The following is a 56,635-nucleotide window of genomic DNA, read 5'->3' as shown; positions in this document are numbered from 1 at the left end:
CTTCGAGGTACCGGATCCGACGCCGTGCTGCGCGGACCACTGAAGGGGACCCGGGGTTTCAGCCGGCCTCCGAGAACACGAAGCCGAACCGCGCCGGCCGGGCCCGCAGGACGTACCGGGGGAGCGGGCCCGGCCCGCAGGACTGGGAGCCGATGCCGTGCAGGGCGTGGTCCAGGTTGACCCACACCCCCTTCCCCGGCGTCAGGTCGGTGAGGTGACGGGCCGCGTCCAGGTGTTCGCTCGTCCAGCGGCGGGCGGTGAACCAGAACTCGGGGTCGCCCTCGACGCGCAGACCGCCCAGTTCCACCCAGCGGACGTCGGCGCGGGCGCCGTTCTCCTGCGGGCGGACGTACGGCGTCTGCAGGGCGTCCACAGTGGACCGCCAACGGCCGAGCCGCGACGCCGACCTGGAGTCGGGGTACGCCTCGCCCGGCCCGCCCCCGAACCAGCTCACCGGGTCCGCCTCGGCCAGAGCGAAGCGGACCCCGAGCCGGGGCAGCGGCACCGTCCAGTCGCCCTCCGGGGTCACCGACACCGTCAGCCGCAGCCGGTCCCCGTCCGCGCTCCAGCGGTAGACCGTGCGCAGGCCGATCTCCCGGGCGGCCGGGGCCACCCGGGTGCGTACCGTCAGCGCCTCCGCATCCCACTCCACCGCGTCCCGCCGGTGCTGCATCCGGTGCAGGCCGAGCGTGCGCCACAGCGGTCCGTGGCGCAGGCCCGTCTGCCACTCCGCGCCGTCGTCGTTGTCCGTGGTCGCCCGCCACACGTCGAGGCGGGGCGCGCTCACCTCCACGGCGCCGACCCTCAGCAGCGCGCCGGTGCGGGCGTCGAAGACCGCCGGACCGAGGCGGAGCAGCCCCTCGGCGAGGACGGGACGGCTGCTCGCGGTCACCGTCGGCCGCACCCGTCCGGTGACCGGGAGTTGGGTCCACGCCACCTCGTGCCCCTTCGGGGCCCACGCGGTGTCCTCGGCCAGCACCGCCCGCAGCGTCCACTGCGCCTCGCCGTCCCGGGTCCCGGCGGGCGGCTCGGGCAGCTTCACGTCCGCCGACGCACCCGGCGCCGGCTGCGGCATCGCCAGCGCACCGGCCTCCACCGTCTCGCCGTCCACCTGGTACGACCACTCCAGCGCGAGCGCCGACAGGCCGGCGAAGTCGTACCGGTTTTCGACGCGTACGGTGCCGTCGGCGCCGTCGCCCTCGAACCGGACCGGCTCGATGACCTTCTTGTACTCCACGAGCCCCGGCGACGGCGTCCGGTCCGGGAAGAGCAGCCCGTCGCAGACGAAGTTGCCGTCGTGCAGCTCCTCCCCGAAGTCGCCGCCGTAGGCGTAACCGAACCCGGGATGCCTGATGCCGTGGTCGATCCACTCCCAGACGAAACCGCCCTGGAGCCGTTCGTACCGCTCGGACAGCGCCTGGTACTCGGCGAGTCCGCCCGGCCCGTTGCCCATGGCGTGGCCGTACTCGCAGTGGATGAAGGGCAGTCCGCGCCGTTTGCGGGTGCCGCCGTCGAGCCCTTGCCCGATCCGCTCGACCTCGTCGTGGAAGGCGTACATCCGCGAGTACACATCGGTGTCCCGGCAGTCCCGGTCGCCCTCGTAGTGCACCAGGCGCCCGGGGTCGCGGGCGCGGATCCACTCGGCCATCGCGGTCAGGCCCCGTCCGGTGCCGGCCTCGTTGCCCAGCGACCAGATCAGGACCGACGGGTGGTTCTTGTCCCGCTCGACCATCCGGGCCGCGCGGTCCAGCAGGGCCGGGGTCCAGCGGTCGTCGTCGACAGGGTTGTCCCGCCAGTCCTGTTCGGTGAAGCCGTGGGTCTCCAGATCGCACTCGTCGATGACCCACAGGCCCAGCTCGTCGCAGAGGTCGAGGAAGGCGGGGTGCGGCGGGTAGTGGGAGGTGCGGACCGCGTTGATGTTGTGCCGCTTCATCAGCAGCACGTCCTCGCGCATGGTCCCCGGGTCCAGGGCGCGGCCCTTCTCCGGATGCCACTCGTGCCGGTTGACGCCCTTGAACAGGACCGCCCGGCCGTTGACCTTGATCAGGCCGTCCTGGAGGGCGACCGTGCGGAAGCCGATCCGCAGCGGGACGCGCTCGCCCCCGGTCGCCAGGACCCCGTCGTACAGCCGTGGTGTCTCCGCGGTCCAGGGCTCCACCGCGGCCGTCACCGCCTCGCCGGTCGCCACGTCGACGCCCAGCTCGGGAACCGTCACCCGCCCGGCGACCTCGGAGTCCACCCGGAGCGTGCCCTCGCCGGTGAGGTGGTCGTAGGAGGCGTGCACGGCGAAGTCGCCCACGGCGCCCGGCGGGCGGTGCAGCAGGGTGACATCACGGAAGATGCCCGGCAGCCACCACTGGTCCTGGTCCTCCAGGTACGAGCCCGCCGACCACTGGTGGACCCGGACGGCCAGCACATTGCCGCCCGGCCGCAGCAGCCGCCCGACCGCGAACTCGTGCGGCAGCCGGGAGCCCTTGAACTCGCCCAGCTCGGTGCCGTTCAGCCAGACCCGGGCGCAGGACTCGACGCCGTCGAAGCGGAGGGTGGCGTCACCGGTCGTGGGCCAGTCGCCGGGCAGGTCGAAGACGCGCAGGTGATCGCCGGTGGGGTTCTCGGTCGGGACGTGCGGCGGGTCCACCGGGAAGGGGTAGAGGTGGTTGGTGTAACGCGGCGCGCCGTGCCCCTGGAGGACCCAGTGGCCGGGGACCGACACCTCGGCCCAGTCCCCGGCGTCGTAGCCCCGCGCGGCGAACGAGTCGTCCTCGGCGTCCGCGGTGGCCGACAGCCTGAAGCGCCAACTGCCGTTCAGCGACAGTGATCGCGCGTCCGAAGCGGCGTACCAGGCACGCGGCGGCAGGGCACCGCGGCCGGGGGAGACGTCCTCGACATAGCTGACGTCGGTGGTGCGGAAGGTCATCGGTCTCCTCGGTCAGCCCTTGATGCCGGTCTGCGCGATCCCCTGCACCAGCCAGCGCTGGAGGAAGAGGAACACGAACACCAGGGGCAGGATGGACATGGCGGTGGCCATGAAGATCAGATGGAAGTTGACGGTCTGGTTGGTCATGTACGAGGAGAGCGCCACCTGCACCGTCCAGGCGCTGGGGTCCTGGCCGATGACCAGCGGCCACAGGAAGGAGTTCCAGCCGCTGATGAAGGTGATGGTGGCCATGGCGGCGAAGAAGTTCAGCGAGTTCGGCACCACGACACGCCAGTACGCGCCCCAGTAGCCGAGCCCGTCCACGCGCGCCGCCTCCTCCAGTTCCCTCGGGAATCCCAGGAAGTACTGCCGGAACAGGAAGCAGGTGAAACCACTGAACAGACCGGGGACGATCAGGCCCCGGTAGGTGTCCACCCAGCCCAGCGAGGAGACCAGCACGAAGCTGGGCACGAAGGTCACCGCGGTCGGCACCATCAGGGTCACCAGCACGGCGTAGAAGACCTTGTCGGCGTGCCGGTAGGGGATGCGGGCCAGGCCGTAGCCGGCGAGCGAGCACACCAGCAGGGTGCCGACCGTGTGCAGGACGCCGACGATCGCCGAGTTCCCGAGGGCGCGGGCGAAGTCGACGGTCGGGTCGTCGAAGGGCTCGGTGATGTTGCCCCACTGGATGTCGGTGGGGAAGAACTTCCAGTCCTCGCCGGTGATCTCCGGGTCGGTCATCAGGGCGTTGCGGACGATCAGATAGAAGGGGACGAGGAAGAGGAAGGCGGCGACGCCGGTGGCGGCGTAGAGGCCCGCCGAGCCGAGGACCCCGCCGCGCCTTGCCTTGCTCACGTGGACCCCTCCCTTCTGCCGAAGCCCAGGAACCTGCCCTGGAGCAGGGTGACGACGCAGATCAGCAGGGTCAGGATCATCGCGCCCGCGCTGCCGGCGCCGTAGTCCTGGTTCTCGCCCAGGGCGATGTAGTACAGCTCGACCAGGGGCGGGCGGCCCCAGGTGGAGTTGGTGAGCAGGTTGAAGAACTCGTCGAACGCCTGGTACGCCTGCACCAGGAGCAGCAGGATCACCGCCGTCGAGGTGGCCCTGAGCTGGGGCAGCGTGATGTACCGGAAGGTCTGCGGGCCCCGCTTGGCGCCGTCGATGGCGGCGGCCTCGTACAGCTCCTGCGGGATGTTCTGCAGGGCCGCCAGGAACAGGATCATGAAGAACCCGGCCTGCAGCCACAGTCGTACGGTGAGGATGACCAGCCAGTACCAGGGCGGGTCGGGGCTGGCCAGCCAGGCGATGTCGTCGATGCCGAACCAGCCGAGCACGGTGTTCATGAGGCCGAACCGGACCCCGCTGAAGATCGACATCTTCCAGATCAGCGAGGCGGCGACATAGCTGACCGCCGTCGGCAGGAAGAACACCGACCGGAAGAACGCCCGCATGAACCGCAGCCGGTTCACCATCAGCGCCAGACCGAGCGAGAACGCCCAGGTGGTGGGCACGATGAACGCGGCGAACACGGTGAAGGTGACGAGCGAGCCGGTGAAGTCGTCGTTCGACAGCATGTAGCGGTAGTTGTCGAAGCCTATGAACTCGCTCGGGGTGACGGTGAAGCGGGCGTCGAAGAAGGAGAGCCACAGGCTCCAGCCGATCGGGACGTAGACGAAGAGCCCGAGGCCGATCAGGAACGGGCCGGTGAAGAGCCAGAAGGCGGCGGTGGGGTTGCCCCGCAGCCGTCGCCGGGGCCGGGCCCCGGGGACCTTCGCCGGGGCGGGGCGCGCGGGGTCGCTCTGGGTGATGGTCGCCATGTCGCGGATACCTGACCGGCGGCTATCCGAAGAGCTTCTTCAGCTCGCGGTCGACCTTGCCGTCCGCCTTGTCCAGCGCGCCCTCGGGGTCCCCGTCCTGCCGTACGCAGTCGGCGAGGACGTCCTCGACGGCGTCGAGCATGGCCTGGGTGAAGCCGATGTTGTCGAAGTGGCCGTACTCGTTGAAGAGCTCGACGCCCTCGGCGGGCAGGCCCGACTTGAGCTTGTCGGCGGACTCGGCGAGCGAGGTGCGCGGCGGGATGTGGAAGCCGTAGGAGAGCGACCAGTCCTCCTGGTACTCCTTCTGGTCGATCCACAGCCACTTCACGTACTCCTTGGCCGCCTCGACGTTCCTGCCCTTGGCGTTGACGAACATCGACCAGCCGCCGTTGTAGACCGCCGGCTTGCCCGCGTCGCCGACCTTCGGGAAGGGGAAGATGCCGAGGTCGTCGCCGAGTGCCTGCTGCATCTGCGGCATGGCCCACATCCCGCACCACTGGATGGCGGTCAGGCCCTGGTTGAGCGGGGAGGGGTCCCAGAAGTCGGTCGGGGCGCCGAGCAGGAGATCGCCGCTCTTGAACAGCCCCCGCAGCTGGACCAGGCCGTCCTTGACCGCGTCGGTGTGATAGGCGATCTCGTTGTTCTCGTCGAGGGTGTCGGCGCCGGCCGCCCAGATCAACGGCCGCATGATCGCGTCGAGTTCATTGCCGAGGAAGAGACCCTTGACCTTGTCCGTGGTCAGCTTCGCGGCGGCCTCGATCAGCTCCTCCAGCGTCCGCGGCACCCCGACGCCCGCCTTCTCCAGCAGCGACTTGCGGTAGTAGAAGAACTGCGGGTCGTCGATCATCCGGACGCCGTATATCTTCCCGTCGACCGTGTGCGAGGCGATGTCGGCCTGGTTGAAGTCGTCCTTGACTGGGCCGACGATGTCGGTCAGGTCGGCCACCTGGCCGCTCCTGACGAGCTGGATCTGCGGGTGGAACTCGAACAGGTCCGGGGCCTTGTCGGTGAGCAGCGCGGAGAACAGCTTGCTCTCGAAGTTGTCGCCGGTGATCCACTGCGTGGTGACGTCGGCTTCCCGGTACGCCTTGGCGTAGCGCTTGATGGCCTGTTCGGTGCCGGCCTCGCCGTACGCGTGGAAGTACTGCACCAGGTGCGCGCCCGAACCGGAGCCGCCGCCACGGCCGTTGTTGCCGCCGCACGCCGCGAGGCCGCCGCCGGCGGCCAGGCCCATGGCGGCGCGCAGAACGGTGCGGCGGTCCCAGTTGCTGTTCCTCGTTGCCGACATCTGACGTCCTTGTCTCTAGACGGCTGCGCTTGCGGAGCGGGACGTTAACCTTCGGACAATCCTTCGGCAAGGGGTTGGACGAAGTCGGTGCGAAGAGTTGTGCGGCGTTCGGAATGCCGTACGGATCCCGCCCGTCGTCAGGAGTGTGGTGCCGTGCGGGACCTCTTGGGCTGCCGGCGTCCGGCGGACTGGAGCGCCCCTTCCAGCGCGAACGTGGCCGCGCCCAGGCACACCGGGTCGGTGGGGATGGGGGACAGGACGATCTCGGTGGCGGCCATCGGCCGCGGCAGCGCGTGCCGGGCGACGGCCTCGCGCACCTCGGTGACCAGCGGCTCGCCGAGGGCGGTCGCCACCCAGCTGCTGAGCACGACCACTTCGGGGTTGAACAGGTTGACCAGGTCGGCGATGCCGGTGCCCAGGTAGCGCACGGTGTCGCGGAGCACCTTGAGCGCCACCGGGTCCTGGGCCCGCACGCCTTGGGCCAGCGCGGCGACGGTGGCCGTCTGGTCCTCCGGGTGCAGCAGGGTGCTCCCGGGGCTCAGCTCCCGCAGGGTCAGCATGATTCCGGAGGCGCCGACGTACGCCTCCACGCAGCCGTGCTTGCCGCAGCGGCACAGCCGTCCGTCCAGGACGATGGTGGTGTGGCCCCACTCGCCGGCGCTGTTGCTGACCCCCCGGTGCAGCGCACCGCCGAGGACGAGCCCGGCGCCCACGCCGGTCCCGAGGTTGACCACCACGGCGTCCCCGCGCCCGCGCGCGGCCCCGAACCACAGCTCGGCCACCGCGGAGGCGCGCAGCGGATTGTCCAGGTGCAGCGGGTAGGCGATGTGCTCGGTGAGCAGGTCCAGCAGCGGCACCTCGTGCCAGTCCCAGTTCGGCGCGTACTCCGAGACGCCGGTGGCCCGGTCCACCTGGCCCGGCACGCTGACCCCCACGCCGAGCACCCGCGCCCCCTCGACCCCGGCCTGCGCGACCACCGAGCCGACGGCGGCGGCGACATGCCCGACCACCTGCTCGGGCAGGCTCTCGCCGGGGCGGACGTCCTCCTCGGCGCGGGCCAGGACGTTCAGCGCGAGGTCGAACAGCTCGACATGGACGTACGTCTCCGCGATGTCGACGCCGATCAGCGCGCCGCCCGACGCGTTGACCGCGACCAGTCCCCGGGGCCGGCCGCCCGCCGAGTCCTCGAAGCCGACCTCGGTGATCATCCGCAGGTCGAGCAGTTCCCCGACGAGCGTGGCGACCGTGGCGAGGCTCAGCCCGGTGGCGGCCGCCAGCTCCTGCCGGGAGGTGGGCGACGCGGCGATGATCTGACGCAGCACCTCGTAGCGGTTCGCGGTGCGGATGTCTCGTGAGGTGCGCTTCACCGGGCCGGCCCCTGTCCCTTCGCTCTGGCCGGTCGGCACCGGCGCGGCGCCAGGCTATGGGCCCCGGGGGAGGTTCGACAAGGGGTTAGGAAAGGGGCTGGAGGAAGTCGCTCAGGAAGGCGTTGGTGAAGGTGCCGCCCGGGTCCAGCGACCGGGCCAGCTCCCGGAAGTCACCGAGCCGCGGGTACCGCTCGCGCAGGGTCCCGGCCGGCGTGGTGAACACCTTCCCCCAATGAGGCCGCGCGTCGAGCCCGTCCAGCGCCTCCTCCAGCCGCCGCACCACCGGCAGCACCGCCGCCGGGTCCGCGATCCAGGTGAAGTGCAGGGCCACCGTCTCCCGGCCGTACGACGGACTCAGCCACTGCTCGTCGGCGGCCACCGTCCGCACCTCGCAGATCTGCAGCACCGGCGCCACGGTCGTACGGATCGCGTCCAGCGCCCGCAGCGCGTCCATGGCGTACGGCCGGGGCAGCAGGTACTCGGACTGGAGCTCGGCGCCGCTGCTCGGGGTGAACTCCGCCCGGAAGTGCGGCAGTCGCTCGTGCCAGGGCCCCGGGACCCCGAACTGCTCGGTGCAGTTGACCGCGGGCATGCCCGGCACCGGGTGCATCTTCTCCGTCGCGGGCGTCGCCCAGGGGAAGGCGGGCAGCGGCTGGCCGGTGCGCCGCTTCAGCCACACCTGGCGGAAGCCCGGCGCCCGCCAGTCGGTGAACAGGCTGACGCTGTACGCCGCCCGGGCCACCGTCTCGAACTCCAGCCGCTCCAGCGGGAGTTCGGTGAAGACATGCTGCTCCACCTCGAAGGCCGGCTCCAGGTCCAGGGTGAGCGCGGTGACCACGCCGAGCGCGCCGAGCGAGGTGACCGCCCCGCCGAACCGGGCGTCCTCCCGCCCGATCCGGACCGTCGACCCGTCCGCCGTCACCAGCTCCACCTCGCGCACGGGCGCGGCCAGCGAGCCGTTGGCCACCCCCGAGCCGTGGGTGCCGGTGGCGACGGACCCGGCCACCGAGATGTGCGGCAGCGACGCCATGTTCGGCAGCGCCAGTCCGTGTCCGTGCACCACCCGGGCCAGCTCCGCGTACCGCACCCCGCCGCCGACCCGCACGGTCCGGGCGGCGGTGTCCACGTCGATCGGGGCGGGCAGCCCGGCGAGCGACAGCAGCACGCCCTCGGCCCCCGGCTCGGCGATCTCGTTGAAGGAGTGCCCGCTGCCCAGCACCCGCACCCGGGCGCTCCCGGCCACCAGGGCCCTGAGCGCGTCGAGCGAGTGCGGGCGGTGCAGTTCCTTGGCGGCGTAGGTGATATTGCCGGCCCAGTTGGTGACCGTCTCCGTCATCCGTCATCCCTCCGGAGAGTGCGTGTGCGCCGAGCCTCTCATCCGCCCGTCCGGGCCCTGGGGCACAGTGGTGCATACCGGACGGATCCGCGGCACGAGGGGACCCGGCACGGATCACGCGCAGGCAGGGGCATACCGTGAGGAGTCGAACGCCTGAGCCGGGAGGAGACACGGGATGGGCAGCCGTACCGCGCTGGTCGAGGATCTGATGGAGCGCTTTCCGCACGTACCGCGGGAGGCCGTCTTCAAGGAGGACCTGCTCCGCGGCGGTGTCGCCTTCGACCCGTCCGCGCTGAGCGACAACGAGTCCGGCGAGGTCAAGCCGAAGTCGTACTTCATCTTCTCCTTCGACCACGGCACCCTGCCGGAGCTCGGCGAGGCCGCGCTGCGACGGCCGCCGGAGGAGATCATCCTCACCGGCGGTCCCTACGACCTGCGCCGGACCGTGGTCTCCGTGCGGGTGAACCCGGCCTCGCCCTACCGGGTGGCCGCCGACGAGGACGGCGTGCTCGGCCTCTACCTGGACGGCAGGCGGATCTCGGACGTCGGGGTCCCGCCGATGCCCGAGTACTACCGGCACACCCTCGCGAACGGGAAGTCGGTCATGGAGGTCGCCCCGACCATCCAGTGGGGCTACCTGATCTACCTCACCGTCTTCCGCGTCTGCCAGTACTTCGGCGCCAAGGAGGAGTGCCAGTACTGCGACATCAACCACAACTGGCGCCAGCACAAGGCGGCGGGGCGGCCGTACACCGGGGTCAAGGACGTCGAGGAGGTCCTCGAAGCCCTGGAGATCATCGACCGGTACGACACCGCCAAGGTGTCCACCGCCTACACCCTCACCGGTGGCGCGATCACCAGGACCGTCGCCGGGCGCGACGAGGCCGACTTCTACGGCCACTACGCCAAGGCCATCGAGGAGCGCTTCCCGGGCCGGTGGATCGGCAAGGTCGTCGCCCAGGCGCTGCCCCGTGACGACGTGCAGCGCTTCAAGGACTACGGCGTGCAGATCTACCACCCCAACTACGAGGTGTGGGACCGCCGCCTGTTCGAGCTGTACTGCCCCGGCAAGGAGCGCTACGTCGGCCGCGACGAGTGGCACAAGCGGATCCTCGACTCCGCGGAGGTCTTCGGCGCCCGCAATGTGATCCCCAACTTCGTGGCGGGCGTGGAGATGGCGGAGCCCTTCGGCTTCACCACCGTCGACGAGGCGATCGAGTCCACCACCGAGGGCCTGCGCTTCTTCATGTCGCACGGCATCACGCCCCGCTTCACCACCTGGTGCCCGGAGCCCACCACCCCGCTCGGCAAGGCCAACCCGCAGGGCGCGCCCTTGGAGTACCACATCCGGCTGCTCCAGGCCTATCGTCGGACGATGGAGGACTTCGGGCTCTCCTCGCCCCCCGGTTACGGCCCGCCCGGACCCGGCCGCGCGGTGTTCTCGGTCAGCTCCTTCATGGACAGCCTGCCCGAGGAGCAGCCGACCACGGTGTGACGGCAGTGGCCCGTGAGAGGTGAAGAGCACGCTTGTCAGGTGTGTCGACGACGTGAAAGGCTCGTCCTCTGCCGCGAGGTTTCCCCCAACTCCATTGCCAATACGGTGAGTTGACCTCGCTTGTGGATGCAGGAGACCCATGCCCGACCTGCCGAGCCCCCAGGACGCCACCGAGGCCGCGCTGTTCTCCGAGTGCTGGGACGCCGTGCTCTCGTACGCCGACCTGTGCACGGCCGGTTCCACCGCGGCCACCGACCTGGCCACGGAGGCGTTCTCGGCCGGCATGCGCGAGGTCCGCGCCGCCGCGTCGCACGGCACCCGGTACGCCGGCCGCCGCTCCCCGCGGCTGCCCCGGATACCCCTGCTGCTGACCGCCGTACGCACCGCCGCCGCCGACTGGGAGGTCAGCGGCCGGGGCAGCCGCCTCGACCCCGATCTGCGGCTGTGGCTCAACTCCGGCAAGGCCGCCCGGTACGCCGGACCGCCGCAGGGGCGCCCGCTCGCGCTGCGCGGACTGCGGGACATGCAGCAGCCCGACGCCGAACTGCTGTGGCTGGCCGAGGTGGAGGCGCTGCCGCTGTCCGTCGTGGCCCGCCGGCTCGGCCTCGACCCGGCCACCGTCTCCGAGGAACTCGTCCAGGTGCGGGGCCTGTTCCGGGACCGCTGCCACCGCAACCTGCTCGACGCGCCGCAGGCCCCCGAGTGCCGCGGCTATGTCCGGCTGCTCGACGCGGTGACCCGCTCACCCGTCACCGAGGTGCCGGCCGACCTCTCGCAGCACCTCGCCCGCTGCGTGGACTGCGCCGAGGCCGCCGCCTGTCTGCGGCTGCACGGCGTGGGTCTGCCCGCCGCCCTCGCCGGCGGGGTCATCGGCTGGGGCGGCCTCGCCTACCTGGAGCGCCGCCGGCGCGCCGCCGAGGTCCGGCTCGGCGCCGGACGCCCCGGCCCGGCGGTCCCCGACGGCGTGGACGCCGACCCCGCGGCGCGGAAGGCGAAGACGGTACGCGGCGGTCTGCTCGCCGCGGCCGTCCTGGTGTCGCTGCTGGCGCTCGCCGTGTCACTGATGCCGTTCGGCGGCTCCGGCTCCGGCCCGGGCTCCGGCGGCGACACGGCGGCCGGCGACTCCGGCCGTCAGCCGGTGGCCGGCCAGTCCGGCCCGTCGTTCGAGCCCTCGGCCGAGGACACCGCCGCGAGCCCGTCCGCGCGGCCTTCCGCCGGTCCCGGCGAGCGCACCCCCGAGCGCTCCCCGGAGCGCGAGGACCCCGACCCCGGACCCCAGGGCACCGCCACCACGACCTCCGCAGCCGCCCCCAGCGCCCCGGAGACCTGCCGGGTCCGCTACCACCTGGTCAACCAGTGGCCCGACGGCTTCCAGGCCACCGTCACCGTCACCACCGAGCAGCCCCTGGACACCTGGCGGGTGTCCTGGTCCTTCCGCGAGGGCCAGCGCGTCGGCCACATGTGGGACGCGGACTTCACGCAGCACGCCTCCCGGGTCACCGCCACCGCCACCGCCTACAACCAGGCGGTCCCCGCCGACGGCACGCTCACCTTCGGCTTCACCGCCTCCTGGCAGGGCAAGAACTCCCCGGCGCACGACTTCGCGCTGAACGGCCGGAAGTGCGGCACGACCTGAGCGGAGAAAATACGTTGACGCCCCGCCGCGGGGCCGGGCTACAGTGACGGCGCATCACACCGATCGCGTGTGAACCGACGAGAGTGGACGAGGAGGTGTCGACCGATGGCTGTCTTTGCGATGGGCGCTGCCCGCATCCAGGAATCCATCACGTCCACCTCCGTGGCCACCGGCTGAACCCACTCTCCCTCGCGTCCAGCGACGCGCGCCGGGGCCGCCCTTGTGAAGGGTCACCCTTGACTTCCAGCTCTGCTTTCACCTCGCTCCTCCCCTACGGCTGGGACGACGCCTGGGCGGACGAGTTCGCCCCCTACGACGCCGAGGGCCTGCTCGCCGGGCGCGTCGTCCGCGTCGACCGCGGGCAGTGCGACGTCGTCACCGCCGACGGGACGCTCCGCGCCGACACCGCCTTCGTCACCCCCAACGACCCGATGCGCGTGGTGTGCACCGGTGACTGGGTCGCCGTCGAACCCGGCGGCAACCCGCGCTACGTACGGACGTATCTGCCGCGCCGTACCGCCTTCGTGCGCTCCACCTCCTCCCAGCGGTCCGAGGGGCAGATCCTCGCGGCCAACGTCGACCACGCCGTCATCGCCGTGTCGCTGGCCGTCGAACTCGACCTCGGCCGGATCGAGCGGTTCCTGGCGCTCGCCTGGGAATCGGGCGCCCAGCCCGTGGTCGTGCTCACCAAGGCGGACCTCGTGCCGAACCCGGTGACGCTCGCGCATCTCGTGCAGGACGTCGAGACGACGGCGCCGGGTGTGCCGGTGCTGACCGTCAGCGCCCATCTCGACGAAGGGCTCGAGGTCCTCGCCGCCGTCGTCGGGGGCGGCACGTCCGTGCTGCTCGGGCAGTCCGGCGCGGGCAAGTCCACCCTCGCCAACGCGCTGCTCGGGGCGGAGGTCATGGACGTCCGGGCCACCCGGGACATCGACGGCAAGGGGCGGCACACCACGACCACCCGGAACCTGCTGGCGCTGCCCGGCGGGGGCGTCCTGATCGACACCCCCGGTCTGCGGGGGGTCGGGCTGTTCGACGCGGGGACCGGCGTCGGGCAGGTCTTCGCGGAGATCGAGGAGCTCGCCGCGCGCTGCCGCTTCCACGACTGCGCGCACGAGGCGGAGCCGGGCTGCGCCGTCCTCGCCGCCATCGACTCCGGGGAGCTGGCCGTGCGGCGGCTCGACAGCTACCGGAAGCTGATGCGGGAGAACCAGCGGATCGTGGCCAAGACCGACGCCCGGCTGCGGGCCGAGATCCGGCGCGACTGGAAGCGAAGGGGGGCGGAGGGGCGCGCGGCGATGCAGGCCAAGCGCAACGGCTGGCGTTAGGCCGCACCGACCGTCACGTCCGAATCCCGCTAGCCCCGCCCCCGCGACTGCCGGAGACTGGGACGCGTGATGGACGAAGACACCAGGTACGAGGCCGTGCGCAGCCGGGACGCCCGGTTCGACGGGGAGTTCTTCTTCGCCGTCGAGACCACCGGCATCTACTGCCGGCCCAGCTGCCCCGCCGTCACCCCCAAGCGCCGCAACGTCCGCTTCTTCGCGACCGCCGCCGCCGCGCAGGGCTCGGGTTTCCGGGCCTGCCGGCGGTGCCGGCCGGACGCCGCGCCCGGCTCGGCCGAGTGGAACGTCCGCGCGGACGTCGTCGGCCGGGCCATGCGGCTGATCGGCGACGGCGTCGTCGACCGGGAGGGCGTCGCCGGGCTCGCCGGCCGGCTCGGCTACAGCCCCCGGCAGGTGCAGCGCCAGCTGACCGGCGAACTCGGCGCGGGCCCGGTCGCGCTGGCCCGCGCCCAGCGGGCGCACACCGCGCCCGTCCTGTGCCAGACCACCGACCTGCCGATCACCGAGATCGCCTTCGCCGCCGGATTCGCCAGCGTGCGGCAGTTCAACGACACCATGCGGGCGGTCTACGCCCGGACCCCGAGCGCCCTGCGCGCCGCGGCCGCCCGGTCCGCCCGGCGCGGCGGCACCCCGACCGCCGGAATCCCGCTCCGGCTCGCCCACCGCGGCCCCTACCGGTCCGGCGCCGTCTTCGACCTGCTCCAGGCCGAGGCCGTGCCCGGCGTGGAGGAGGTGAGCGGCGCCCCCGGCCGGCGCACCTACCGCCGCACCCTGCGGCTGCCGCACGGCACGGGCATCGTCGCCGTCGACGAGCGGCCCGGCGGCGGCGCGGCCGGCACCGGGACCCACCCCGGCGGCTGGCTCGACGCCCGGCTCCACCTCACCGACCCCCGCGACCTGACCACCGCCGTCCAGCGACTGCGCCGCCTGTTCGACCTCGACGCCGACCCCTACGCCGTCGACGCCCGGCTCGGCGCCGACGCCCGGCTCGCCCCGCTGGTCGCCGCCCGCCCGGGCCTGCGCTCGCCCGGCGCCGCCGACCCCGAGGAACTCGCCGTACGGGCGCTGGTGGGGCCCGCCGCCGCCGAGCGGCTGGTGCGCGCGTACGGCAAGGCGCTGGACGCGCCCTGCGGGAGCCTCACCCACCTCTTCCCGGAACCGGCCGTCCTCGCCGGCGCCGAGCCGCACGGCCCCCTGGGCGCGCTCACGGCCGCCCTCGCCGACGGCGCCGTACGCCTGGACGCGGGCGCCGACCGGGACGACGCCGAGCGGGCGCTGCTCGCCCTGCCCGGCCTCGATGCCCGTACCGTCGCCGTGGTGCGCACCCGCGCCCTCGGTGACCCGGACGTCGCGCCGCCCGGCGCCGACGTCCCCGACAGCTGGCGCCCCTGGCGCTCGTACGCCTGGCAACACCTGCGCGCAGCAGGGGAGTTGGAGCAAGCCTGATGACCACCTTGTGGACGAACCTGGACAGCCCCGTGGGCCCCCTCCTGGTCACCGCGGACTCCGTGAGCGGTGCTCTCACCTCACTGTCCGTGCCCGGCCAGAAGGGCGGCCGGAGCGTCCAGGAGGGCTGGCGGCACGAGCCGGACGCCTTCGGGGACGCCCAGGAACAGCTCGCCGCCTACTTCGCGGGGGAGCTGAAGGAGTTCCGGCTGCCGCTGCGCGCCGAGGGCACCGCGTTCCGCGCCAGGGTGTGGGAGGCCCTGGACACCGTGCCCTACGGCGGGACCACCACGTACGGCGAGATCGCCGCGCGGATCGGTGCTCCCCGGGCGGCCGTCCGGGCCGTCGGCGGCGCGATCGGCGCCAACCCCCTGCTGATCCTCCGTCCCTGCCACCGGGTGATCGGCGCCAACGGCACCCTGACCGGCTACGCGGGCGGCCTGGACCGCAAGACGGCACTGCTGACCCTGGAGGGGGCGCTCGCGGTGGCAAGCACCACCGCACCGGAGCCTCGGCGCGCTGAGTTCACCCCCGGATCACCACGCCCAGCCACGCCCCCGCGATCAGCAGACAGGTGAACAGCTCCGCCAGCACGCTGGAGCCGCCCGACCGCATCGCCGTGCGCAGAGCCGCCCGGGCCTCCGCGTGCCGGCCGAGGCGTCGGCGTTCCTCCAGGTAGATCCCGGCCATGAAGCCGGGGATCGCGCCGACCACGGGGATCAGGAAGAACCCGAGCAACGCGCCCGCCCCGGCCCACACGCCCATCCGGCGGGTGGCGCCGCTCGCCCGCAGCCGCCGGGGCGGCAGGGCCCAGCGCACCACCTGGGACAGGAACAGGGCGACGGTCGTCCCGACCAGCAGCCACCACGCCATCGGCCGCGGGTCCTGCAGCGCCCACCACATGATCGCGGCCCAGACCAGCCACGACCCCGGTACGCCGGGCGCCAGCACTCCGCACAGGCCGAGCAGGATGACCATGCCGACCAGCAGGGTGTCCGCCACTCCCATCTGACCAGAGTGCAGGAGCCCGGGCGGACCCGCAGGTCAGCGCTTGCGGAGCGGTCGCCGCCCGGGCGGGCGGAGGTCGCACCCGCGTTCTGTGCTTCACCCGATTTTCGGGATGCCCCGTTTTCATCCGGCCCCGGCGGTGGACAATTAGGGGCATGAGCCAGCAGGGGGGAAGGCCCACCGGTCGGGACGACGACTGGTGGATGGAGCTGTACGACGACAGGACCGAGGACACGGGTCCCGCGGCCGCCCCGGATTCCCTGGACGACCGGTTCGCCTCGGCGTCGACCACGGTGAACAAGCAACGGACCCCCTACGAACCGCCGCAGCCACCGCCACCGCCACCGCCGGCGACCGCGACGGTGACGGCGACGGTGACGGCCGACCCGGCCCCTCCGGCCGTCGCGTACGTGGGCTCCGGCCCGCCCACCTACGAGCCCGAACCCACCGCCCTCCCGCCCGCGGACCCCGACGACCTGGACGACCTGGTCGCCGACACCGTCCTCGACGGCGCCCAGTACGGCGCCTGCACCCTGCGCGCCGCCTCCGTCCGCGGCGACTCCGCCCGCTACCGGGGCGAGCCCCGCCGCGACTCCCTCCTCACCGCCCGCTTCGGCACCGGCGACACCGCGCTCGTCCTGGTCGCCATGGCCACCGGCGCCCGGGCCACCCCCGGCGCCCACCGCGCCGCCGCCGAGGCCTGCCACTGGATCGGCAGGGCCGTCGGCCGCAGCCACGCCCGCCTCGCCGAGGACATCCGCGCCGCCCGCCGCGGCGACCTGAAGTCCGGGCTGCACCGGCTGACCGCCCGCAGCCTCGGCAAGCTCCGCGCCGGCGCCGCCGAACTGGGCGTGGACCCGGAGGAGTACGCCGCCACCCTGCGCTGCCTGCTGCTCCCCGCCGACCCCGAGTGCCGTACCCGCGTCTTCTTCGGCGTCGGCGCGGGAGGGCTGTTCCGGCTGCGGGACGGCGAGTGGCAGGACATCGAGCCGCGGGTCACGGACGTCGTGGGCGAGCCCGTGGTGGGCTTCGGCTCGCCGCCGTCCGAGACCCCCGAGGGCGACCGGCTCACCATGGACCTGGGCATCCCCAAGCCCCCGAGCCCGTACGAGCCCGCCCCGGAACCACCCCGCGAGCCGTTCCGCTTCCGGGCCTCGGTCGCCCGTCCGGGCGACACGCTCCTGATGTGCACCGGCGGCCTCGCCGAGCCCCTGCGCGGCGAGGCGGACCTCGCCCGCCATCTGACCGACCGGTGGTCCGCCCCCACCCCGCCGGGGCTCGCCGCGTTCCTCGCCGACACCCAGGTCCGCGTCAAGGGCTACGCCGACGACCGTACGGCCGCCGCCGTCTGGGAGAACTGACCGAGCGAACCGCGCGCCCCTGTGCCTCCAATGGAACCCGGAGCAGGCGATTCGAAGGGGTACGCGCAGCCATGGCCAAGCAGAACGTCGCGGAGCAGTTCGTCGACATCCTCGTCCGCGCCGGGGTCGAGCGCCTGTACGGCGTGGTCGGCGACAGCCTCAACCCCGTCGTGGACGCCGTACGCCGCAACTCCGGCATCGACTGGGTGCATGTACGGCACGAGGAGACCGCCGCCTTCGCCGCCGGCGCGGAGGCCCAGATCACCGGGAAGCTGACCGCCTGCGCGGGCTCCTGCGGCCCCGGCAACCTGCACCTGATCAACGGCCTCTACGACGCCCACCGCTCCATGGCCCCCGTCCTCGCCCTCGCCTCGCACATCCCCTCCAGCGAGATCGGCCTCGGCTACTTCCAGGAGACCCACCCGGACCGGCTGTTCCGCGAATGCAGCCACTACAGCGAGATGATCTCCAGCCCGCAGCAGATGCCCCGGCTGCTCCAGACCGCCATCCAGCACGCGGTCGGCCGCTCCGGCGTCAGCGTGGTCTCCCTGCCCGGCGACATCGCCGACCGGCCCGCCCCCGACAAGCCCGTCGAGACGGCCCTGGTCACCACCCGGCCCACGGTCCGCCCCGGCGACGAGGAGATCGACAAGCTGGTCCGGCTGATCGACGCGGCCGACAAGGTCACCCTGTTCTGCGGCAGCGGCACGGCGGGCGCGCACGCGGAGGTCATGGAGTTCGCCGAGAAGATCAAGTCCCCAGTGGGGCACGCGCTGCGGGGCAAGGAGTGGATCCAGTACGACAATCCCTTCGACGTCGGCATGAGCGGACTCCTCGGCTACGGCGCCGCCTACGAGGCCACCCACGAGTGCGATCTGCTGATCCTGCTCGGCACCGACTTCCCGTACAACGCCTTCCTGCCCGACGACGTCAAGATCGCCCAGGTCGACGTCCGGCCCGAACACCTCGGCCGCCGCAGCAAGTTGGACCTCGCGGTGTGGGGCGACGTGCGCGAGACCCTGCGCTGCCTGATCCCGCGGGTGCGGACCAAGAAGAACCGGCGCTTCCTCGACAAGATGCTCAAGAAGCACGCCGACGCGCTGGAGGGGGTCGTCAAGGCGTACACCCGGAAGGTGGACAAGCACGTCCCGATCCACCCGGAGTACGTGGCCGCGGTGCTGGACGAGATCGCCGCCGACGACGCGGTGTTCACGGTCGACACCGGCATGTGCAACGTCTGGGCCGCCCGCTACCTCACCCCGAACGGCCGCCGGCGGGTCATCGGCTCCTTCTCCCACGGCTCGATGGCGAACGCGCTGCCCATGGCGATCGGCGCCCAGTTCACCGACCGCCGCCGCCAGGTGGTGTCGGTGTCCGGCGACGGCGGATTCTCCATGCTGATGGGCGACTTCCTCACGCTGGTCCAGTACGACCTGCCGGTGAAGGTGGTCCTGTTCAACAACTCCTCGCTCGGCATGGTCGAGTTGGAGATGCTGGTCGCCGGGCTCCCGTCGTACGGGACCACGAACACGAACCCCGACTTCGCGGCCGTCGCCCAGGCGTGCGGCGCCTACGGCGTACGCGTGGAGAAGCCCAAGCAGCTCGCGGGCGCCCTCAAGGACGCCTTCCGGCACAAGGGCCCGGCCCTCGTCGACGTCGTCACCGACCCCAACGCCCTGTCCATCCCGCCGAAGATCAAAGCCGACATGGTCACCGGCTTCGCCCTGTCCGCCTCCAAGATCGTCCTGGACGGCGGAGTGGGCCGCATGCTCCAGATGGCCCGCTCCAACCTCCGCAACGTGCCCCGGCCCTAGGACACGTACGGCCCCCACTCGCGCGCCGAGGTGTCGTACGCGTACCGGGGCAGGCCCTTGATGCCCGTCGTGCGCAGCGGGGTGCCGCGGTCGTCGATGCGGATGGTGCCGGTGCGGCCCTGGGAGGACCAGTCGAGTTCCAGGTACCAGCGGCAGTCGCAGCCCTCGGTGCGGGCGGTGACGAGCAGGACCTCGGGGTCCTCGGCGGAGACCCGGTAGGGCAGGCGCATCGCCGGGATCGTGGTACCCGCGTCATTGCCGTCGACCGGGCGGGCGATCGGCCGGTCCTGGTCCAGGTCGACGTCGAAGTAACGCGGGGTCACCGCCCCGCCGCAGCCCTGGTCCATGGCGTAGGCGTTGCCCTCGACGGGCGCCGCGCGGCCGGTCACCCGGACCCGCAGGGCCTCCAGGATCACCGCCGTGGACGTCCGTCCCTGCACCGAGATCCGCACCATGGTCTCCCGCCCGTGCACCGCGCCCTGCGCCCCGGCCCACACCCTGGCGTCCTGCGGGGCGGGCGGCGGCGGCACCCGCGCGGGCGGCTCGCCGATGACGTAGTCGTGCCCGCACCCCTCCGACCAGACGTGCGAGTCCGCGGTCCAGGTGAGCGGCACACCCTCCTTCGGCTCGCCCTGCGCGGAGGGTGCGCCGCTGCTCTTCTCGGCGGCGGGCCGCGAGGGCTTCGCCGTCGCGGATGCGGAGGGGGAGGCGCTGGTGACCGAGGGGCTCGGGGACCCGGGGGACGGGCTCTTCGGCGTCGTGGCGGGTGCGGTCGTACGGGGCTTGCCCGCGCCCTGGGGCCGGTCGCTCACGGTGGAGTCCGGGCCGGTGTCCAGCGTGGAGAGGGTGCCCAGGGTGACGAGGAGCACCGAGACCACGGCCGCGGCGACCGCGCTCCGCCGACGGCGGTACCAGGGACGGCCCGGCGGGGCGGGCACCGGTGCCGGAGTCGCGTCGTTGGGTGCCGGGGTGGAAGTCGTGTCGTCGGGCGCCGGGTCGGAACTCGCGTTCATCGGCGCTGGGGCGGACCTTGGGTCCTCGGGCGCCGGGTCGGGTGCCGCGTGCTCGGGTGTCGCTTCCGGAGTCGGGTCCTCGGGCGCCGGGGCGGGCATCGCGTGCTCGGCCGGCTCCTCCGCCGGAGTCTGCGGTGCCGCCGTGCCCCGGGGTCGCTGCCGGGCCGCCACCGCGAGCAGCCAGCGCCGGTGCAGCTCCATCCGCTCCTCCGCCGACGCCCCGCACAGTGCGGCGAAGCGCTCCACCGGGGCGAAGTCCTGGGGGACCGCGTCACCGGCGCAGTAGCGGTGCAGCGTGGAGGTGTTCATGCCCAGCCGGCGGGCCAGCGAGCCGTAACTGCGATCGGTCCGCTCCTTGAACCGCCGCAGCAGTGCGGCGAACTCCTCGACGTCGTCCTGTGCCGACACCCTTCCCCCGTGTTCTCCCGCCCGGGACGGCATCCCAGGCACCCCATGTACCTGCACGTCAGACGGCCTGGGATGGTTCCACCCCGGGGAAAGCCGCGTCCCCTGTTGCGTCCGGGTCCTGTGACCGCTGATGCTCGAGGTGTCGCACCGACGACGGCCGGACCGACCAGCCGGCGGCGCGGTGACGACGACCCGCACCCATACTCACCCACGGGGGACACTCATGCCCAAGCGCACCCGAGCAGGCGCGATCACCGTACTCGCCGTCGCCGGCCTCACCGTCGGCGCGGCCCTCACCGTACCGGCGGGAGCCGCGTCGAAGACGCCGAGCGCGCCCCGCTTCCTGTCCGCCTCCCAGCTCCCGCCGCACCCCTCCGCGACCTGGACCGCCGGCAAGGTCACCGACGGAGTCCCGGACGAGATGCGGTTCTGCCTGGAGGAGGCGCTGCTCGCCTACGACTCCCGGTACCGCCCGTTCCACACCGACCTGGACACCAGCGCCCGGCAGCTGACGATCGTCGTCGGCACCGCAGCCAAGGCCAAGGCGCTGGCGAGCAGCCTGAACAAGGAGTTCAAGACCTGCGCCGAACGGATCGAGGCCGACCCGGAGATCGAGGCCACGTACAAGTCCTACGGTTCGCTGCCGGTCGAGGAGGGCGCCCGCGTGCACGGTCTGCACACCGAGACCACCTGGGGCGCCACCGACATCCGGCTGCTCTCCGTCGGCCGGGACGGCCGGACCGTCACCGTCGTGGACTGGTCGCAGCTGGGCGACTTCTCGGACGCTCCGGTGTCCGCCTTCAAGAAGACCACCACCAAGGCGGTCAACAAGCTGTACTGACCGCGGTGGCGCCGGGGGGAACCGGGCCGCCCTCTCGCCACGGGGGTCGGGAGGGCGGCCCACGCACCCCGTACCGCCGCTCGCGTGCCGCCCCCTTTGTGGCCGAACGCCTGGTCGTTGACGATTCGACATGACTGCCCCGTGCCCGACGGGGCATGGATCCCGTGAACGTGTTCGAGCAGGAGGGAACCACATCGGCACGCGGGCGGGGGTCATGAAGAGGCAGGTACGAGGGGGCGGTCCCGTAGCGATCGGGGCCTTCCCGACGGACACGGCTCAGGACAAGGGCGACGGCGGCGGGGAACCGGCACCGATGTGCCGGCTCAGCCGCAGACTCGGGCGCGCCGATCTCAGGGCGGTGCCCGAGACGCGCAGGGAACTTCGCGAGCTGCTGCGGCACTGGGGCAGGCCGGGACGATCGGAGATAGCGGAGCTGCTGACCAGCGAACTCGTCACCAACGCACTCGTCCACACCGACCATGACGCGGTCCTGACCGCCACCCTGGGTCCGAGTGGACTGCGGGTGGAGGTACGGGACTTCGTGGCGCACCGGCCCAGGGTGTGCGTACCGGACGCCGACGACGGTACGCACGGCAGGGGCCTGGCGCTGGTGGAGTCCCTCGCGGACGCGTGGGGCGTACGACCGCACGGCGTGGGCAAGGCGGTGTGGTTCGAGCTCGACGCGGAGGCCGCCTGAACGGCGGCCCGCACAACGACGGGAGGGGGTACGACCTGACGCCGTACCCCCTCCCGTGGCTCGTCCGAGAAGAGCGGTTTTCAGCCGAACTGCTGCTCCAGATCCTTGAGCTTGCGCTCCAGGGAGTCCAGCCGCGGCAGGGCCATGGTGTCGTCCTCCGCGGTGAGGTCGACGGTCACCGGCTCAGAACCGGTGCGGGCGGGCTGAAGTGAGGGACGCGAGCGTACGGGCAGCTGCTCCGGCGACGATATGGCAGGCTCCGCGGTGACCCGGTCGGAGCCGCCGCGCTCCACGGCCTGGACCTCCACCTCCACCTGGCGTCCGCCGCCCCGGCCGACGAACCCGCGGTGGCCGCGGCTGATGGCCTTGAGCTGGGCACGCTCCACGCGCTGCGCCTCGCGGCGCCGCCTGCGCTGCTCGTCCTTCTTCAGCTTGTCCTCGCGCACCTCCTCGACCGCCTCGTCCAGGCTGCGCACACCCTCCAGGAGCATCAGGGACCAGGCCTTGTAGGTCTCCCGGGGCGCCCGCAGCCAGCGGACCATGCGGATCTGCGGCAGCGGCCTCGGCACCAGGCCCTGCTCGCGCAGGGCGGCCCGGCGGGTCTGCTTCAGCGCCCGGTCGAAGAGCACCGCCGCGGACAGGGACATGCCCGCGAAGAAGTGCGGGGCGCCGTCGTGGCCGACTCCCCGGGGCGCGTGCACCCAGTTGAACCAGGCCGCGGCGAACGCGAACGTCCATACGAGTATGCGGGAGCCGAGAGCCGCGTCACCGTGGCTCGCCTCGCGCACCGCCAGCACGGAGCAGAACATCGCGGCTCCGTCCAGGCCGAACGGGACCAGGTACTGCCAGCCGTCGGTGAGGCCGAGGTTCTCCTCGCCGAATCCGACCAGGCCGTGGAAGGAGAGCGCCGCGGCCACCGCGGCACAGCAGAACAGGAGCACATAGGAGACGGTGCCGTATATGGCCTCCTTGCGCCTGCGGCGCTCTTCGCTGCGCTCCCACGAGTCGTCGGCACTCGTGTCCTTCCCCGAGGAGCGCTTTCCGCGCGTGAGCACCGCCATCGCCGCCAGCGTGCCCAGGAGCAGTACGGCGCCCGGAAGCAACCAGTTCAGCGATATGTCGGTCAGTCTCATCTGGGGTCCCTTGCATTGGGATAGGGCGTAACGCCCGCCATAGTGGCCCAATCCCACCGGCCCTCAGGGGGTTTCGGGGCAAGAGGCCGCCAAGGAAGTGCAAGGGGATGCCCAGGGCGGCGTTCTGCTCGAACTGCCGCGTGAGGGGCGGGAGTTGAGTTCGAATAAGACTACCCGTACGGGTGGTTCCACGGAAAGTTCCTGCGACGAGTGAGGAAGTTGTGAAACGCCTGAAACCCAGCGGGTGGTCCGCGGGGCTGATCTTACGGGAGCCGGCGGGGTGCTCGTGCCCCGCGCCGGGTCAACTCGCCGTCGCCAGCAGCTTGCTGACGCGCTCGGTGTCGCAGGTGCGCGGGCAGGTGGCGCAGGCGTCCTCGGGGCGCAGGGTGTAGAACATGCAGCAGCTCACCCGGTCCCGGGTGGGCAGCGGCTTCCCGTCCGGCCCGGTCAGCACGCGGAAGGCGGCGGAACCGGCGTACGGCTTGGTCGAGCCCGGCAGCAGCAGCTCCAGCTCCCGCATGGCGCGCTCCTCCTCGCCGAGGAGCTGTCCGACGTACCACAGGCTCTCGACGATCTCGTCGGTCGCCATGCCCCACAGGGCGCGGCCGCGGCGGCGCATGCGCGGGCCGAAGCCGGCGAGGACGGGTTCGAGGTGCTCGGCCACGGCGGTGCGGACCTCGGCGCGCAGGGCCTCCTCGTGGGGGACCACCCGGGCACCCGGGAGGCCGGCCGCCGGGTCGCCGGGCAGACAGGCGAAGCCGGCGGTCGGACGGACCGCCATCCGGCCGATGGGGAAGTCGGGGGTGGTGCGGTCGTAGGAGACATGCGTCACGGGCAGGCGGGGGACGCGGCGGTGCAGGAACCAGGGGACGGTGATCAGCAGGCAGGCGGGCCAGGCGTAGCGGTGCAGTCCGAAGCTGGCGGTGACGTCGGGGCGGGCCCGCTGCGCGTAGTCGCGCCAGACCTGCTCGTCGTCCCAGGCCAGGAACGTGTCGAGGGGGGCGCCCCCGGCGGCCAGCTCGGCGGCGGTGACCCAGCCGGAGCCGGTCGGGGTGGGGTCCGCGGGGTCCAGCTCGGTCACCAGGAGTGACGGGAGGACTTCGGTGAGCCGCGTGTACGCGTCCGTGGTGGCCGAACGGGGCACAGGCATCCGGGACTCCCGATTCAGTGCGGTTTTCAGGTAAGCCTTACCTTACCCAAGATCGCTTGGATTTGAACTGGCGGCCGGTGCGCTTATGGTGCTTGACGGATGAGTAACAACCCGCCGTAATGGCCCCAAGACCGACACGTCCGCAGGAGGAGCCCGTGAACCAGGGTGCGCAGGGCTCCGCCGAGGCGCGGGCCGCGGGGACGCCGGGGATCGCGCGGGCCCGGGGCGAGGCCCGGGTGCCCGCCCAGCCCGGCGCCGCGCAGGTGGCCCGGGTCCGGGGCGAACACACCCACAGCGAGCCTTCGATGCCGCGCCCTCGGGCGGTCGTGCAGCGTTCCTCGGTGCGCGGGCAGATCCTCGACGCGCTGCGCCGGGCGCTGCTGGCGGGGGAGTTGACGCCGGGACAGGTGTACTCGGCGCCCGCGCTGGGCGAGCGGTTCGGTGTCTCCGCCACCCCGGTCCGTGAGGCGATGCAGCAACTGGCCCTGGAAGGGGCCGTGGAGGTCGTGCCCAACCGGGGCTTCCGGGTAGTCGAGCGCGGCGCCCGGGAGCTGGCGGAGCTGGCCGAGGTGCGTGCCCTGATCGAGGTCCCGGTGCTGCTCCGGCTGGCCCGCACGGTCCCGCCCGAACGCTGGGCCGGTCTGCGCCCGCTGGCGGAGGCGACGGTACGGGCCGCCTCCGGCGGCTGCCGGGCGACGTACGCCGAATCGGACCGCGCCTTCCACGCGGCGGTGCTGTCCCTGTCCGGGAATGAGCAACTGGTCCACATCGCCGGGGAGTTGCACCGCCGCGCCCAGTGGCCCCTGGTCGGCCCCCAGCCCGGCCGCGGCCGCGTCGACCTGATCACCGACGCGGCCGAACACACGGCCCTGCTGGACGCGCTGATCGCCCGCGACCTCGACACGGTACGAACCCTGACAGCCGAACACTTCACGGCGACTTCCTAGCCCCCGGCCGCGACCGGCGTTGAATCGCCCGGGTCCTGGCAGCCCTCGGTGTCAGGCCGTTGCTGCGTCTGTCGTTGGTGGGGTTTGGGTCAAGTGGCGGGCCAGCCAGGTGGGTACGCCGCCCAGGAGGCGGAACAGGCGGCGGGCCTCCTCGCGGAGGCGGGAGGCTTCCGGTTCGGGTTCGGTGTCCGCCAGTGAGGCCAGCGCCGGGGCCGTGCCCACCAGGTAGCCCAACTCCTCGCGGATGCGCAGGGACTCGGCGAAACCGTGCCGCGCCTCCGCCAACTCGCCCTCGCGCAGGGCGAGTCCGGCCAGATGACGCCAGGTGAACGACAGCAGCAGCGGATCCGGGTGGGCCGTCGCCGCCGCGTGCGCCCGGCGGTAGGCCGCCCGCGCCGCCTGCGGCGAGTGCGCCAGGTTCTCCGCCAGCAGACCCCGCCGGAAGTCCAGCAGCGCCCGGCCCGGCGCCCCCGGCGGGATCAGCGCCGCCGCCCGCCCCAGCGCCGCCCGCGCCTCGTCCGCCCGGTCCCGGACCGTGTGCAGCGTGGCCGCGTAGGCAAGGTGCCCGCGTTCACAAGCGGCCGCCCCCCGCTCCTCGTCGCTGTGCGCCGCGGCCTCCGCCGTACGCAGCGCGTCCTCCGCGTCCTCCCAGCCCTGCTCGGTGTACAGACACCGCTCCACCAGCAGCGACGCCCGTTGCAGCGCGGCCGCCGGGGACTCGGGCCGCAGCAGGGCTGCCGCGTCGGCCCAGCAGGCCCGCGAGCGCAAGCGCCATACCGCGGTCTGGAGTGGATCGTCACCGGCGGTCGTTCCGTTACCAGACATGGCGGAATGCGCCACGTTGCCCTCCCCGAGCACGCCCTTGAGCTTTGAGTGGTGGCCGCATTTCAGCATCTGCGGCCCACGCAGGCCAAGAGGGTAGGTGAAGGATTTCACAAAGTCGTGGGACCGCGACCCCACCAGGGGTATGCCCGCGTCCCCTCAGCTCATCCGCAGCGCCAGGAAGAAATCGAGCTTGTCCTCGAGCCGGGACAGGTCCCGGCTCGTCAACTGCTCGATTCTCCCCACCCGGTAGCGCAGTGTGTTGACGTGGAGGTGCAGCCGGGTCGCGCACCGCGTCCAGGAGCCGTCGCAGTCCAGGAACGCCTCCAGCGTCGGGATCAGCTCGGCGCGGTGCCGGCGGTCGTAGTCCCGCAGTGGATCCAGCAGGCGCGCGGTGAAGGCGCGCCGGACGTCGTCCGGGACGAACGGCAGCAGCAGCACGTGCGAGGCCAGTTCCTGATGCCCCGCCGCGCACACCCGCCCCGGCCGCGCGGCCGCGACCCGGCGGGCGTGCCGCGCCTCCTCCAGCGCCCCGCGCAGCCCCTCGGCGGAGTGCACCGCCGCGCTGACGCCGAGCGTGACCCGGCCGTCGTCGTCGAGGCCCGCCGAGAGCGGGTCGCGGACCGACTCCAGGAGCGCGTCGGCGAGCAGGCCCGTCTCGGAGCCGTCGTGCTCGGAGGAGACGGCGGGCAGCGGGACCAGCGCGATCGCCTCGTCGCCGGTGTGCGCCACCGCGATGCGGTCGGAGGGCTCCGGGCCGGTGGTCAGCGGGTCGACCAGGATCTCCTCCAGCAGCGACTGGGCCACCGGACCGCCGTCCACCTCACCGCCCTCCCACTCCACCCGGGCCACCACGATCTGCCAGTGCGGGGCCGCGCCCAGCCCGGGCAGCAGGACCGGTGCGGCCACCCTCAGCCGGGCCGCGATCTCGGCGGGCGCGGCGCCCGTCTGGACCAGCTCCAGGACCTCCTGCGCCAGCCGGCGGCGCACCGTGCGGGCCGCGTCCCGGCGGTCCCGCTCGACGGCGATCAGCTGGGTGACCCCCTGGAGCAGGTCCAGCCGCTCCTCGGGCCAGTCCCCGGCGTCCGCCTCCACGGCCAGCAGCCAGTCCGACAGCACCGTCTCGCGCACGTCCCGCGAGGCCTGCGGGGAGCGGCCGGTGCTGCGCACCGGGAACAGCGAGTACGGCGTGGAGTCCAGCATGATCCGGTGCGGGCCGCGCCGTCCGGTGCGGGCGGCGGCCAGGTGCTCGGCGGCGAGCTTGGCGCACAGGTCGGCGGGGAGGGCCGGGCCGCCCACCTTCGACCCGGCGATCAGCCGCCCGGTGGGGGACAGCACCCAGGCGCGCAGGTCCAGATCCGAGCCCAGCAGGTCCAGGACGACGTCCGGGCCGCCGCCCGCGGGCCCCGAGGTCATCATGCGCCGGTGCCGGTCCACGACCGCCGCGAGGTCCCCGGCCCGCTCCCCGGAGACCTGCCGTACGACATGCTCGGTGATCGTCGCGAAGGCCACCGACTCGTGCACGCCGAACAGCGGCAGTCGGTGCCGGGCGCAGGCCGTCACCAGGTCCTCGGGCACATCGCCCAGCTCGGCCTCCCCGGCCGCGAGGGCGGCCACCCCGGCCTGCGCGAGGATCCGCACGAACGGCTCCGAGTCGTCGGCGTCCCGGCGCCAGGCCAGGCCGGTGAGGACCAGTTCACCGCCCGACAGGTAGCGGCTGGGGTCCCGCAGGTCCGTGGTCATCACGCCACGGACGGTGCGGTCGAGCTCCTCTTCGCCGCCGAGCAGCCTGAGGCCCAGCGCGTCGGTGTCCAGCAGTGCGCGCAGCCGCATTCTCGTCGCCGCCGTTCCTTGTCTCGAAATCTACGATGGATCTGGGTGGAGGGGTGAGGTCTCGGGCCCGTCCGGCGGGCCGGTGGGTGACACACGCCGGGTCAGGGGTCACGATTCGGCTGTGTCCCAGGTCACGTGGTGTGCGCCTCACGTTTCCAGAGGAAAACCAGGAGGTTGCTGATGACCTCCGTTCATACGAATCTACAAGATGACCACCCTGGCCAGCCAACTCCTTCATGGTTTCCGTGACTGACCCCGTGGGAGGACGGGGCGGTGTACTGACACCACTCCGCGTTAACAGCACGTGAACGAGCCGCGCCCGCCGCACACGGATTGGCTCAATCTGTACGACTTCCAAGAGCACTGAGACGAAGAAGAGAGCCGGTCATGGACTTCCTTCGCCCCGCCAGCTGGGAGGAGGCGCTCGCCGCGAAGGCAGAGCACCCCACCGCTGTGCCGATTGCGGGTGGCACCGATGTGATGGTCGAGATCAACTTCGACCACCGCCGGCCCGAGTACCTCCTCGACCTCACCCGCGTCGGCGACCTCTACGAATGGGAGGTCGGCGAGGAGAGCGTACGGCTCGGCGCCTCCGTCCCGTACACGAGGATCATGGAGAACCTCCGCGCCGAACTGCCGGGTCTCGCCCTCGCCTCGCACACGGTCGCCTCCCCGCAGATCCGCAACCGCGGCGGCGTCGGCGGCAACCTCGGCACCGCCTCCCCGGCCGGCGACGCCCACCCCGCGCTCCTCGCGGCGGGCGCCGAGGTCGAGGTCGAGTCGGTTCGCGGAAGCCGACGGATCCCGATCGACGCGTTCTACACCGGCGTGAAGCGCAACGCGCTCGCGCCCGACGAGCTGATCCGCGCGGTGCACATCCAGAAGGCGGACGGGCCCCAGCAGTACTCCAAGGTGGGCACGCGCAACGCCATGGTCATCGCGGTGTGCGCCTTCGGGCTCGCGCTGCACCCGCGGACGCGGACCGTCCGGACCGGCATCGGCTCGGCCGCGCCCACGCCGGTGCGGGCCAAGGCCGCCGAGGAGTTCCTGAACGCCGCGCTGGAAGAGGGCGGCTTCTGGGACAACGGCAAGATCATCACCCCGTCGGTCGCCAAGCAGTTCGCGGACCTGTGCGCCGCCGCCTGCAACCCGATCGACGACGTCCGGGGCACGGCGAGCTACCGCCGCCACGCGGTCGGCATCATGGCCCGCCGCACGCTGACCTGGACCTGGGAGTCCTACCGCGGCACCGCCGCCCGCACGGAGGGAGTCGCCTGATGCGTGTCAACTTCACTGTCAACGGACGTCCGCAGGAAGCCGACGACGTGTGGGAGGGCGAGTCCCTGCTCTACGTCCTGCGCGAGCGGCTGGGCCTGCCCGGTTCCAAGAACGCCTGTGAGCAGGGCGAGTGCGGCTCCTGCACGGTCCGCCTGGACGGCCTCCCGGTGTGTGCGTGTCTGGTCGCCGCCGGTCAGGTCGAGGGCCGGGAGGTCGTGACCGTCGAGGGGCTCGCGGACTTCGCCAAGCAGCGCGCCGAGCACGGCGGCTGCGCCACCGGCGCCTGTGGCACCTCGGTCGACGAGGCCAAGGGCTGGCAGGCCAAGGGCCAGGACTCGCACACCGGCGAGGGCACCGAACTCTCCCCCATCCAGCAGGCGTTCATCGACGCCGGCGCCGTCCAGTGCGGCTTCTGCACCCCGGGTCTGCTGGTCGCGGCCGACGAGATGCTGGAGCGCAACCCGAACCCGAGCGACGCGGACATCCGTGAGGCGCTCTCGGGCAACCTGTGCCGCTGCACGGGCTACGAGAAGATCATGGACGCGGTCCGCCTCGCGGCCGCCCGGCAGGGAGAGGCGGTCTGACGATGCCCAGCAACGGCGCTCCCCTTGGTGCTCCCACCAAGGTCACCCAGGGCTCCCCGACCAAGGGCGGCATCGGCGAGTCCACGCTCCGCCCGGACGGCACCCTCAAGGTCACCGGCGAGTTCGCGTACTCGTCCGACATGTGGCACGAGGACATGCTCTGGGGCCAGATCCTGCGCTCCACGGTCGCCCACGCCGAGATCGTGTCCATCGACACGAGCCAGGCCCTCGCCATGCCGGGCGTGTACGCCGTCATGACCTACGACGACCTGCCGACCGACGTGAAGAACTACGGCCTGGAGATCCAGGACACCCCGGTCCTCGCCCACGGCAAGGTGCGTCACCACGGCGAGCCGGTGGCGATCGTCGCCGCCGACCACCCGGAGACCGCGCGCCGCGCCGCCGCGAAGATCCACGTCGAGTACCGCGACCTGCCGGTCATCACCGACGAGGCCTCCGCGACCGCGCCGGACGCGATCCTGGTCCACGAGGGCCGCGACGACCACCACAGCGGCCATGTCCCGCACCCGAACATCGTGCACCGCCAGCCGATCGTCCGCGGCAACGCCGACGAGGCCGCGAAGCGGGCCGACGTCATCGTCCGGGGCGAGTACACCTTCGGCATGCAGGACCAGGCCTTCCTCGGCCCCGAGTCCGGCCTCGCGGTGCCGGAGGAGGACGGCGGCGTCCACCTCTACATCGCCACCCAGTGGCTCCACTCCGACCTGCGCCAGATCGCGCCCGTCCTCGGCCTGCCCGAGGAGAGGGTGCGGATGACGCTGGCCGGCGTCGGCGGCGCGTTCGGCGGCCGCGAGGACCTGTCGATGCAGATCCACGCCTGCCTGCTGGCGCTGCGCACCGGCAAGCCCGTCAAGATCGTCTACAACCGCTTCGAGTCCTTCTTCGGGCACGTCCACCGCCACCCGGCGAAACTCACCTACGAGCACGGCGCCACCAAGGACGGCAAGCTCACGCACATGAAGTGCCGGATCGTGCTGGACGGCGGCGCCTACGCGTCGGCCTCCCCGGCGGTCGTCGGCAACGCCTCCTCCCTGTCCGTCGGCCCGTACGTGATCGAGGACGTGGACATCGAGGCCGTCGCCCTCTACACCAACAACCCGCCCTGCGGCGCCATGCGCGGCTTCGGCGCGGTCCAGGCGTGCTTCGCCTACGAGGCGCAGATGGACAAGCTGGCGGCGAAGCTCGGCATGGACCCGGTGGAGTTCCGGCAGCTCAACGCCATGGAGCAGGGCACGCTCATGCCCACCGGACAGCCGGTCGACTCACCCGCCCCGGTGGCCGAACTGCTGCGCCGCGTCAAGGCGATGCCCATGCCGCCGGAGCGCCAGTGGGAGTCCAGCGAGGGCGCGGACGTACGGCAGCTGCCGGGCGGCCTGTCCAACACCACGCACGGCGAAGGCGTCGTCCGCGGTGTCGGCTACGCGGTCGGCATCAAGAACGTCGGCTTCTCCGAGGGCTTCGACGACTACTCCACCGCCAAGGTGCGCATGGAGGTCGTGGGCGGCGAGCCGGTCGCGACCGTGCACACCGCGATGGCGGAGGTCGGCCAGGGCGGCGTCACCGTCCACGCGCAGATCGCCCGCACCGAGCTGGGCGTCACCCAGGTCACCATCCACCCCGCCGACACCCAGGTGGGCAGCGCCGGTTCGACCTCCGCGTCGCGTCAGACGTACGTCACCGGCGGCGCCGTGAAGAACTCCTGCGAGCTCGTCCGGGAGAAGGTCCTGGAGATCGGGCGCCGCAAGTTCGGCTCCTACCACCCCGCCTGGGCCACCGCCGAGCTGCTGCTGGAGGGCGGCAAGGTCGTCACCGACGGCGGGGAGGTCCTCGCCGACCTGGCGGACGTCCTCGAAGGGGAGTCCGTCGAGGTGGAGGCCGAGTGGCGGCACCGTCCGACCGAGCCCTTCGACCTGCGCACCGGCCAGGGCAACGGCCACGTCCAGTACTCCTTCGCCGCGCACCGCGCGGTCGTCGAGGTGGACACCGAGCTGGGCCTGGTCAAGGTGATCGAGCTGGCCTGTGCCCAGGACGTCGGCAAGGCCCTCAACCCGCTGTCCGTCCTCGGCCAGATCCAGGGCGGCACCCTGCAGGGCATGGGCATCGCGGTGATGGAGGAGATCGTCGTCGATCCCGTCACCGCGAAGGTCAGGAACCCGTCCTTCACGGACTACCTGCTCCCCACGATCCTCGACACGCCGATCATCCCGGTCGATGTGCTCGAACTCGCCGACGACCACGCCCCGTACGGGCTGCGCGGCATCGGCGAGGCCCCCACCCTGTCGTCCACGCCGGCCGTGCTCGCGGCCATCCGCGCGGCGACCGGGCTGGAGCTCAACCGCACGCCGGTCCGTCCGGAGCACCTCACCGGTACGGCGTAGGCACACACCGCAAGTCTCTCCGGGCGGCGCCGGGAACGTCACACTTCGCCGCGCCGCCCGGAGTACCCAGATCGTTCGTCTCGGGCCGTCCCCCGGGTCGTGCGGCCGAAGCACCTTCCCAAATCCCGCAGCCGCAGAGGCGGTTGTCGATGCGGGTGCCCCTTTGAACCTTGGGAGTAGGCCCACATGACCCAGCAGTCACTGGAGCCGAAGACCGTTGCCGACGACGCGGGTGAAGGCACCCTCGTCCCGGCCGGACGGTCTTGGCTCGACCGGTACTTTCACATATCCAGGAGAGGCTCCTCGGTCGCGCGCGAAGTGCGCGGCGGCGTCACGACCTTCATGGCGATGGCGTACATCCTGCTGCTCAACCCCCTGATCCTGTCCGGCAAGGACGCGGCGGGGAACACCCTCGGGCAGCAGGCCCTGATCACCGCCACCGCGTTCGCGGCGGCCCTCACCACGCTGCTGATGGGCTTCTTCGGCAAGGTGCCGCTCGCCCTCGCCGCCGGCCTCTCCGTCTCCGGTGTCCTCGCCTCGCAGGTCGCCCCGCAGATGACCTGGCCGCAGGCCATGGGCATGTGCGTGATGTACGGCGTGGTCATCATGCTGCTGGTCGTCACCGGCCTCCGCGAGATGATCATGAACGCGATCCCGCTGGCGCTCAAGCACGCGATCACCATGGGCATCGGCCTGTTCATCGCCCTGATCGGCTTCTACAAGGCCGGCTTCGTGCACCAGGGCGAGGCCACCCCGGTCGCCCTCGGCCCGACCGGCGAACTGGCCGGCTGGCCCGTGCTGCTGTTCGCCGTGACCCTGCTCGGCATCTTCATGCTCCAGGCCCGGGGCGTCCCCGGCGCGATCCTGATCGGCATCGCCGCCGGCACGGTCCTGGCCGTCGCCCTCAACGCGTTCGGCGTCATCGACCCCAGGCAGTGGGCGAGCGGCGCTCCCGAACTCCAGGGCAGCGCGGTCTCCATGCCGGACTTCTCCATCTTCGGTGACGTCGAGTTCGGCGGCTGGGACGAGGTCGGCGCGATGACGGTCGGCATGATCGTGTTCACGCTGGTGCTCGCCGGGTTCTTCGACGCGATGGCCACCATCATCGGCGTCGGCACCGAGGCCAAGCTCGCCGACGACAAGGGCCGGATGCCGGGCCTGTCCAAGGCGCTGTTCATCGACGGCGCGGGCGGCGCGATCGGCGGCGTCTCCGGTGCCTCCGGCCAGACCGTCTTCGTGGAGTCGGCGACCGGCGTCGGCGAGGGCGCCCGCACGGGCCTGTCCTCGGTCGTCACCGGCCTGTTCTTCGCCGCCTGTCTGTTCTTCACCCCGCTCACGGCGATCGTGCCCGGGGAGGTCGCGGCCGCCGCCCTGGTCGTCATCGGCGCCATGATGATGATGAACGCCCGGCACGTGGACTGGAGCGACCGCGCCACCGCGATCCCGGTCTTCCTGACCGTCGTGATCATGCCGTTCACCTACTCCATCACCGCGGGTGTCGCCGCCGGCGTCATCTCGTACGTCGCGATCAAGACCGCGCAGGGCAAGGTCCGGGAGATCGGGGTGTTCATGTGGGCCCTGACGGTGATCTTCCTGGTGTTCTTCGCCCTCAACCCGATCGAGAGCTGGCTCGGCGTCCACTAGCCGGTAGCCCTCCACACCACCCCCTCAAGGAGACCGAGAGATGCTGGACATCGCCGAAGAGCTGCACCGGTGGGTCGAGCAGGGCCGTGACTTCGCCGTGGCGACCGTGGTCGCGGTCGGCGGCAGCGCGCCCCGCCAGCCCGGCGCCGCGCTCGCGGTGGACACCGACGGCACGGCGATCGGCTCGGTCTCCGGCGGCTGTGTGGAGGGCGCCGTCTACGAACTGTGCCGGCAGGCGCTCCAGGACGGGGACACCGTCCTCGAGCGCTTCGGCTACAGCGACGAGGACGCCTTCGCCGTGGGCCTGACCTGCGGCGGCGTCATCGACATCCTGGTCACCCCGGTACGGGCCGCCGATCCGGCCCGCCCGGTGATCGGCGCGGCGCTGGCCGCCGCCGCCCGCGGTGAGGCGGCGGCCGTGGCCCGGATCGTCTCCGGCCCCGCGGAACTGAGGGGCCGGGCCCTGCTGGTCCGGCCCGGCGGCTCCCCCGAGGGCGGCTTCGGCGCCCATCCCGAACTGGACCGCACCGTCGCCGCCGAGGCGGGCGCCTACCTGGACGCCGGCCGCACCGGCACCCTGGAGATCGGAGAGCAGGGCTCTCGCTGCGGAGCACCGCTCACGGTGCTGGTGGAGTCCTCGGTCCCGCCGCCCCGGATGATCGTCTTCGGGGCGATCGACTTCGCCTCGGCGCTGGTGCGGATCGGCAAGTTCCTGGGCTACCACGTGACGGTGTGCGACGCCCGGCCCGTCTTCGCGACCCCGGCCCGCTTCCCCGAGGCCGACGAGATCGTCGTCGAGTGGCCGCACCAGTACCTGGAACGCACCCGGGTCGACGCGCGCACGGTCCTGTGCGTGCTCACCCACGACGCCAAGTTCGACGTCCCCCTGCTCCGGCTCGCCCTGCGCCTGCCGGTCGCCTACGTCGGCGCGATGGGCTCGCGCCGCACCCACCTGGAACGCAACGAACGGCTGCGCCAGGTCGGCGTCACCGACATGGAGCTGGCCCGCCTGCGGTCCCCGATCGGCCTCGACCTCGGCGCCCGTACGCCCGAGGAGACCGCCCTGTCGATCGCCGCCGAGATCGTCGCGAACCGGCGGGGCGGCAGCGGCGCCTCACTGACCGGCGCCCACACGCCCATCCATCACGACACGGCCTCGGCCCCGGCCCGGCGCATCGGCTCGGTGGCCTGAGCCGGGTCCCAGCGGACGGCCGGCTGGTCCGGCCAGGCGAACGCGTAGTCCGGGGCACCGCCCCGGCTCAGCCGTACCCAGCGCAGCAGTTCCCGCGCGATGCCCGCGGTGCCCATCGCCCAGCCGGTCTCCGGCTCCAGCTCGCTCGGCGCCGCCTGGTGCTCCACGTTCGACCAGTGGGCCCCGTCCGCGCCCCGGGTCGCGCGCGCGACGAGATCCGCGACCAGGAGGCCGGCGAAGTCCGGGCAGTCGCCCCGCTCGGCGATCCGGTCGCAGGCCAGCGCCAGGACCCCCGCGGTGCCGCAGCAGCGGCCGTTGTTGTCCCAGAAGCCGGGGCTGACCCGCGCGGGCAGCCCCGAGCGGGTGACGGTGTGCCAGCAGCGGTCGGCCAGCACCGACCAGGCGGAGTCGTCGAAGGCGTCCCGCAGCAGCCGGAACGCCTGGGCGTCCCCCGCCGGACCGTGGCACCAGCCGTAGCTGTACCGGGCCGCCCGCTCACCGCCGTGCCGCGGGTCGGAGTGCGGGACCAGGAAGCCCTCGGGCCCCGCCTCGTCCCGGGAGACGACGTCCGCGGCACCCGCCAGCGCCAGTTCGGTGAGGTCCGTGCGGCCGGCGGCCGCCCCGATCGCGGCCGGCGCGAGGGCGATGCCGAGCGTGCCGTGCGCGATGTGGTGCATCCGCCCCGGCACCCCGGGCCGGAACGCCCACCGCACCCCGGCCGCGGTCCGCTCCGTCGTGTCGAGATACGGCTCCACGGCCCGTACGGCGAACTCCGTGTCCCCGAGCGCCAGCGCGCCGAGGCCGATCCCGGCGTTGCCGCCCATCAGCTCGAACAGCTCGCCCCAGCGCACCCCGTCGAAGCGGGCCCGCACCAGCGCCATGGCCCGGTCCGCGGCGGCAGCGGCGGCACGCTCGCCCAGGTCGTCGGCCACCGCCCGCAGCGCGAGCGCCATGCCGGTGAGCCCGAAGTACAGGGAGCAGTCCTCCGTCTCCTCGACGGCCGCGGCGAGGCCCCGGGCGGCGCGCACGGCGGCATCGGCACAGGCGTCGTCGCCGAAGTGCCGCCAGGCTTCCAGCAGGACGGGGACGATGCCGGCGGTGCCGTTGTAGAACATCGGGTCCGGCGCCTCGTCGGACGGCCGCACGGGCCAGCCGAGGCCGCCGTCGCCCACCTCCCGGGCCTGTGCGAGCAGCCCGCGCAGCGCGTCCGCCACGAGCTCCTCGACCTCGTCAACTGCCGGTCCGGAGGCTCCATTTGAGATCATGACGCCCAGTCTGTCAGGCAGCTCTCAGGCGCCGCGCAGCAGGCGGTTCGCCGCCCGCCCGAAGATCCACCGCGCCGCCGCCCGCAGCGGGGGGTCGAAGAGCCCGGGCAGCGGCCGGACCCGCAGCTCCTCGCGCCACACCACCCGTGCCCGCCCGCCGGGCCCCGGGCGCACCTCGATCTCCGCCCAGCCCAGCACCACCCGGCCCCGCTTCTCCAGCCGGCACAGTCCGGGCGAGTCCTCGGCCGGCGGCCGCCACACGGTGACCTCCATCCGGTCGTCCACGGCGAGCGGGCCGAGGCCCGAGCGCGCCACGAACACCGTGCCCTCCCGGTTGGGCCCGGGGGTGACCACGGTGACGCGGGTCAGCGGGACCACCTCCCCGTGGCGGGGCCACTCGGTGAGGCGGCGCCAGGCCTCGTCGGGGGAGAGCGGCGCCGTGCGTTCCAGCTGAAAGTTGACCACCGCCCGATCCTAGATTCAGCGGTAGACCTTGCCGGGTTCGGCCTTCCCGGGCGCCAGCAGCTGGGGCACGGTCACGAACACGTACCCCTGCTTCTTGAGGTCCTTGATGATCCCGGGCACCGCGGGCACCGTGCCCGCGTAGATGTCGTGCAGCAGGATGATCCCGTCCCGGGACGACTGGTCGAGGACCCGCTCGTGGATCAGGGCCGAGTCATTGGTCTTGTAGTCCTTCGCGGTCACGCTCCACAGCACTTCCGCGAGCCCCAGCTCCCGGCAGATGTCGTGCACGGTGTCGTTCGTGCGGCCCTGCGGCGGGCGCATCAGGGTCGGGCGGTGCCCGGTCAGGCGCTCTATCTCCTCGTTCGGGCGCTCCAGCTCCTCGCGTATCTCGTCCGGTTCCAGGTCGGTGAGGATCTTGTGGTCCCAGGTGTGGCTGGCCACCTCGTGCCCCTCGGCCGCCATCCGCTTCACGAGCTGCGGGTACTTCTCGATGTGCCGCTCGCCGAGCAGGAAGAAGGTCGCCGGGACCCGCTCCTGCTTCAGGATGTCCAGCAGGCGCGGCGAGTTCTCGCTGGGTCCGGCGTCGAAGGTCAGCGCGATGCACTTGACCTCCTCGCAGTCGACGGTCCCGGCCCGGGCCCGGACGGCGGTGGCATCGGCCCGGACGTCGGCCGGTGAGGTGGTCTCGAGACGTGTGCAGCCGGTCAGCGTGACGACGGCGGACAACATCGTGGCGGCGAGGAACGCGGCCCCCGTTTTCTTCATCTTCTTGGTCGGAGAAGGCATGCCGCGACTATACGTCGCGTGTATACACGTGTTGTATAGTGGGTCGGTGCTGCCCCCGCACGGGGCAAGGGTGCCTCAGTGGGCCCCGGCGGCCGGCGCCCGCAGCAGCGTCCGGCTCGCTTCCCGGTGCTCGGCAGCCCCCGCCGGGTCGGTCGCGTCGAGCACGGCCGCGATGCCTTCGTGGGCCAGGACTTCCTGGTGACGGTTGCCCAGCCTCGCGCCCAGGTCCAGGGCCTGCCGGTGCAGGCGCAGGGCCTCTTCGTCCAGCCCCGCCAGACGGCAGGTCTCGGCGTAGCCGTTGAGGAAGTGGATCTTCCAGTGCTCCTCGAACAACTCGTCGAGCAGGGCGAACGCCGCCCGGTGGCCGGCCAGCGCCTCGTCGTACCGGCCCATCTGGCGCAGGGCCACGCCCAGGCAGTTCAGGCACCAGGCCTGGTTGTGCAGATGCCCGTCCTCACGCGCCGACTCCAGCGCCCGGCGCAGCTCCCGCGCCGCCTCGTCCGGGGCCTCCCGGGCCAGCGCCACCCCGAGCGTGATCCGGGCCGTCAGCGCGGGCGGCCACGCCGGGTCGGTGTGCGGGACGTCCAGCACCTCGCGGGCCAGCCGCGCCGCCTCCTCGCGATGGCCCAGCTGCAGCAGCGCCCAGGCCTCCGCGGCGGCGGCGTGCGCCGCACCCTCGGGGCAGCCGGCGTTCGCGTACGACGTCGCCGCCCGCCGGAACAGCTCCAGCGGCTCCTCGACCTGCCCGGCGTCCCAGCCGAGATAGCCGCGGCGCAGCGTCAGTTCCGCCGCCACCCGGGCGTCCCCCGCCCCGGGCACCAGCAGCCCGGCCGCCTCGTACGCCTCGGCGGCCTCCGCCGTCCGGCCCGCGTTGTAGCGCGCGAAGCCCAGATCGCTGTACGCCTCCGCCAGCCGCAGCGGTTCCCCCAGCCGCTCGGCGGCGGCCAGCGACCGCTCGAACAGGACGTTGAGGTGGGTCGTGCCGCAGCGCCGCGCGAAGTACGCCCGCAGGAAGCGCGGCAGCTCGCACACATGGACGTCGGACCCGACGGCCGCCGCCGTCTCGAACGCGGCGATCAGGTTGCCGTACTCCGCGACGAGCCAGCCCATGGCCGCGTTCTTGTCCGCGAACCGGGGCAGTTCCGCCGGGGCCGGTCCCGCCGCGACCGGACGGGCGGGCGACACGAACGGCATCGCGGCGTCGGCGGCGGCCGCCGCGTGGACGTAGTAGTCCAGCACCCGCACCAGGGCGCGCTCCCGCTCGGCCGCCGGGTCCGCTTGCGCCGACGCCCGGCGGGCGTGCTGGTGCACCAGATCGTGCAGACGGTAGCCGCCCGGCGTCGGCTGCTGGACCAGGTGCGCGTCGACCAGGTCCTCCAGCATCGCCCGCGCCGCGCGCACCGGGACCTCCGCCAGCGCCGCCACCAGGTACTCGTCGAAGGACGCCCCCGGCAGCAGCCCCAGCATCCGGAACAGCCGGGCGTGCCGCCGCTCCAACTGCCGTACCGACATGGCGAACGCGGCGTCGAACTCGTCCGTGCCCTCGGCCAGCCGCTCGGCCAGGATGCCCACGGTCCAGCCCGGCCGGTGCCGCAGCCGTGCCCCGGCCAGCCGCAGGGCCAGCGGCAGCCGCCCGCACAGCCGCAGCACCTCGGCGGTGGACTCCGGATCACGGGCCAGCCTGCCCTCGGGGCCGCCCGGGTCGCCGCCGGCCCGGGCCAGCAGCTCCAGGCTCTCCTCGGGGCTGAGTACGTCGAGCGAGACCGGGGGCACCTCGTCCAGGCCGAGCAGCCGGTTGCGGCTGGTGACCAGGGCGACGGACGCCCCGGCGCCGGGCAGCAGCGGACGGACCTGCTCGGCGCCGGCGGCGTTGTCGAGGACCACGACGGCGCGCCGCCCGGCCAGCTCCGCCCGCCAGCAGGCGGCCAGTTGCTCCAGACCCCCCTGCGGAACCCGCTCGGAGGGCACGTCCAGCGCCCCGAGCAGCATCCGCAGCGCCGAGTCGGGGTCGAGCGGGGGCCGGCCCTCGGTGAACCCGTGCAGGTCGACGTAGAGCTGGGCGTCCGGGAAGCTCGCCGCCAGCCGGTGCGCCGCGTGCACCGCGAGGGAGGTCTTGCCGACGCCCGCCATGCCGTCGACGCAGACCGCCCGGTGGCTGTCCATCGCCGCGAGCACGGCGGCCAGCGCCTCCTCGCGGCCGGTGAAGTCGGCCACGTCGCGCGGCAGCGTGTTGCGGGGCGCGGGCCTCACCTGGCGGCTGCTCTTCGGCGGCGCCGGCAGCGGGTGCGAGGCCCGCTCCCACAGCGGGCGCAGCGGCCGCGGGTCGCGTTCGACGAGGCGGCACAGGGCGACGATTGCGGGCCAGGGCGGCGGCGTACGGCCGTTGAGGTACCGCGACAGTGACGAGGAGCTCAGTCCGGCGTCGCGCGCGAGCGCCCGCACGCCGAGCCCGGAGAGCTCCTGGAGCATGCGCAGCCGGGCCGCCAGCTCCTCCTGCGGATCCGCCGTGGACGCGTCCATCCCTGTTCCCCCGTCTGTCCGTCCCACCGTGCGAGAAGTCTTCTCACCCGGTTCGCCGCAGGTCAAGGCCCGTTCCGCTGTCCCACGCCGTCCCACCGCCATGGCCCGGCGGCGCGGGCCGGGCTGTCATGGAGTCACGCCCCGACGGAACGGGGCACCGAACCGGAAGCGAAGGAGAGCCCCGTGCGGTCCCGCATGCGGAACCCCGCCGTCGTCCTGTCCGGCGCGGCAGCCCCCCTCCAGGAGCTCCTGACGACCGTGCGCTCGGCCGGCCTGGACCCCCGGACGCTGGAGCTGGTGCGCCTGCGGATCAGCCAGATCAACGGGTGCGCGGCCGACGTCGACGACGGGACCCGGACGGCCCGCGAGGCCGGAGTGAGCGACGAACGGCTGCTCACCCTCACCGCCTGGCGGGACACGCCGCACTTCACCCCGGCGCAGCGGGCGGCCCTGGAACTGGCCGAGTCCGCCACCCGGCTGGCCGACCGCCCCGACGCGGTCAGCGACGAGGTGTGGGACCGGGCCGCCACCCACTACGACGAGACCCAGCTCGCCGCGCTGGTCCTGCTGACCGGCGTCACCAACCTGCTCAACCGGCTCGGCGCCACCACCCGCCAGAGCTCCACCACCTGACGAACCCACCCGTAAGGAACCGGCCATGACCAAGGCACAGCAGTCCACCAAGAACACCAAGAACACCGAGAACACCGAGAACACCGCGTCCGAGCAGTGGACGGACGAGGAGCGCGCCGCGATGAAGGAGCGCGCCAAGGAGGTCAAGGCGTCCGCCCGCCGCGGATCGAAGGCCGACAAGGCGGCCCAGGACGAGGCCGCCGTGCTCGCGAAGATCGCCGAGATGCAGGAGCCGGACCGGGCCATGGCCGAGCGCGTCCACGCCGTCGTCACGGCGAGCGCCCCGGAGCTGGCACCGAAGCTCTGGTACGGCATGCCCGCCTACGCCAGGAACGGCAAGGTCGTCTGCTTCTTCCAGAGCGCGCAGAAGTTCAACGCCCGGTACGCGACCCTCGGTTTCAACGACACCGCGAACCTCGACGAGGACACCATGTGGCCGACCGCCTTCGCCCTCACCCGGCTCACGGCGGCGGACGAGACGCGGATCGGGGAGCTGGTGGCGAGGGCCGTCAAGTAGCCCCCGGGGGGCGCGGACCACGGTCGACTACCGTGGATCCGTATGACCCACACCGATATCGAGATCACCGCGGAGCTGATCCGGGATCTGCTGCACGACCAGCACCCCGATCTGGCCGGACTGCCTGTGGAGCTCGGAGCACGGGGCTGGGACAACCAACTGTGGCGGCTCGGCGACGACCTCGCCGTCCGGTTGCCCTGGGCGACACCGTCCGCGGACGCGCTGCTGCGCAAGGAGTACGCGTGGCTGCCCGTCCTCGCCCCGGACCTGCCGCTGCCGGTGCCCGTGCCGCAGCGGCTGGGCGAGCCCTCCGAGCGGTTCCCGCGGCCCTGGACCGTCACCACCTGGGTGCCGGGCGCGCCCGCCGACCTGGCTCCCGCCGTGCGCGCCGCGGAGGCGGCCGACGCCCTGGCCGCCTTCCTGACGGCCCTTCACCGGCCCGCCCCCGACGGGGCGCCCGCGGGCCGCGACCGCGGGGGCCCGCTCGCCGACCACGCGGAACCGTTCGCGCGGGGCCTCGCCTCGGCCACCGAACTGGGCCTGCTGCCCGACCCGGACGCCGTGCGCGCGGTCTGGGAGGACGCCGTCACCGCGCCCGCGTGGACGGGCCCGGCGCTGTGGCTCCACGGCGATCTGCACCCGGCCAACGTCCTCACCGCGAACGGCACGTTCTGCGGCGTGATCGACTTCGGCGACCTCTTCGCGGGCGATCCGGCCTGCGACCTGGCCGCCGCGTGGATCCTGCTGCCGGACGGCGCCGTCGACCGCTTCCACGCCGCCTACCGGCCCACCGCGGACCCCGCGACGCGACGCCGGGCGCGCGGCTGGGCGGTACTGAAGGCGTTCGCCTGCCTCTTCATCGCGGAGGCGGGCATCCACGGCCGGCCGGGCGGCAAGGCCACCTGGGGCCCGCCGGCCCGGGCCGCGCTGCGCCGCCTCACCTCGACGGCCCAGGGCTCCGGTTCCCCGGGCGGGACCGCCTGACCCGATGCCCGGGAACCGGCCTGCGGAGCTCCCGGGTCACCCGGTGGCGCCGGCGACCCAGCGCAGCACGGCGGTCGTCACCTCGTCGCCGAGGGTGCTGATGGTGTCGACAGCGTGCTGGTCGCCGGGGACCGGCGCGATGCCGCGGACGGTGAGCGCGGCGTACAGGTCCAGGCGCCGGTGGTCGGCGGCGCTGAGCGGAAAGTTCAGGCGCTGGGCCGGGTCGGGGGGCGGCAGCGGGTAGTCGCCGCCGGTGTCGAGATCGCAGGGGGAGGCGTACTGGTCGCACATGGGCCAGACCTCCTGGAACGGGACGAGTGTGTCGCCGTATGAGCTCACCGCTGGTCTCCCTCGCTCGGGGTGTCTGTCACCCGGTGAAGTCGCGGGGCGGGGCGCTCCGGTTGCGGCACCCGGCGACGATCCCCCGAATGCCGCAATCAGTAGGGTTGTGGGAGCGGAGGGGCGCGCGGCTGCATATATCTGCCCCCTGGGGCGCTCCGGCGCTCGCCTCATACGGCGAATTGGGCCGCTACCCCATGGCCACCGGTCGCCGATCCCGCTGCACTGGGCCCTCCACCGATCACGCTGACCGAAATGGCCGTGAGCCGTTCGACGCTCCGGACTTCGCCGCCCGCATTCCCTGCGCGTCGTCCCGGACATCGGCACCCCCAAGGAGGCTGTGATGGCACTCGCACACTGGACGAGGTCGATGGAGTGGCTGGCCGCGGCGGCGGAGGACCCGCGCGCCTGCAAGGAGGAGTGGCAGAACGGCCACTCCGGGATCGCGCTGCTGGCAGCCGGCCGGTTCTGGGACGTCCTGGTCGTCCCCGAGGAACTGGGTCTGCGCGTCGCGGGAATCCTCGACGAACTGCCGCTGATCCAGCCCGGACCGTGCCTGCTGGACGCCCGTACCCATCACGTGGGATTCCTCCTGCCGCCGGACCCCCAGGCGGTGTGGGTCGGCACCGGTCTGCGCTATCTGGGCAGAGGCGCGTGGATCGCCGCTCCCGCACCCCACTGCCGCTGGGGCGCTGTGCGCTGGCTGTGCCCGCCCGACGGCACCGGCACGCTGATCATGCCCGACGTCCTGGAGGTGGTCCTGCAGCGCTCCGCGAGCGAGATCTCGCTCCTCCAGGGCCGGTGAACACACGGGCCCCGGGCAGGGGCAGCGGCAAGCGGCGCGACAGCCGAGGACCTCCTTGAGCAGGCTGGCCGTCAGGCTTCTAGAGCCAGTCGCGCCGCTTGAAGATCACGTACAGACTGACGCAAACCACCCCCATCAGGCCGATCGCGAAGGGATACCCGAACAGCCAGTGCAGCTCCGGCATGTGGTCGAAGTTCATGCCGTAGATCGTCCCGACCAGCGTCGGCGCGAACAGGATCGCCGCCCAGGACGAGATCTTCTTGATCTCCTCGTTCTGTTCGAAACCGGCCTCCGCCAACGCCCGCATCTCCGCGTTCTGCTGCTGGGTGACCAGGGTCGCGTTCACCGTGAGGATCTCGGTCAGGGCCTGGCGGAAGCCGTCGACGCGCTCGCTGGTGTGCGTGACGTGGTCGGCGACGTCCCGCAGATACGTCTGCAGGTCCTCGTCCGTGCCGTACTTCGCGAAGCCCGCCATCAGACCGTGCAGCATGCCGACCAGGGGGCGGGTGGCGCGCTGGAACTCCACCATCTCGCGGGAGAGTTCGTAGATGCGGCGGGAGACCTCCGGGTCGCCGCGGAAGACCTCCGTCTCGATCTCGTCGATGTCGTTCTGCACGCCCGCGACGACCGGCGCGTACCCGTCGACCACCGCGTCGAGGATCGCGTACAGCACCGCCTCCGGGCCCTGCTTCAGCAGCTCCGGCGTCTCCTCCATCCGGCGCCTGACCGCCGACAGGTCGGGCGCCGCGCCATGGCGGACCGTGATCACGAAGTCGGGGCCGACGAACACGTGCAGCTCACCGAAGTCGACCTCCTCCACCGCGTCGAGATAGCGGGCCGCGCGCAGGACGACGAAGAGCGTCTCGCCGTAGCGCTCCAGCTTCGGCCGCTGATGGGCCTCCATCGCGTCCTCGACGGACAGCGGGTGCAGATCGAACTCGGCGGCCAGGGAGAGCAGTTCGGACTCGGTCGGGCGGGCCAGCCCGATCCAGGCCATCCCGCCGGACTGTTCGCGCAGCTCGCGGTAGGTGTCGGCGAGCGTGGCGGGAGAGGCCACGCGCACCCCGTCCCGGTACAGGACCGCCTGGACGATGCTCGCCGGTTCCGGTTCGGGGGCGGGCTCGGCTCGTTGCCGCGGGGGCCCCGGCGGGCCGGACTGCGGTGTCAGGGCGCGGCGCCAGACGGACTTCCGGTTGCGCTTCGACATCGTGGCTGCCCCTCGGCCGACGCCAGTGATCTCCGAGCAGGTTATACGCGGCACCTCGCAGGAGATCCACAGTTGCGGACCCGGGCTGTCCGCAAGCCCTACTACCGTGCGGGTCATGACGAAGACGACGACCGCCCCGGGCCCCGTTCTCGGCACCCGCGCCCTCAACCGCGCGACCCTGGAACGGCAGTTGCTGCTGCGCCGCGCCCCGATGTCCGCGCAGGCGGCGGTGGAGCATCTGGTCGGCCTCCAGGCCCAGGAGGTCAAGCCGCCGTACTACGCGCTCGCCGCCCGCCTCGACGGCTTCCGGCCCGAGGAGCCGGCCGGGCTGCTGGAGCGGCGGGAGGCGGTACGGATCGTCAGCATGCGCTCGACCATCCACCTGCACACCGCCGACGACAGCCTCGCGCTGCGCCCGCTGGTGCAGCCCGCCCGGGACCGGGAGATCAACATCTTCCGCAAGGGCCTCGTCGGCGTCGACCTGGACCGGCTCGCCGCCCTCGCCCGCGACCTCGTCGAAGAGACACCGCGCACCATGAAGCAGCTGCGCGAGGCGCTGGGCGCCGAGTGGCCGGACGCCGATCCGGGGGCCCTCGCCATCGCCGCCCGCTGCAAACTGCCGCTGGTCCAGATCACCCCGCGCGGTGTGTGGGGAAAGAGCGCCCAGGTCTGCCTGACCACCGTCGAGCACTGGCTGGGCCGCCCCGTCGAGCCGCCCGCCTCCCCGGACGCCACCGTCCTGCGCTATCTGGCCGCCTTCGGGCCCGCCTCGGTGAAGGACATGCAGACCTGGTGCGGTCTGACCCGGATGCGTCCCGTCTTCGAGCGGCTCCGCCCGGAGCTGGTCACCTTCCGCGACGACAACGGCGTCGAACTCTTCGACCTCCCCGACGCCCCGCGCCCCGACCCCGACACCCCGGCCCCGCCCCGCTTCCTGCCCGAGTTCGACAACCTGCTGCTCTCCCACGCCGACCGCACCCGGGTGATCCCGCCCGCGAACCGGGGCCGCACCTGGCAGGTGAACACCGTCTACTGCCCGTTCCTCGTCGACGGCTTCCTCGCGGGCGTCTGGCGGATCATCGACGACGCCCTCGTCATCGAACCCTTCGACGACCTCACCAAGGCCCAGCGCGCCGAGGTCCTGGCGGAGGGCGCGTACCTGCTGGACGTCATGCACCCGCAGTCGTCGTACGACATCCGCTTCGGGACCGTGCTCCCGTAGCCGGACATGGATCGGGGGCGTTGCGGACCGCTCGTGGAGGCCCGCAACGCCCCCTGGCACTGCACCTGAGGGGTACTCAGGAGTCGGTACGGGTCACGAGGCGACCTGCGCGGCCACCAGACCGGAGAAGGACGTCAGCCGGGTGTACACGCCCGGGTAGCCGGCCGCCGCGCAGCCCTCGCCCCAGGACGTGATCCCCGCCAGGACGCCCCCGACCAGCAGCGGACCGCCGCTGTCACCCTGGCAGGTGTCCACCCCGCCGGAGGTGTGACCGGCGCAGACCATGTCGGACGCGACGAAGTCCGTGCCGTAGGAACTCGCGCAGCCCGCGTCGGACACGATCGGCACGGTGGCCGTACGCAGCTGGTTGGAGGAGCTGCCGCTCGCGGAGGTGGTGCCCCAGCCGAGGATGCGGGCGGTGGTGCCGGCCGCGTACACGCCCGTCTGCGTGGCGGACACGTAGGGCGCCGGGGTGTACGGCATCGCCGTCGACAGCGTCAGCACCGCCACGTCGTCGCCGTTGGTGGCGTCGGTGTAGCTCGGGTGGATCCAGATGCCGCTGACCCTGGACACGGTGCCGTCGGTGCCGTTGCGGTAGGTGCGGCCGCCGACGACTCTGACGCTGCCGGTGGACTCGCCGACCAGGCAGTGGGCCGCGGTGACGACCTTGGTGGCGGAGACGAGCGTGCCACCGCAGAACTGGTTCTGCGCGGAGTCCGTGATCTGCATCATGAACGGGTACGCGGTCGTGGTGGTCGTCGAACCGCCCACGATGGGCTGGGGAGCCGCGGCGGCGGTGGGGGCGACGCCGATCAGCGCGGTGGCCGCCGCGGCGGCGGTCGCCGCGAGCGCGGTGGCGGTCTTCTTGGGGCGGATGAGCCCGAGCATGAGTCTCCTCATTGGGTGGCCGGTGGGGGGTCGCGCGGGTGGGGGGTGCGGCACGGGGGTCTCGGGACAGGCCCCCGTGTGTCCGGCGAGCGGCACGCCCTTACGCTGTAACCCGCAGGTCCCCTTCCCAATGAGGGAACCCCCTAGGGCAGTTGGGCAGGGAAAACCCTCGGTCGGCCCCGGCCGAACCCCCCGCTGCGGTGAATCCCGCGGGATCTCAGCCGCCGGGACGGCCCGCCGCCAGTCGGACGATGTCGACGCGCGACCGGATCCCGAGCTTGCGGTAGACCCGGGTCAGGGTCGCCTCGACGGTCTTGACGCTGATGAACAGCCGCGCCGCTATCTCCCGGTTGGTCGCGCCCTCCATGACCAGCGCCGCGACCTGACGCTCCATCGAGGCGAGGGAGTCCAGCGCGTCCAGGGAGGCGGCCGGCGCGGGTGCCGGTTCGGCCGCGGGCGCCGTCGCGGCCGCCTCCACCTGGCGCAGCCACGGCAGCGCGCGGCACCGCCGGAACAACCGGGCCGCCTCGTCGTAGGAGACCGGTCCGGGCCTGCCGGTGCCGAGCGCCGCCGCCGCGAAGGCCGCCCGGGCCTCCTCCAGGCCGTAGCCGAGCTTGGCGAGCCGGTCCTGCACCGAGGTCAGCCGTTCGGCGGCGGACTCCCGTTCGCCGCGGGCGGCGCGCACCAGGGCCTCCGCGCGGTCCAGCACCGCGAGCACGCTCTCCCGGCCCAGGCGCAGGGCGCGGGCCCGGGCCGTGTCGATGACGTCCTGCGCCTCCTCGGTCGCGCCGACGCGGACCAGCGCCTCGGCGAGATCGCCGTGCCAGCGCCCGCGTGCCGGGTCGGTGATGCCGAGGCCCTGCTCCAGCTCGCGCACCCGGCGCAGCGAGGCCACCGCCGCGGGGGCGTCCCCGGCCACCAGCTGGGCATGGCCGAGGGCGGCCAGGGCGCGGGAGACGTACATCTGGTCGCCGTCCTGCTCGGCGTGGTCGAGCGCCTCCCGGGCGAGCGCCAGCGCCCGGTCCACCTCGCCGCCCGCGGCCTCCGCGAGGGAGGTGAGCACGGCCGAGGCGACCTCGCCGATCCCGGTGTCCCGGGCCAGCCGCAGGCTCTCGTGGGCGAGGTCGAGGGCGCGGGCGCAGTGCCCGGTGCGCAGCTCGGTCTCGGCGAGACCGCGCAGGAAGTGCACCTCGCTCTCGACCGAGCCGCGCCGCCGCACCTCGCGCAGCAGGGCGGTGACGGTGGCGCGGGCCTCGGGCAGCTGGTCGCTCATCACCAGCCAGCGGAAGCGGGCGTACCCGGCGCCGTTGTGGTGGCAGGCCACCCGCGGGTCCTGCGGTTCCCGCAGGGCGCGCTTGATGGTCGCGGGCGCGTCCGGGTGACCCATCAGGGTCTCGATCTGCGCCTCGAAGGCGAGCGCCATCAGCTCGGTGTACCGGTCACCGCCCCGCGCGGCCAGCTCCGCGGAGTAGGCGGCCTCCTCCCGGGCCGGGTCGAAGTCGCCGTCCACCAGCAGCGCCCGCCAGGCCAGCTGATAGTGGATCAGGGCGAGCAGCCGCGGGTCGTCGCCCGCGTCGGCCAGCGCCTGCGGGAAGACGGCGTCGACCTCCGACATGGCGTGGCCCGCGGTCTCGATCACCACGATCCAGGCCCGCACCCGCTGCGCGGGCACCGTCGAGCCGGACAGCACCTCGCGCGCGATGTCCCGGGCGAGGTCCAGCTCCCCGGCGGTGATGGCGTCCTCGGCGGCCTGAAGCAGCAGATCCTGCGGACCGGGCGGTGTGCGCTCGGCGTGGGGTTCGGGGGTGGGTGCTGCGGTGACGTGGGCCGGGCGTCGCGGTTCTGCGGGAGCCGTGGGTCGGGTGTCGGTGTCGGCGGCGTGGGCTTCGCGGGTGGTGTGGCCCGGGCGGCGCGGCTCGTCTGGGGCCGGGGCATGGGTGCCGGTGTCGTGGTCCTGGTGTCGTCGTGCTTCCGGAGCGGTGGGCTCGGGGTCGTCGGGGGCTGGGGGATGGGCTTGGCCGGCGGGTGCTGGGGTGGGGTGGTTCGGGCGGTGCGGCTCTCCGGGGGCCGGGGCATGGGTGCCCGTGCCGTGGTTCCGGTGTCGTCGTGCTTCCGGGGCGGTGGGCTCGGGGTCGTCGGGGGCCGGGGGATGGGCTTCGCCGGCGTGGGCTTCGCGGGTGGCGTGGTCCGGGCGGTGCGGCTCTCCGGGGGCCGGGGCAAGGGTGCCCGTGCCGTGGTCCCGGTGTCGTCGTGCTCCTGGGGTCGTGGGCTCGGGGGCGTCGGCGGCCGGCGCTGTGGTGCCGTGGTTCGGGCGTCGCGGCTCTCCTGGGGCCGGGGCAAGGGCTTCGGCGGCGGGCGCTGTGGTGTCGTGGTCTTCCTGGACCGTGACCCCGGTGGCGGCGGTGTCGCCCGGGCGCCGTGTCCGTTTCGCCGGGCTCTCCGTGGGGGCGGGCGCGTGGCGGGCGGCCAGGCGGCCCAGGGCGGCGGCCACCGAGGGCGCCCCGCGGTCGCGGGCCAGGGCCGCCGCCTCCGCCAGCGAGACCGCCACCTCCGGATCGGTGCCGATGGTCGCCAGCGCCAGATGCCGGGCCCGTTCGATCGGGTCCGAGGCAGCCGTGGACAGCGCGGCATGCGCGGCCCGCCGCTCCTGCGCGGGCGCCTCCGCGTACAGCGCCGCCGAGATCAACGGATGCGCGAAGCGTACGGCCGGCCCCTCCGTCTCCGTCGCCAGCAGCCCCAGTTCGGCCGCCCGCGCGGTCTCCGCCTCGGCGTCGGCGCGCCCCGCCGCGCGCAGGGTGGCCAGGGTGGGGCGGGCGCCGGCGCTGGCCACGAGGAGGGTGTGGCGGGCGTCGGGGGAGAGCATCCCGAGCCGGTTGAGCACCAGGGCGCGCAGCGAGGTCGGCACCGGCAGCGGCTCGCCCGGCCGGGGCGGGGTGGGGTTCTCGGCGAGCGCCCGTCCGAGTTCCAGGGCGAAGAGCGGGTTGCCGCCGCTGGTGCGGTGGATGTCGCGGACCGTGGAGCGGGACAGCCCGGTGTAACCGCGGTGGTCGAGCAGGGCGGCCACCTGGGTGCGGGAGAGGGGCCCGAGCCGCAGGGCGAGCGTGTCCGGCGGGGACGCGCCCAGATGGCGGTCGTACTCCTCGTGCTCGGTCCGCGCCGCGCAGAGCATCCGCACGGGGGTGTCGCCGAGGCGCCGGGCGGCGAAGCCGAGGAGTTCGGCGCTGGCCGGATCGAGCCACTGCAGGTCGTCGGCGACGATCAGGACGGGGCCCTCGGCGGCGAGGGCGCGCAGGGCGGACAGGACGGCCAGCCGCAGGGCGAGGCCGTCGCGCTGCAGGGTGGACTCGCCGCGGCCGGTGAGCGCCGACTCCAGGGCGGTGCGCTGGGCGGCGGGCAGCCGGCCGCAGACGTCGTCCAGGACCAGGCCGAGGAGGTCGGCGAGGGCGAGGAAGGGGAGATGGGATTCGGACTCGGTCGCCGAGCAGCGCAACACCGTCCGGGCCGCCGTGCCGTATTCCGCGGCCAATGCCCGCAGGACGGTCGACTTTCCTATTCCGGCGGGCCCGTGGAGCAGGACGCTGCCGCCCCGGGCGAGCTGCCGACGCGCCGCCGTGAACGGCTCGTCCCGGCCGATGACCAGGTCGGGGCGGGATCTGGCAGGTTCCGTGAAGTCCCGTGGCACGGTCACCGCTCCCCTCCGTGTGTCGTGTCCTGGCCAATATTAGGCAAGAGGTCTTTGAATTTCGGAGCGCCTGCCGGGTGAGGGAAATAACAGCCCGGGGGCATAGGGAAATTCAGGGAGCGGGTGAATGAATGGGGGAGCGCACGTCAGAGCGGCCGGAAGCCCGGTGGAAGCCCTACGGAAGCAGCCCCGCCCGTCGCGCGGCGGCCACCGCCTCCCCCCGGGTGTGCGCCCCCAGCTTCCGCATGGCCGACCGCAGATATCCCTTCACCGTCTCGGCCCGCAGCCCCAACCGCTCGCCCACCACGGCATTCGTCGCCCCCGCCGCCACCCAGGCCAGCACATCCACCTCCCGGGGCGCCAGCCGTACCCCCTCCGCCGGCCCCTCGGGCGTCAGCAGCCCGCACACCTCCAGCAGCTCCGCGCGCAACCCCGGATCGGAGATCCGCGGTGCCAGCGCCCGCAGGGCCGCATGCGCCTCCCGCACCTGTTCCCGCACTGCCCCGCCGCCGTCCCGCTCCGGCCGCGCCGCCTCCAGCAGCTCCTGCGCCGACTCCCGCACGACGAGCGCCTGTTCCACCTCGCGCGCGGCGGCCACCGCCGCGCTCAGCGTGCGGTCGCCGAGCGGCTGCGGAGTGCGCAGGGCGCCGTAGAGGACGCCGCGCACCCGGCGGCGTACGACGACCGGGACCGCGAGGACCGAGCGCAGGCCCTCGGCGGCGACGGCGGTGTCGTACTCGTGGCTGATCTGCCGCGAGGAGGAGTAGTCGGTCACCGCGCAGGCGCGGGCCAGGGCGACCGCACGGCCGCCGAGGCCGTTGCCGGAGGCGACGGTGAGCCGGCTCAGCGCGTGCGTGGCGGTGCCGTTGAGTTCGCTGATGAGCATCCGCGGGCGGGCGGACTCCATCAGTCCGCCGAACGCGACCGGGAGACCGGTCGAGCGCCGCAGCCGGACCAGCGCACCCCGGATCTCCGCGGCCGCGGTGACATCTGCTGCCAACTGCCCGCCCTCCCTCTGCGGCGTACACCCCCGTTCGGGGGTGGTGAGACCTGCATCACGGATTACACGATGGCAGGGAGCCGCCGGGCAATGGTCCGGGACAGAGGAGGACACATGACGGCCATCGACGACTTCCGCCGGGCACGGGACTTTCTGCTGGCGCACCGCGAGGACTGGGCCACCGCCTACGAAGGGTTCGAGTGGCCCCGGCCGGAGCGGTTCAACTGGGCGCTGGACTGGTTCGACGTCATCGCGGACGGCAATGACCGCACCGCGCTGCACCTCGTCGAGGAGGACGGCACCGAGGTGCGGCTGTCGTTCGCCGAGCTGTCCGCCCGGTCCGACCGGGTCGCCAACTGGCTGCGCGAGCGGGGCGTCGGCGCCGAGGACCGGATCCTGGTCATGCTCGGCAACCAGACCGAGCTGTGGGAGACCGCGCTGGCCGCCATGAAGCTGCGGGCCGTCGTCATCCCGGCCACCCCGCTGCTCGGCCCCGCCGACCTGCGCGACCGGGTGGAGCGCGGGCGGGTCCGGCAGGTGATCGTGCGGTCCGCGGACACCGGCAAGTTCGCCGAGGTGCCCGGCACCTACACCCGCGTCGTCGTCGGCGGCGCCCGCGAGGGCTGGCACCGGTACGAGGACGCCTACGCGGCCCCCGCCGAGTTCGTCCCGGACGGCCCCACCCGTGCCGACGATCCGCTGCTGCTCTACTTCACCTCCGGCACCACCGCCCGCCCCAAGCTCGTCGAGCACACCCACGTCTCGTACCCGGTGGGCCACCTCGCCACCATGTACTGGATCGGCCTGCGCCCCGGCGACGTGCACCTGAACATCTCCTCGCCGGGCTGGGCCAAGCACGCCTGGTCCAACCTGTTCGCGCCGTGGAACGCCGAGGCGACCGTCTTCCTGCACCACTACACGCGCTTCGACGCCGCCCGCCTGATGGCGGAGATGGACCGGGCCGGCGTCACGACCTTCTGCGCCCCGCCGACGGTGTGGCGGATGCTCATCCAGGCCGACCTGACCGCCCTGCGCACCCCTCCGCGCGAGGCCGTGGCGGCGGGGGAGCCGCTGAACCCCGAGGTCATCGAGCAGGTCCGGCGGGCCTGGGGCGTCACCGTCCGGGACGGCTTCGGGCAGACCGAGACCGCCGTGCAGGTCTCCAACAGTCCGGGCCAGCCCCTGAAGACGGGCGCCATGGGCCGCCCCAGCCCCGGCTACCGGGTGGAGCTGCTGGACCCGGTGACCGGCGCGCCCGGCGCGGCCGAGGGCGAGATCGCGCTCGACCTGTCGGCCCGCCCGGTCGGCCTGATGACCGGCTACCACGGGGACGCCGACCGTACGGCGGAGGCGATGGCGGGCGGCTACTACCGCACCGGGGACATCGCGTCGAGGGACGACGACGGATACCTGACGTATGTCGGGCGCAGTGACGACGTCTTCAAGGCGAGCGACTACAAGATCAGCCCCTTCGAGCTGGAGAGCGCCCTGCTGGAGCACGAGGCGGTCGCCGAGGCCGCCGTGGTGCCCGCCCCGGACGAACTGCGCCTCGCCGTCCCCAAGGCCTATGTCGTCCTCGCCGACGGCTGGGAGCCGGGTGCCGACACCGCGAAGGTCCTCTTCGAGCACTCCCGCGAGGTCCTCGCCCCCTACAAGCGCATCCGCCGGCTGGAGTTCGCGCCCCTGCCCAAGACCGTCTCCGGCAAGATCCGCCGGATCGAACTGCGCGAGGCCACCGCGGCCGGTTCGCACGACGAGTACCGCGAGGAGGACTTCCGGTGACCGCACTGTCGTACACGCACGGAACCGGCGCGACCGCGCTGCTCGGCGAGACGATCGGGGACAACCTGGCGCGCACCGCCGCCACCTGGCCGCAGCGGGAGGCGCTGGTCGACGTCCCGTCGGGGCGGCGCTGGACGTACGCCCGGCTCCTGGCGGACGTCGACGAGCTGGCGTACGCGCTGCTGGCGAGCGGGGTCGGCAAGGGCGACCGGGTCGGGATCTGGGCGGTCAACTGCCCCGAGTGGGTGCTCGTGCAGTACGCCACCGCCCGCATCGGCGCGATCATGGTGAACATCAACCCGGCGTACCGGGTGCACGAGGTCGAGTACGTGCTCAAGCAGGCCGGGATCTGTCTGCTCTTCGCCTCCCTGGGCCACAAGAGCAGCGACTACCGGGCCATGGTGGACGAGGTGCGGGGCAACTGCCCCGGGCTGCGCGAGGCCGTGTACTTCGGCGACCCGAGCTGGCAGAAGCTGCTCGGCCGCGCCGTCCCGCGCGCGCTGCCGGACGACCTGAGCTGCGACGACGCGGTCAACATCCAGTACACCTCGGGCACCACCGGATTCCCCAAGGGGGCCACGCTCTCCCACCACAACATCCTCAACAACGGCTATTTCGTGGGGGAGTCGATCGCGTACACCGAGCAGGACCGGATCTGTCTGCCGGTGCCGTTCTACCACTGCTTCGGCATGGTCATGGGAAACCTGGCGGCCACCACGCACGGCGCCTGCATCGTCATCCCCGGCCCCTCCTTCGACCCGGCGGCCACCCTGGAGGCGGTCCGGCGGGAGCGGTGCACCTCGCTGTACGGCGTCCCGACCATGTTCATCGCGGAGCTGAACCTGCCCGACTTCGCGCGGTACGACCTCTCCTCGCTGCGCACCGGCATCATGGCGGGCTCGCCCTGCCCGGTGGAGGTGATGAAACGGGTGGTCGCCGAGATGCACATGGAGCAGGTGTCGATCTGCTACGGCATGACCGAGACCTCCCCGGTCTCGCTGCAGACCCGGATGGACGACGACCTGGAACACCGCACCGGAACCGTCGGCCGCGTCCTGCCGCACGTCGAGGTGAAGATCGTCGACCCCGCCACCGGAGTCACCCGGCCGCGCGGCACGGCGGGGGAGTTGTGCACCCGCGGCTACAGCGTGATGCTGGGCTACTGGAACGAACCCGACAAGACCGCGCAGTCCATCGACCCCGCCCGCTGGATGCACACCGGCGACCTGGCGGTGATGCGCGAGGACGGCTATGTCGAGATCGTCGGCCGCATCAAGGACATGATCATCCGGGGTGGCGAGAACATCTACCCGCGCGAGATCGAGGAGTTCCTGCACGGCCACCCGAAGATCGCCGACGTCCAGGTGATCGGCGTGCCGCACGAGCGGTACGGCGAACAGGTGCTGGCCTGCGTCATCCCCCGCGACCCCGCCGACCCGCCGACGCTGGAGGACGTACGGGCGTACTGCGAGGGGCAGTTGGCCCACTACAAGATCCCGGCCGGGGTGCGGGTGCTCGACTCCTTCCCGATGACGGTGTCCGGAAAGGTACGCAAGATCGAGCTGCGGGAGCGGTACACCGGCTGATCCTCCAGGGCGTTCGATCACAGCGGGGCGCGGCCCGTAAGATCGGGTGCCCTTGGGGGTGGTTATGGGCAGGCAGCGCCCCGGTTCGCCGACGCTGGAGGAAGTCGCGGCTCTCGCCGGTGTCGGGCGCGGCACCGTCTCGCGGGTCATCAACAACGCGGCGGGCGTGAAGGAGTCCACGCGCCGGGCCGTCGAGCGGGCCATCGACGAACTGGGCTACGTGCCCAATCTGGCGGCCCGTTCCCTGGCCGGGCGGCGCGCCGACGCGGTGGCGCTGGCGCTGACCGAACGGGACTGGCGGCAGTTCGGGGAACCCTTCTTCTCCGAGATCATCCGCTCGGTCGGGGACGCCCTCGCCACCACCTCGATGCAACTGCTGCTCACCCTGGTCCGCACGGACGTCGAGCGGCGGCGCTTCGTGGAGTTCGCGCGCGGCGGGCGGGTGGACGGGGTCCTGCTGATGTCCGTACGGGCCGAGGACCGGCTGCCGGACATGCTCGCCGAGGCCGGACTGCCCACGGTGCTGCTCGGCCGCCGCTCGGGCGACGAGCACGTCACCTACGTGGACGCGGACAACGTCGGCGGCGCCCGGGATGCGGTCGAGCATCTGCTGCGCGGGGGGCGCCGCAGGATCGCCGCCGTCACCGGGCCGCTCGACATGTATGTCACCCAGTGCCGGCTGCGCGGGTACCGGCAGGCGCTGGCCGCCGCCGGCCTGGAAGCGGTTCCCTCGCTGGTCGTCGAGGGTGACTTCACCGAGGACAGCGGGCGCCGCGCGACGGCCGAACTCCTCGCACGGCACCCGGACTTGGACGCCGTCTTCGCCGCCTCGGACACCATGGCGGCCGGCGCGCTGGCCGTGCTGCGGGCGGCCGGCCGCCGGGTGCCCGAGGACGTCGCGGTGATCGGCTTCGACGACTTCCCGCTCGCCCGGCACACCGATCCGTCGCTGACGACGGTCCGGCAGCCGCTGGCGGAGATCGGCCGGACCATGGTGCGGCTGCTGATGGAGGAGCTGCAGGAGGGGGAGCAGCCCGAGGTGGCCTGGCGCCATGTCATCCTGCGCACCCGGCTGGTGGTCCGCGACTCGGCCTGATGGGGCCGCCGAACGCCGCGAGCGAAAGTTTCGGGAGCGCTCCCAACTCCCGGAGCCCTTCTAGGCGTTGTGAACGCACCTCTGTGACCTGCGACTTCGAAATCCATTCGATGCATTCGCGCGCGCAGGGTTGTCAGGAACATGGACGGACTCCTACAGTCCGGACCGAACCGGTGGGGTGGGAGCGCTCCCATCAGTGGGGAGTTGGGAGCGCTCCCGTACCGGCCCCGAATGACCGGCGCCATCTCCGAGAGAGGCACCCGCATGCGACTGTTACCGCACCGTCCCCGCCCCGCGCGCGGCCTGTTCGCCGCGCTGCTGTCCACTCTCGCCGCCCTCGCGGCCCTTCTCGTCGCCGCACCGCCGGCCCAGGCCGACACCACGATCTGCGAGCAGTACGGCTCGACCGTCATCCAGGGCCGCTACGTCGTCCAGAACAACCGCTGGGGCACCAGCGCCACCCAGTGCGTCACCGCCACCGACACCGGCTTCCGCCTCACCCAGGCCGACGGCTCGGTGCCCACCAACGGCGCCCCGAAGTCGTACCCGTCGGTGTTCAACGGCTGCCACTACACGAACTGTTCGCCGGGCACCAGCCTTCCGGCGCAGATCAGCACCATCTCCAGCGCCCCCAGCAGCATCTCCTACGGCTATGTCTCCAACGCCGTGTACAACGCCTCGTACGACATCTGGCTGGACCCGACGCCCCGCACCGACGGCGTCAACCGGACCGAGATCATGATCTGGTTCAACCGGGTGGGCCCGATCCAGCCGATCGGCTCGCCGGTGGGCAACGCCACCGTCGGCGGCCGCACCTTCGAGGTGTGGACCGGCAGCAACGGCCACAACGACGTGATCTCCTTCGTCGCTCCCTCGGCGATCAGCAGCTGGAGCTTCGACGTCATGGACTTCGTCGACCAGACCGTCGCCCGGGGGATGGCGCAGAGCAACTGGTACCTGACGAGCGTCCAGGCCGGGTTCGAGCCGTGGCAGAACGGCGCCGGACTCGCGGTGAACTCCTTCTCCTCCGCCGTCAACCTCGGGGGCGGCGGCGACCCGGGCGGCCCCGGTGGGCCGGCCACGGCC

At 72.9% G+C, this 56,635-nt stretch carries 46 protein-coding genes (2 of these 46 running past the window's edge); 25 read left to right on the top strand and 21 right to left on the bottom strand.

The genetic code is table 11. From position 1 onward, the window contains the following. Positions 1-43, top strand: partial view of a hypothetical protein gene (locus tag ACWD1Z_RS07145; protein ID WP_451116260.1) — the end only. It extends 473 nt beyond the left edge of the window; 43 of the gene's 516 nt are visible here — the last part of the coding sequence; the start codon falls outside the window, past its left edge; the stop codon is at positions 41-43. A gap of 15 nt (positions 44-58) precedes the next feature. Here the strand turns inward: ACWD1Z_RS07145 and ACWD1Z_RS07140 are convergent, their stop codons facing one another. From ACWD1Z_RS07140 to ACWD1Z_RS07115, 6 genes are all read right to left on the bottom strand, one after another. Next, positions 59-2,917, bottom strand: coding sequence for a glycoside hydrolase family 2 TIM barrel-domain containing protein (locus ACWD1Z_RS07140; protein ID WP_451116259.1), 2,859 nt, complete (start codon positions 2,915-2,917; stop codon positions 59-61). A gap of 12 nt (positions 2,918-2,929) precedes the next feature. Further along, positions 2,930-3,772, bottom strand: a complete 843-nt coding sequence (locus ACWD1Z_RS07135; RefSeq protein WP_451116257.1) for a carbohydrate ABC transporter permease — start codon at positions 3,770-3,772, stop codon at positions 2,930-2,932. Then, a complete protein-coding gene (locus ACWD1Z_RS07130; protein WP_451116256.1) occupies positions 3,769-4,734 on the bottom strand; it encodes a carbohydrate ABC transporter permease in 966 nt (321 codons plus the stop codon). Before ACWD1Z_RS07130 ends, ACWD1Z_RS07135 begins: the two co-directional genes overlap by 4 nt. A gap of 22 nt (positions 4,735-4,756) precedes the next feature. Next, positions 4,757-6,022, bottom strand: coding sequence for an ABC transporter substrate-binding protein (locus ACWD1Z_RS07125; RefSeq protein ID WP_451116255.1), 1,266 nt, complete (start codon positions 6,020-6,022; stop codon positions 4,757-4,759). Positions 6,023-6,159: 137 nt separating this feature from the next. Beyond that, positions 6,160-7,389, bottom strand: coding sequence for an ROK family transcriptional regulator (locus ACWD1Z_RS07120; RefSeq protein WP_451116254.1), 1,230 nt, complete (start codon positions 7,387-7,389; stop codon positions 6,160-6,162). Positions 7,390-7,474: 85 nt separating this feature from the next. Then, the gene (locus ACWD1Z_RS07115; protein WP_451116252.1) at positions 7,475-8,725 is read right to left on the bottom strand and encodes an FAD-binding protein; all 1,251 of its coding nucleotides are present in this window, start codon (positions 8,723-8,725) and stop codon (positions 7,475-7,477) included. A gap of 175 nt (positions 8,726-8,900) precedes the next feature. Between ACWD1Z_RS07115 and ACWD1Z_RS07110 the strand changes: the two genes are divergently transcribed. The 5 genes from ACWD1Z_RS07110 (at position 8,901) to ACWD1Z_RS07090 (ending at position 15,226) form a co-directional block, all read left to right on the top strand. Beyond that, entirely contained in the window at positions 8,901-10,220 is a 1,320-nt protein-coding gene (locus ACWD1Z_RS07110; RefSeq protein ID WP_451116250.1) for a radical SAM protein, read from the top strand. Positions 10,221-10,359: 139 nt separating this feature from the next. Then, entirely contained in the window at positions 10,360-11,856 is a 1,497-nt protein-coding gene (locus ACWD1Z_RS07105; RefSeq protein WP_451116248.1) for a cellulose binding domain-containing protein, read from the top strand. 236 nt (positions 11,857-12,092) lie between these two features. Beyond that, positions 12,093-13,184 carry a ribosome small subunit-dependent GTPase A gene (rsgA, locus tag ACWD1Z_RS07100; protein WP_451116246.1) on the top strand — a complete coding sequence of 364 codons (1,092 nt, stop codon included), beginning with the start codon at positions 12,093-12,095 and terminating at the stop codon, positions 13,182-13,184. A gap of 69 nt (positions 13,185-13,253) precedes the next feature. Further along, positions 13,254-14,648, top strand: coding sequence for a DNA-3-methyladenine glycosylase 2 family protein (locus tag ACWD1Z_RS07095; RefSeq protein WP_451116349.1), 1,395 nt, complete (start codon positions 13,254-13,256; stop codon positions 14,646-14,648). Continuing rightward, complete coding sequence (locus ACWD1Z_RS07090; protein ID WP_451116244.1) at positions 14,648-15,226, top strand: methylated-DNA--[protein]-cysteine S-methyltransferase; 579 nt, start codon at positions 14,648-14,650, stop codon at positions 15,224-15,226. Before ACWD1Z_RS07095 ends, ACWD1Z_RS07090 begins: the two co-directional genes overlap by 1 nt. On the opposite strand, the gene ACWD1Z_RS07085 is transcribed toward ACWD1Z_RS07090, so the two are convergent. After that, positions 15,174-15,656, bottom strand: a complete 483-nt coding sequence (locus ACWD1Z_RS07085) for a DUF456 domain-containing protein (RefSeq protein ID WP_451116243.1) — start codon at positions 15,654-15,656, stop codon at positions 15,174-15,176. The two genes, ACWD1Z_RS07090 and ACWD1Z_RS07085, sit on opposite strands and share 53 nt — an antisense overlap. 155 nt (positions 15,657-15,811) lie before the next feature. On the opposite strand from ACWD1Z_RS07085, the gene ACWD1Z_RS07080 reads away from it, so the two are divergent. Together ACWD1Z_RS07080 and ACWD1Z_RS07075 are read left to right on the top strand one after the other, a co-directional pair. Continuing rightward, positions 15,812-17,017 carry a protein phosphatase 2C domain-containing protein gene (locus ACWD1Z_RS07080; protein WP_451116242.1) on the top strand — a complete coding sequence of 402 codons (1,206 nt, stop codon included), beginning with the start codon at positions 15,812-15,814 and terminating at the stop codon, positions 17,015-17,017. Between the two features lie 71 nt (positions 17,018-17,088). Beyond that, positions 17,089-18,831 carry a pyruvate dehydrogenase gene (locus ACWD1Z_RS07075; RefSeq protein WP_451116240.1) on the top strand — a complete coding sequence of 581 codons (1,743 nt, stop codon included), beginning with the start codon at positions 17,089-17,091 and terminating at the stop codon, positions 18,829-18,831. Here ACWD1Z_RS07075 and ACWD1Z_RS07070 read toward each other — a convergent pair. Continuing rightward, on the bottom strand, positions 18,828-20,285 hold the full coding sequence (locus tag ACWD1Z_RS07070; protein WP_451116238.1) for a helix-turn-helix domain-containing protein: 1,458 nt from the start codon (positions 20,283-20,285) through the stop codon (positions 18,828-18,830). The two genes, ACWD1Z_RS07075 and ACWD1Z_RS07070, sit on opposite strands and share 4 nt — an antisense overlap. Before the next feature lie 190 nt (positions 20,286-20,475). Between ACWD1Z_RS07070 and ACWD1Z_RS07065 the strand changes: the two genes are divergently transcribed. Both ACWD1Z_RS07065 and ACWD1Z_RS07060 read left to right on the top strand, forming a co-directional pair. Further along, a complete protein-coding gene (locus tag ACWD1Z_RS07065; protein WP_451116237.1) occupies positions 20,476-21,093 on the top strand; it encodes a hypothetical protein in 618 nt (205 codons plus the stop codon). Between the two features lie 313 nt (positions 21,094-21,406). Continuing rightward, positions 21,407-21,790, top strand: a complete 384-nt coding sequence (locus tag ACWD1Z_RS07060; protein ID WP_451116347.1) for an ATP-binding protein — start codon at positions 21,407-21,409, stop codon at positions 21,788-21,790. 80 nt (positions 21,791-21,870) lie between these two features. Here ACWD1Z_RS07060 and ACWD1Z_RS07055 read toward each other — a convergent pair whose 3' ends face one another. Together ACWD1Z_RS07055 and ACWD1Z_RS07050 are read right to left on the bottom strand one after the other, a co-directional pair. Next, positions 21,871-22,923: a DUF2637 domain-containing protein gene (locus ACWD1Z_RS07055; protein ID WP_451116235.1), complete on the bottom strand. Its 1,053-nt coding sequence runs from the start codon at positions 22,921-22,923 to the stop codon at positions 21,871-21,873. 301 nt (positions 22,924-23,224) lie between these two features. Then, on the bottom strand, positions 23,225-24,073 hold the full coding sequence (locus ACWD1Z_RS07050; protein WP_451116233.1) for a (2Fe-2S)-binding protein: 849 nt from the start codon (positions 24,071-24,073) through the stop codon (positions 23,225-23,227). A 155-nt stretch (positions 24,074-24,228) separates the two neighbouring features. Between ACWD1Z_RS07050 and ACWD1Z_RS07045 the strand changes: the two genes are divergently transcribed. Then, on the top strand, positions 24,229-25,020 hold the full coding sequence (locus ACWD1Z_RS07045; RefSeq protein ID WP_451116231.1) for a GntR family transcriptional regulator: 792 nt from the start codon (positions 24,229-24,231) through the stop codon (positions 25,018-25,020). A 51-nt stretch (positions 25,021-25,071) separates the two neighbouring features. Here ACWD1Z_RS07045 and ACWD1Z_RS07040 read toward each other — a convergent pair whose 3' ends face one another. Beyond that, positions 25,072-25,845: a hypothetical protein gene (locus ACWD1Z_RS07040; protein WP_451116230.1), complete on the bottom strand. Its 774-nt coding sequence runs from the start codon at positions 25,843-25,845 to the stop codon at positions 25,072-25,074. A 156-nt stretch (positions 25,846-26,001) separates the two neighbouring features. Beyond that, on the bottom strand, positions 26,002-27,675 hold the full coding sequence (locus ACWD1Z_RS07035; RefSeq protein WP_451116228.1) for a PucR family transcriptional regulator: 1,674 nt from the start codon (positions 27,673-27,675) through the stop codon (positions 26,002-26,004). Positions 27,676-28,062: 387 nt separating this feature from the next. Between ACWD1Z_RS07035 and ACWD1Z_RS07030 the strand changes: the two genes are divergently transcribed. The 5 genes from ACWD1Z_RS07030 (at position 28,063) to ACWD1Z_RS07010 (ending at position 34,772) form a co-directional block, all read left to right on the top strand. Next, positions 28,063-28,953, top strand: a complete 891-nt coding sequence (locus ACWD1Z_RS07030; protein WP_451116227.1) for an FAD binding domain-containing protein — start codon at positions 28,063-28,065, stop codon at positions 28,951-28,953. Further along, positions 28,953-29,537, top strand: coding sequence for a (2Fe-2S)-binding protein (locus ACWD1Z_RS07025; protein ID WP_451116225.1), 585 nt, complete (start codon positions 28,953-28,955; stop codon positions 29,535-29,537). The genes ACWD1Z_RS07030 and ACWD1Z_RS07025 overlap by 1 nt, the downstream gene beginning before the upstream one ends. A gap of 2 nt (positions 29,538-29,539) precedes the next feature. Beyond that, entirely contained in the window at positions 29,540-31,936 is a 2,397-nt protein-coding gene (locus ACWD1Z_RS07020) for a xanthine dehydrogenase family protein molybdopterin-binding subunit (RefSeq protein WP_451116224.1), read from the top strand. A gap of 186 nt (positions 31,937-32,122) precedes the next feature. Then, entirely contained in the window at positions 32,123-33,580 is a 1,458-nt protein-coding gene (locus ACWD1Z_RS07015; protein ID WP_451116222.1) for an NCS2 family permease, read from the top strand. A 40-nt stretch (positions 33,581-33,620) separates the two neighbouring features. Further along, the gene (locus ACWD1Z_RS07010) at positions 33,621-34,772 is read left to right on the top strand and encodes an XdhC family protein (protein WP_451116220.1); all 1,152 of its coding nucleotides are present in this window, start codon (positions 33,621-33,623) and stop codon (positions 34,770-34,772) included. Here the strand turns inward: ACWD1Z_RS07010 and ACWD1Z_RS07005 are convergent. The 4 genes from ACWD1Z_RS07005 to ACWD1Z_RS06990 form a co-directional block, all read right to left on the bottom strand. Beyond that, the gene (locus ACWD1Z_RS07005) at positions 34,724-36,037 is read right to left on the bottom strand and encodes a lanthionine synthetase LanC family protein (RefSeq protein ID WP_451116218.1); all 1,314 of its coding nucleotides are present in this window, start codon (positions 36,035-36,037) and stop codon (positions 34,724-34,726) included. The two genes, ACWD1Z_RS07010 and ACWD1Z_RS07005, sit on opposite strands and share 49 nt — an antisense overlap. Before the next feature lie 24 nt (positions 36,038-36,061). Continuing rightward, positions 36,062-36,502 (bottom strand): SRPBCC family protein, encoded by a 441-nt coding sequence (locus tag ACWD1Z_RS07000; RefSeq protein WP_451116217.1) that lies wholly within the window; start codon positions 36,500-36,502, stop codon positions 36,062-36,064. A gap of 15 nt (positions 36,503-36,517) precedes the next feature. Beyond that, positions 36,518-37,288, bottom strand: a complete 771-nt coding sequence (locus tag ACWD1Z_RS06995) for a polysaccharide deacetylase family protein (protein ID WP_451116215.1) — start codon at positions 37,286-37,288, stop codon at positions 36,518-36,520. 75 nt (positions 37,289-37,363) lie between these two features. Next, positions 37,364-39,808, bottom strand: a complete 2,445-nt coding sequence (locus ACWD1Z_RS06990) for an ATP-binding protein (protein ID WP_451116213.1) — start codon at positions 39,806-39,808, stop codon at positions 37,364-37,366. A gap of 183 nt (positions 39,809-39,991) precedes the next feature. On the opposite strand from ACWD1Z_RS06990, the gene ACWD1Z_RS06985 reads away from it, so the two are divergent. The 3 genes from ACWD1Z_RS06985 to ACWD1Z_RS06975 are packed head-to-tail and all read left to right on the top strand — an operon-like array spanning position 39,992 to position 41,942. Beyond that, complete coding sequence (locus tag ACWD1Z_RS06985) at positions 39,992-40,441, top strand: carboxymuconolactone decarboxylase family protein (RefSeq protein ID WP_451116211.1); 450 nt, start codon at positions 39,992-39,994, stop codon at positions 40,439-40,441. A gap of 25 nt (positions 40,442-40,466) precedes the next feature. Further along, positions 40,467-40,958 (top strand): iron chaperone, encoded by a 492-nt coding sequence (locus tag ACWD1Z_RS06980; protein ID WP_451116209.1) that lies wholly within the window; start codon positions 40,467-40,469, stop codon positions 40,956-40,958. A 42-nt stretch (positions 40,959-41,000) separates the two neighbouring features. Further along, positions 41,001-41,942, top strand: a complete 942-nt coding sequence (locus ACWD1Z_RS06975) for an aminoglycoside phosphotransferase family protein (protein WP_451116208.1) — start codon at positions 41,001-41,003, stop codon at positions 41,940-41,942. Between the two features lie 36 nt (positions 41,943-41,978). Here ACWD1Z_RS06975 and ACWD1Z_RS06970 read toward each other — a convergent pair whose 3' ends face one another. Next, positions 41,979-42,281 (bottom strand): hypothetical protein, encoded by a 303-nt coding sequence (locus ACWD1Z_RS06970; RefSeq protein ID WP_451116206.1) that lies wholly within the window; start codon positions 42,279-42,281, stop codon positions 41,979-41,981. 343 nt (positions 42,282-42,624) lie between these two features. Here ACWD1Z_RS06970 and ACWD1Z_RS06965 point away from each other — a divergent pair, with 343 nt between their 5' ends. Continuing rightward, positions 42,625-43,086, top strand: coding sequence for a hypothetical protein (locus ACWD1Z_RS06965; RefSeq protein WP_451116204.1), 462 nt, complete (start codon positions 42,625-42,627; stop codon positions 43,084-43,086). A gap of 79 nt (positions 43,087-43,165) precedes the next feature. Here ACWD1Z_RS06965 and ACWD1Z_RS06960 read toward each other — a convergent pair whose 3' ends face one another. Further along, the gene (locus tag ACWD1Z_RS06960; protein WP_451116203.1) at positions 43,166-44,293 is read right to left on the bottom strand and encodes a magnesium and cobalt transport protein CorA; all 1,128 of its coding nucleotides are present in this window, start codon (positions 44,291-44,293) and stop codon (positions 43,166-43,168) included. 115 nt (positions 44,294-44,408) lie between these two features. Between ACWD1Z_RS06960 and ACWD1Z_RS06955 the strand changes: the two genes are divergently transcribed. Further along, a complete protein-coding gene (locus ACWD1Z_RS06955) occupies positions 44,409-45,515 on the top strand; it encodes a winged helix DNA-binding domain-containing protein (RefSeq protein ID WP_451116201.1) in 1,107 nt (368 codons plus the stop codon). 93 nt (positions 45,516-45,608) lie between these two features. Here the strand turns inward: ACWD1Z_RS06955 and ACWD1Z_RS06950 are convergent, their stop codons facing one another. The 3 genes from ACWD1Z_RS06950 to ACWD1Z_RS06940 all read right to left on the bottom strand — a co-directional run bounded on the left by ACWD1Z_RS06950 (position 45,609) and on the right by ACWD1Z_RS06940 (position 51,085). Next, the gene (locus ACWD1Z_RS06950) at positions 45,609-46,403 is read right to left on the bottom strand and encodes a S1 family peptidase (RefSeq protein ID WP_451116200.1); all 795 of its coding nucleotides are present in this window, start codon (positions 46,401-46,403) and stop codon (positions 45,609-45,611) included. Positions 46,404-46,620: 217 nt separating this feature from the next. Beyond that, positions 46,621-50,091: a helix-turn-helix transcriptional regulator gene (locus ACWD1Z_RS06945; RefSeq protein WP_451116198.1), complete on the bottom strand. Its 3,471-nt coding sequence runs from the start codon at positions 50,089-50,091 to the stop codon at positions 46,621-46,623. 169 nt (positions 50,092-50,260) lie between these two features. After that, positions 50,261-51,085 carry a response regulator transcription factor gene (locus ACWD1Z_RS06940; RefSeq protein ID WP_451116196.1) on the bottom strand — a complete coding sequence of 275 codons (825 nt, stop codon included), beginning with the start codon at positions 51,083-51,085 and terminating at the stop codon, positions 50,261-50,263. Between the two features lie 114 nt (positions 51,086-51,199). Here ACWD1Z_RS06940 and ACWD1Z_RS06935 point away from each other — a divergent pair, with 114 nt between their 5' ends. From ACWD1Z_RS06935 to ACWD1Z_RS06920, 4 genes are all read left to right on the top strand, one after another. Next, a complete protein-coding gene (locus ACWD1Z_RS06935) occupies positions 51,200-52,867 on the top strand; it encodes an AMP-binding protein (RefSeq protein ID WP_451116194.1) in 1,668 nt (555 codons plus the stop codon). Next, positions 52,864-54,453: an AMP-binding protein gene (locus tag ACWD1Z_RS06930; RefSeq protein ID WP_451116192.1), complete on the top strand. Its 1,590-nt coding sequence runs from the start codon at positions 52,864-52,866 to the stop codon at positions 54,451-54,453. Before ACWD1Z_RS06935 ends, ACWD1Z_RS06930 begins: the two co-directional genes overlap by 4 nt. Before the next feature lie 64 nt (positions 54,454-54,517). Next, a complete protein-coding gene (locus ACWD1Z_RS06925) occupies positions 54,518-55,549 on the top strand; it encodes a LacI family DNA-binding transcriptional regulator (protein ID WP_451116191.1) in 1,032 nt (343 codons plus the stop codon). Positions 55,550-55,813: 264 nt separating this feature from the next. Then, on the top strand, positions 55,814-56,635 hold the 5' portion of the coding sequence (locus tag ACWD1Z_RS06920; RefSeq protein ID WP_451116190.1) for a GH12 family glycosyl hydrolase domain-containing protein. It continues 312 nt past the right edge of the window; the window shows 822 of its 1,134 coding nt (coding positions 1-822); its start codon is at positions 55,814-55,816; its stop codon lies beyond the right edge, outside the window.

Source organism: Streptomyces sp. NPDC002784 (assembly GCF_053592135.1).
The sequence above is the reverse complement of the archived record's forward strand: the minus strand, read 5'-3'. Positions and strand labels throughout refer to the sequence as shown.

What these genes read in the sequence shown, in the direction of transcription:
- ACWD1Z_RS07140 (WP_451116259.1), bottom strand. Translation starts at nt 2,917, where the DNA reads ATGACCTTCCGCACCACCGACGTCAGCTATGTCGAGGACGTCTCCCCC.
- ACWD1Z_RS07130 (WP_451116256.1), bottom strand. Translation starts at nt 4,734, where the DNA reads ATGGCGACCATCACCCAGAGCGACCCCGCGCGCCCCGCCCCGGCGAAG.
- ACWD1Z_RS07125 (WP_451116255.1), bottom strand. Translation starts at nt 6,022, where the DNA reads ATGTCGGCAACGAGGAACAGCAACTGGGACCGCCGCACCGTTCTGCGC.
- ACWD1Z_RS07115 (WP_451116252.1), bottom strand. Translation starts at nt 8,725, where the DNA reads ATGACGGAGACGGTCACCAACTGGGCCGGCAATATCACCTACGCCGCC.
- ACWD1Z_RS07110 (WP_451116250.1), top strand. Translation starts at nt 8,901, where the DNA reads ATGGGCAGCCGTACCGCGCTGGTCGAGGATCTGATGGAGCGCTTTCCG.
- ACWD1Z_RS07105 (WP_451116248.1), top strand. Translation starts at nt 10,360, where the DNA reads ATGCCCGACCTGCCGAGCCCCCAGGACGCCACCGAGGCCGCGCTGTTC.
- ACWD1Z_RS07095 (WP_451116349.1), top strand. Translation starts at nt 13,254, where the DNA reads ATGGACGAAGACACCAGGTACGAGGCCGTGCGCAGCCGGGACGCCCGG.
- ACWD1Z_RS07090 (WP_451116244.1), top strand. Translation starts at nt 14,648, where the DNA reads ATGACCACCTTGTGGACGAACCTGGACAGCCCCGTGGGCCCCCTCCTG.
- ACWD1Z_RS07085 (WP_451116243.1), bottom strand. Translation starts at nt 15,656, where the DNA reads ATGGGAGTGGCGGACACCCTGCTGGTCGGCATGGTCATCCTGCTCGGC.
- ACWD1Z_RS07080 (WP_451116242.1), top strand. Translation starts at nt 15,812, where the DNA reads ATGAGCCAGCAGGGGGGAAGGCCCACCGGTCGGGACGACGACTGGTGG.
- ACWD1Z_RS07075 (WP_451116240.1), top strand. Translation starts at nt 17,089, where the DNA reads ATGGCCAAGCAGAACGTCGCGGAGCAGTTCGTCGACATCCTCGTCCGC.
- ACWD1Z_RS07070 (WP_451116238.1), bottom strand. Translation starts at nt 20,285, where the DNA reads ATGCCGTCCCGGGCGGGAGAACACGGGGGAAGGGTGTCGGCACAGGAC.
- ACWD1Z_RS07065 (WP_451116237.1), top strand. Translation starts at nt 20,476, where the DNA reads ATGCCCAAGCGCACCCGAGCAGGCGCGATCACCGTACTCGCCGTCGCC.
- ACWD1Z_RS07060 (WP_451116347.1), top strand. Translation starts at nt 21,407, where the DNA reads ATGTGCCGGCTCAGCCGCAGACTCGGGCGCGCCGATCTCAGGGCGGTG.
- ACWD1Z_RS07055 (WP_451116235.1), bottom strand. Translation starts at nt 22,923, where the DNA reads ATGAGACTGACCGACATATCGCTGAACTGGTTGCTTCCGGGCGCCGTA.
- ACWD1Z_RS07050 (WP_451116233.1), bottom strand. Translation starts at nt 24,073, where the DNA reads ATGCCTGTGCCCCGTTCGGCCACCACGGACGCGTACACGCGGCTCACC.
- ACWD1Z_RS07040 (WP_451116230.1), bottom strand. Translation starts at nt 25,845, where the DNA reads ATGTCTGGTAACGGAACGACCGCCGGTGACGATCCACTCCAGACCGCG.
- ACWD1Z_RS07035 (WP_451116228.1), bottom strand. Translation starts at nt 27,675, where the DNA reads ATGCGGCTGCGCGCACTGCTGGACACCGACGCGCTGGGCCTCAGGCTG.
- ACWD1Z_RS07030 (WP_451116227.1), top strand. Translation starts at nt 28,063, where the DNA reads ATGGACTTCCTTCGCCCCGCCAGCTGGGAGGAGGCGCTCGCCGCGAAG.
- ACWD1Z_RS07025 (WP_451116225.1), top strand. Translation starts at nt 28,953, where the DNA reads ATGCGTGTCAACTTCACTGTCAACGGACGTCCGCAGGAAGCCGACGAC.
- ACWD1Z_RS07020 (WP_451116224.1), top strand. Translation starts at nt 29,540, where the DNA reads ATGCCCAGCAACGGCGCTCCCCTTGGTGCTCCCACCAAGGTCACCCAG.
- ACWD1Z_RS07015 (WP_451116222.1), top strand. Translation starts at nt 32,123, where the DNA reads ATGACCCAGCAGTCACTGGAGCCGAAGACCGTTGCCGACGACGCGGGT.
- ACWD1Z_RS07010 (WP_451116220.1), top strand. Translation starts at nt 33,621, where the DNA reads ATGCTGGACATCGCCGAAGAGCTGCACCGGTGGGTCGAGCAGGGCCGT.
- ACWD1Z_RS07005 (WP_451116218.1), bottom strand. Translation starts at nt 36,037, where the DNA reads ATGATCTCAAATGGAGCCTCCGGACCGGCAGTTGACGAGGTCGAGGAG.
- ACWD1Z_RS06995 (WP_451116215.1), bottom strand. Translation starts at nt 37,288, where the DNA reads ATGCCTTCTCCGACCAAGAAGATGAAGAAAACGGGGGCCGCGTTCCTC.
- ACWD1Z_RS06990 (WP_451116213.1), bottom strand. Translation starts at nt 39,808, where the DNA reads ATGGACGCGTCCACGGCGGATCCGCAGGAGGAGCTGGCGGCCCGGCTG.
- ACWD1Z_RS06980 (WP_451116209.1), top strand. Translation starts at nt 40,467, where the DNA reads ATGACCAAGGCACAGCAGTCCACCAAGAACACCAAGAACACCGAGAAC.
- ACWD1Z_RS06975 (WP_451116208.1), top strand. Translation starts at nt 41,001, where the DNA reads ATGACCCACACCGATATCGAGATCACCGCGGAGCTGATCCGGGATCTG.
- ACWD1Z_RS06965 (WP_451116204.1), top strand. Translation starts at nt 42,625, where the DNA reads ATGGCACTCGCACACTGGACGAGGTCGATGGAGTGGCTGGCCGCGGCG.
- ACWD1Z_RS06960 (WP_451116203.1), bottom strand. Translation starts at nt 44,293, where the DNA reads ATGTCGAAGCGCAACCGGAAGTCCGTCTGGCGCCGCGCCCTGACACCG.
- ACWD1Z_RS06955 (WP_451116201.1), top strand. Translation starts at nt 44,409, where the DNA reads ATGACGAAGACGACGACCGCCCCGGGCCCCGTTCTCGGCACCCGCGCC.
- ACWD1Z_RS06950 (WP_451116200.1), bottom strand. Translation starts at nt 46,403, where the DNA reads ATGCTCGGGCTCATCCGCCCCAAGAAGACCGCCACCGCGCTCGCGGCG.
- ACWD1Z_RS06935 (WP_451116194.1), top strand. Translation starts at nt 51,200, where the DNA reads ATGACGGCCATCGACGACTTCCGCCGGGCACGGGACTTTCTGCTGGCG.
- ACWD1Z_RS06925 (WP_451116191.1), top strand. Translation starts at nt 54,518, where the DNA reads ATGGGCAGGCAGCGCCCCGGTTCGCCGACGCTGGAGGAAGTCGCGGCT.